General features: G+C 43.3%; 50 protein-coding genes and 1 pseudogene (1 of these 51 running past the window's edge). 15 read left to right on the top strand and 36 right to left on the bottom strand.

Features of this window, described 5'->3' with window-relative positions; translation table 11 throughout:
- Nucleotides 1–315, bottom strand: partial view of an aromatic ring-hydroxylating oxygenase subunit alpha gene (locus C8322_RS12980; protein WP_004809356.1) — the start only. 741 nt of this gene lie to the left of the window's left edge; 315 of the gene's 1,056 nt are visible here — the first part of the coding sequence; its start codon is at nucleotides 313–315; the stop codon falls past the left edge of the window.
- A gap of 268 nt (nucleotides 316–583) precedes the next feature.
- Between C8322_RS12980 and C8322_RS12975 the strand changes: the two genes are divergently transcribed.
- Complete coding sequence (locus C8322_RS12975) at nucleotides 584–1,513, top strand: LysR family transcriptional regulator (protein ID WP_034423925.1); 930 nt, start codon at nucleotides 584–586, stop codon at nucleotides 1,511–1,513.
- A 192-nt stretch (nucleotides 1,514–1,705) separates the two neighbouring features.
- Nucleotides 1,706–2,758 (top strand): annotated as a pseudogene (locus tag C8322_RS12970) (Rieske 2Fe-2S domain-containing protein).
- Nucleotides 2,759–2,870: 112 nt separating this feature from the next.
- Here the strand turns inward: C8322_RS12970 and C8322_RS12965 are convergent.
- Both C8322_RS12965 and C8322_RS12960 read right to left on the bottom strand, forming a co-directional pair.
- A complete protein-coding gene (locus C8322_RS12965) occupies nucleotides 2,871–3,788 on the bottom strand; it encodes a LysR family transcriptional regulator (protein WP_004809359.1) in 918 nt (305 codons plus the stop codon).
- A gap of 160 nt (nucleotides 3,789–3,948) precedes the next feature.
- Nucleotides 3,949–4,740 carry a CocE/NonD family hydrolase gene (locus C8322_RS12960; protein ID WP_004809360.1) on the bottom strand — a complete coding sequence of 264 codons (792 nt, stop codon included), beginning with the start codon at nucleotides 4,738–4,740 and terminating at the stop codon, nucleotides 3,949–3,951.
- A gap of 526 nt (nucleotides 4,741–5,266) precedes the next feature.
- On the opposite strand from C8322_RS12960, the gene otsB reads away from it, so the two are divergent.
- The gene (gene otsB / locus C8322_RS12950; RefSeq protein ID WP_004809361.1) at nucleotides 5,267–6,154 is read left to right on the top strand and encodes a trehalose-phosphatase; all 888 of its coding nucleotides are present in this window, start codon (nucleotides 5,267–5,269) and stop codon (nucleotides 6,152–6,154) included.
- A complete protein-coding gene (locus C8322_RS12945) occupies nucleotides 6,121–7,551 on the top strand; it encodes a trehalose-6-phosphate synthase (RefSeq protein ID WP_004809362.1) in 1,431 nt (476 codons plus the stop codon). The genes otsB and C8322_RS12945 overlap by 34 nt, the downstream gene beginning before the upstream one ends.
- 31 nt (nucleotides 7,552–7,582) lie before the next feature.
- On the opposite strand, the gene C8322_RS12940 is transcribed toward C8322_RS12945, so the two are convergent.
- The 10 genes from C8322_RS12940 to betI all read right to left on the bottom strand — a co-directional run bounded on the left by C8322_RS12940 (nucleotide 7,583) and on the right by betI (nucleotide 19,543).
- Nucleotides 7,583–8,815, bottom strand: coding sequence for an MFS transporter (locus C8322_RS12940; protein WP_034423874.1), 1,233 nt, complete (start codon nucleotides 8,813–8,815; stop codon nucleotides 7,583–7,585).
- Between the two features lie 210 nt (nucleotides 8,816–9,025).
- On the bottom strand, nucleotides 9,026–9,748 hold the full coding sequence (locus tag C8322_RS12935; protein ID WP_004809364.1) for a glycosyltransferase: 723 nt from the start codon (nucleotides 9,746–9,748) through the stop codon (nucleotides 9,026–9,028).
- The gene (locus C8322_RS12930; RefSeq protein WP_004809365.1) at nucleotides 9,745–10,353 is read right to left on the bottom strand and encodes a class I SAM-dependent DNA methyltransferase; all 609 of its coding nucleotides are present in this window, start codon (nucleotides 10,351–10,353) and stop codon (nucleotides 9,745–9,747) included. The genes C8322_RS12935 and C8322_RS12930 overlap by 4 nt, the downstream gene beginning before the upstream one ends.
- Complete coding sequence (locus tag C8322_RS12925; protein ID WP_004809367.1) at nucleotides 10,334–11,128, bottom strand: PIG-L deacetylase family protein; 795 nt, start codon at nucleotides 11,126–11,128, stop codon at nucleotides 10,334–10,336. The genes C8322_RS12930 and C8322_RS12925 overlap by 20 nt, the downstream gene beginning before the upstream one ends.
- The gene (locus C8322_RS12920) at nucleotides 11,116–12,114 is read right to left on the bottom strand and encodes a hypothetical protein (RefSeq protein WP_004809370.1); all 999 of its coding nucleotides are present in this window, start codon (nucleotides 12,112–12,114) and stop codon (nucleotides 11,116–11,118) included. Before C8322_RS12920 ends, C8322_RS12925 begins: the two co-directional genes overlap by 13 nt.
- Nucleotides 12,115–12,356: 242 nt before the next feature.
- Entirely contained in the window at nucleotides 12,357–14,558 is a 2,202-nt protein-coding gene (locus tag C8322_RS12915) for an OsmC domain/YcaO domain-containing protein (RefSeq protein ID WP_004809371.1), read from the bottom strand.
- Nucleotides 14,559–14,900: 342 nt separating this feature from the next.
- The gene (locus tag C8322_RS12910; RefSeq protein ID WP_004809373.1) at nucleotides 14,901–15,671 is read right to left on the bottom strand and encodes a hypothetical protein; all 771 of its coding nucleotides are present in this window, start codon (nucleotides 15,669–15,671) and stop codon (nucleotides 14,901–14,903) included.
- A gap of 127 nt (nucleotides 15,672–15,798) precedes the next feature.
- Complete coding sequence (gene betA / locus C8322_RS12905) at nucleotides 15,799–17,454, bottom strand: choline dehydrogenase (RefSeq protein ID WP_108675984.1); 1,656 nt, start codon at nucleotides 17,452–17,454, stop codon at nucleotides 15,799–15,801.
- Nucleotides 17,455–17,465: 11 nt separating this feature from the next.
- Nucleotides 17,466–18,941 (bottom strand): betaine-aldehyde dehydrogenase, encoded by a 1,476-nt coding sequence (betB, locus tag C8322_RS12900; RefSeq protein WP_004809376.1) that lies wholly within the window; start codon nucleotides 18,939–18,941, stop codon nucleotides 17,466–17,468.
- On the bottom strand, nucleotides 18,938–19,543 hold the full coding sequence (betI, locus tag C8322_RS12895) for a transcriptional regulator BetI (protein WP_004809378.1): 606 nt from the start codon (nucleotides 19,541–19,543) through the stop codon (nucleotides 18,938–18,940). The genes betB and betI overlap by 4 nt, the downstream gene beginning before the upstream one ends.
- A gap of 269 nt (nucleotides 19,544–19,812) precedes the next feature.
- Between betI and C8322_RS12890 the strand changes: the two genes are divergently transcribed.
- Nucleotides 19,813–21,849 carry a choline transporter gene (locus C8322_RS12890; RefSeq protein ID WP_004809379.1) on the top strand — a complete coding sequence of 679 codons (2,037 nt, stop codon included), beginning with the start codon at nucleotides 19,813–19,815 and terminating at the stop codon, nucleotides 21,847–21,849.
- Between the two features lie 28 nt (nucleotides 21,850–21,877).
- The gene (locus tag C8322_RS12885) at nucleotides 21,878–22,486 is read left to right on the top strand and encodes a MarC family protein (RefSeq protein ID WP_004809382.1); all 609 of its coding nucleotides are present in this window, start codon (nucleotides 21,878–21,880) and stop codon (nucleotides 22,484–22,486) included.
- A gap of 8 nt (nucleotides 22,487–22,494) precedes the next feature.
- On the opposite strand, the gene C8322_RS12880 is transcribed toward C8322_RS12885, so the two are convergent.
- Nucleotides 22,495–22,698 (bottom strand): hypothetical protein, encoded by a 204-nt coding sequence (locus C8322_RS12880; RefSeq protein WP_004809384.1) that lies wholly within the window; start codon nucleotides 22,696–22,698, stop codon nucleotides 22,495–22,497.
- A 90-nt stretch (nucleotides 22,699–22,788) separates the two neighbouring features.
- Nucleotides 22,789–23,802 (bottom strand): M48 family metallopeptidase, encoded by a 1,014-nt coding sequence (locus C8322_RS12875; RefSeq protein WP_004809385.1) that lies wholly within the window; start codon nucleotides 23,800–23,802, stop codon nucleotides 22,789–22,791.
- A gap of 406 nt (nucleotides 23,803–24,208) precedes the next feature.
- On the opposite strand from C8322_RS12875, the gene C8322_RS12870 reads away from it, so the two are divergent.
- Entirely contained in the window at nucleotides 24,209–24,547 is a 339-nt protein-coding gene (locus tag C8322_RS12870; protein ID WP_008303518.1) for a P-II family nitrogen regulator, read from the top strand.
- Nucleotides 24,548–24,705: 158 nt separating this feature from the next.
- Here C8322_RS12870 and C8322_RS12865 read toward each other — a convergent pair whose 3' ends face one another.
- From C8322_RS12865 to C8322_RS12795, 15 genes are all read right to left on the bottom strand, one after another.
- A complete protein-coding gene (locus C8322_RS12865; RefSeq protein WP_008303516.1) occupies nucleotides 24,706–24,909 on the bottom strand; it encodes a hypothetical protein in 204 nt (67 codons plus the stop codon).
- 273 nt (nucleotides 24,910–25,182) lie between these two features.
- Nucleotides 25,183–26,385, bottom strand: coding sequence for an MFS transporter (locus C8322_RS12860; protein ID WP_111810765.1), 1,203 nt, complete (start codon nucleotides 26,383–26,385; stop codon nucleotides 25,183–25,185).
- An 84-nt stretch (nucleotides 26,386–26,469) separates the two neighbouring features.
- Nucleotides 26,470–27,126 (bottom strand): ATP-binding cassette domain-containing protein, encoded by a 657-nt coding sequence (locus tag C8322_RS12855; RefSeq protein ID WP_008303514.1) that lies wholly within the window; start codon nucleotides 27,124–27,126, stop codon nucleotides 26,470–26,472.
- Nucleotides 27,126–27,812: a molybdate ABC transporter permease subunit gene (gene modB / locus C8322_RS12850; protein ID WP_008303512.1), complete on the bottom strand. Its 687-nt coding sequence runs from the start codon at nucleotides 27,810–27,812 to the stop codon at nucleotides 27,126–27,128. Before modB ends, C8322_RS12855 begins: the two co-directional genes overlap by 1 nt.
- A 12-nt stretch (nucleotides 27,813–27,824) precedes the next feature.
- Complete coding sequence (gene modA / locus C8322_RS12845) at nucleotides 27,825–28,580, bottom strand: molybdate ABC transporter substrate-binding protein (protein ID WP_111810782.1); 756 nt, start codon at nucleotides 28,578–28,580, stop codon at nucleotides 27,825–27,827.
- A gap of 14 nt (nucleotides 28,581–28,594) precedes the next feature.
- The gene (locus C8322_RS12840; RefSeq protein WP_111810764.1) at nucleotides 28,595–29,842 is read right to left on the bottom strand and encodes a molybdopterin molybdotransferase MoeA; all 1,248 of its coding nucleotides are present in this window, start codon (nucleotides 29,840–29,842) and stop codon (nucleotides 28,595–28,597) included.
- Entirely contained in the window at nucleotides 29,839–30,762 is a 924-nt protein-coding gene (gene moaCB, locus C8322_RS12835) for a bifunctional molybdenum cofactor biosynthesis protein MoaC/MoaB (RefSeq protein WP_004809393.1), read from the bottom strand. Before moaCB ends, C8322_RS12840 begins: the two co-directional genes overlap by 4 nt.
- 45 nt (nucleotides 30,763–30,807) lie before the next feature.
- A complete protein-coding gene (locus C8322_RS12830) occupies nucleotides 30,808–31,374 on the bottom strand; it encodes a molybdenum cofactor biosynthesis protein MoaE (RefSeq protein ID WP_111810763.1) in 567 nt (188 codons plus the stop codon).
- Nucleotide 31,375: 1 nt separating this feature from the next.
- On the bottom strand, nucleotides 31,376–31,642 hold the full coding sequence (locus C8322_RS12825; RefSeq protein WP_004809395.1) for a MoaD/ThiS family protein: 267 nt from the start codon (nucleotides 31,640–31,642) through the stop codon (nucleotides 31,376–31,378).
- Nucleotide 31,643: 1 nt separating this feature from the next.
- A complete protein-coding gene (gene moaA / locus C8322_RS12820) occupies nucleotides 31,644–32,705 on the bottom strand; it encodes a GTP 3',8-cyclase MoaA (protein WP_111810762.1) in 1,062 nt (353 codons plus the stop codon).
- Nucleotides 32,706–32,932: 227 nt separating this feature from the next.
- Entirely contained in the window at nucleotides 32,933–33,556 is a 624-nt protein-coding gene (mobA, locus tag C8322_RS12815; RefSeq protein ID WP_111810761.1) for a molybdenum cofactor guanylyltransferase, read from the bottom strand.
- Nucleotides 33,556–36,333, bottom strand: a complete 2,778-nt coding sequence (locus C8322_RS12810) for a nitrate reductase (protein WP_111810760.1) — start codon at nucleotides 36,331–36,333, stop codon at nucleotides 33,556–33,558. The genes mobA and C8322_RS12810 overlap by 1 nt, the downstream gene beginning before the upstream one ends.
- Before the next feature lie 274 nt (nucleotides 36,334–36,607).
- A complete protein-coding gene (nirD, locus tag C8322_RS12805; RefSeq protein ID WP_111810759.1) occupies nucleotides 36,608–38,218 on the bottom strand; it encodes a nitrite reductase small subunit NirD in 1,611 nt (536 codons plus the stop codon).
- Nucleotides 38,219–38,242: 24 nt separating this feature from the next.
- Complete coding sequence (nirB, locus tag C8322_RS12800) at nucleotides 38,243–40,789, bottom strand: nitrite reductase large subunit NirB (protein WP_111810758.1); 2,547 nt, start codon at nucleotides 40,787–40,789, stop codon at nucleotides 38,243–38,245.
- A 35-nt stretch (nucleotides 40,790–40,824) separates the two neighbouring features.
- Nucleotides 40,825–42,174, bottom strand: coding sequence for an MFS transporter (locus tag C8322_RS12795; RefSeq protein WP_048882712.1), 1,350 nt, complete (start codon nucleotides 42,172–42,174; stop codon nucleotides 40,825–40,827).
- 401 nt (nucleotides 42,175–42,575) lie between these two features.
- On the opposite strand from C8322_RS12795, the gene C8322_RS12790 reads away from it, so the two are divergent.
- Both C8322_RS12790 and C8322_RS12785 read left to right on the top strand, forming a co-directional pair.
- Nucleotides 42,576–43,154, top strand: a complete 579-nt coding sequence (locus tag C8322_RS12790) for an ANTAR domain-containing response regulator (protein WP_111810757.1) — start codon at nucleotides 42,576–42,578, stop codon at nucleotides 43,152–43,154.
- 10 nt (nucleotides 43,155–43,164) lie between these two features.
- Complete coding sequence (locus tag C8322_RS12785) at nucleotides 43,165–44,169, top strand: ABC transporter substrate-binding protein (protein ID WP_111810756.1); 1,005 nt, start codon at nucleotides 43,165–43,167, stop codon at nucleotides 44,167–44,169.
- Nucleotides 44,170–44,234: 65 nt separating this feature from the next.
- On the opposite strand, the gene mtlD is transcribed toward C8322_RS12785, so the two are convergent.
- Nucleotides 44,235–46,361 carry a bifunctional mannitol-1-phosphate dehydrogenase/phosphatase gene (gene mtlD, locus C8322_RS12780; RefSeq protein ID WP_111810755.1) on the bottom strand — a complete coding sequence of 709 codons (2,127 nt, stop codon included), beginning with the start codon at nucleotides 46,359–46,361 and terminating at the stop codon, nucleotides 44,235–44,237.
- Between the two features lie 309 nt (nucleotides 46,362–46,670).
- On the opposite strand from mtlD, the gene C8322_RS12775 reads away from it, so the two are divergent.
- The 5 genes from C8322_RS12775 to C8322_RS12755 all read left to right on the top strand — a co-directional run bounded on the left by C8322_RS12775 (nucleotide 46,671) and on the right by C8322_RS12755 (nucleotide 50,797).
- Entirely contained in the window at nucleotides 46,671–47,615 is a 945-nt protein-coding gene (locus tag C8322_RS12775) for an ABC transporter permease (protein WP_004809405.1), read from the top strand.
- Nucleotides 47,615–48,496, top strand: coding sequence for an ABC transporter ATP-binding protein (locus C8322_RS12770; RefSeq protein WP_004809406.1), 882 nt, complete (start codon nucleotides 47,615–47,617; stop codon nucleotides 48,494–48,496). Before C8322_RS12775 ends, C8322_RS12770 begins: the two co-directional genes overlap by 1 nt.
- 77 nt (nucleotides 48,497–48,573) lie before the next feature.
- Nucleotides 48,574–49,581: an isopenicillin N synthase family dioxygenase gene (locus C8322_RS12765; RefSeq protein ID WP_004809407.1), complete on the top strand. Its 1,008-nt coding sequence runs from the start codon at nucleotides 48,574–48,576 to the stop codon at nucleotides 49,579–49,581.
- A complete protein-coding gene (locus C8322_RS12760; protein WP_004809408.1) occupies nucleotides 49,578–50,459 on the top strand; it encodes a hypothetical protein in 882 nt (293 codons plus the stop codon). Before C8322_RS12765 ends, C8322_RS12760 begins: the two co-directional genes overlap by 4 nt.
- Before the next feature lie 8 nt (nucleotides 50,460–50,467).
- A complete protein-coding gene (locus C8322_RS12755; RefSeq protein ID WP_004809409.1) occupies nucleotides 50,468–50,797 on the top strand; it encodes a DMT family transporter in 330 nt (109 codons plus the stop codon).
- A gap of 88 nt (nucleotides 50,798–50,885) precedes the next feature.
- Here the strand turns inward: C8322_RS12755 and C8322_RS12750 are convergent, their stop codons facing one another.
- The 4 genes from C8322_RS12750 to C8322_RS14695 are packed head-to-tail and all read right to left on the bottom strand — an operon-like array spanning nucleotide 50,886 to nucleotide 54,292.
- Nucleotides 50,886–51,908: an ABC transporter substrate-binding protein gene (locus C8322_RS12750; protein WP_004809410.1), complete on the bottom strand. Its 1,023-nt coding sequence runs from the start codon at nucleotides 51,906–51,908 to the stop codon at nucleotides 50,886–50,888.
- Nucleotides 51,905–53,713, bottom strand: a complete 1,809-nt coding sequence (atzF, locus tag C8322_RS12745; RefSeq protein ID WP_004809411.1) for an allophanate hydrolase — start codon at nucleotides 53,711–53,713, stop codon at nucleotides 51,905–51,907. The genes C8322_RS12750 and atzF overlap by 4 nt, the downstream gene beginning before the upstream one ends.
- 11 nt (nucleotides 53,714–53,724) lie before the next feature.
- Nucleotides 53,725–54,168: a CopG family ribbon-helix-helix protein gene (locus tag C8322_RS12740; protein WP_004809412.1), complete on the bottom strand. Its 444-nt coding sequence runs from the start codon at nucleotides 54,166–54,168 to the stop codon at nucleotides 53,725–53,727.
- Nucleotides 54,161–54,292, bottom strand: coding sequence for a hypothetical protein (locus tag C8322_RS14695; protein ID WP_004647016.1), 132 nt, complete (start codon nucleotides 54,290–54,292; stop codon nucleotides 54,161–54,163). Before C8322_RS14695 ends, C8322_RS12740 begins: the two co-directional genes overlap by 8 nt.
- 609 nt (nucleotides 54,293–54,901) lie before the next feature.
- On the opposite strand from C8322_RS14695, the gene C8322_RS12735 reads away from it, so the two are divergent.
- Complete coding sequence (locus tag C8322_RS12735) at nucleotides 54,902–56,665, top strand: ATP-dependent nuclease (RefSeq protein WP_213065971.1); 1,764 nt, start codon at nucleotides 54,902–54,904, stop codon at nucleotides 56,663–56,665.
- On the opposite strand, the gene C8322_RS12730 is transcribed toward C8322_RS12735, so the two are convergent.
- Nucleotides 56,592–57,560 (bottom strand): IS30 family transposase, encoded by a 969-nt coding sequence (locus C8322_RS12730; protein ID WP_014538385.1) that lies wholly within the window; start codon nucleotides 57,558–57,560, stop codon nucleotides 56,592–56,594. The genes C8322_RS12735 and C8322_RS12730 overlap by 74 nt on opposite strands.
- Nucleotides 57,561–57,671: the final 111 nt, after the last annotated feature.

Here is a 57,671-nt window from a genome sequence, read left to right as displayed (position 1 = left end):
GATTTTGATACATTTTCCCTGTTCGTTGTATTGCAGCCCATGATAGGGACAGACAATATTTTCCCCAGAAACCCAGCCCTTGCTCAGTGGTACACCACGATGCGGACAGATATCGCGTACCAGATGAATGACGCCGCTTTCAGTTTTATAAATTGCCAGTTTGACATCCAGCAAAGTCACTTGCTGTGGCTTTTCGTTCACGTCCTGAATACGTGCAACCGGATACCAATGATGCGCCAGAATCTCCCAATCCTGATCATCAAACTGGCTGTAGCATGGCTTGCTAAATACATTGATCATTGGAATAGCGTTCATATCAAACCTTTTTTCTGCAAAATCCTGAATATTTTTAATCCCCTGAAACGTGGCTTGTGCTGGCTAGCGTTCCAGTTATTTACAATTGAAATTACTTGTTTTTTTACTTTTTCGTCTATTAGAATGTTTCGTATAAATCATTCTAAAAATTAGAACAGTACCTTGTAATACTTGCTTGGCTTGGACCTTAGCTGCCTGATTTGGCATAAAACTCGCATAAAGCTTTTATTGAATTTTAAGTACAGGTGAAACAGGCTTGAGTAAATTGATAAATACCCCGTTTTCACGCTTTTCTGATTACTTTATTGCAGTGGCGAAAAGTCGCAGTTTACGCAAGGCTGCGGATCAGTTGTTTATTTCGGTATCTGCAGTTCACCGGCAAATCGCCCTGGCTGAAGAAGAGCTAGGTATTGACCTGTTTGAACGTTTGCCCAACGGACTGAAGTTAACTTTAGCGGGTGAAATGCTATATGCCGATATTCTAAAATGGCAAAAGGAGTTTCAGCAGACCTGTATCCGCTTTGATGAAATTCAGGGACTCAAACGTGGCAGTATCGAATTTGGATTAATTTCTGCCTTGAGCGAAGGCTTTGTAATGCAGTCACTACAGCATATGTATGCGCAGTATCCTTGGATCAATTTCAATATACGGGTGGCAGACAGTGAAGTGATTGCCCGAAAAATTATCGATACCGAACTGGATTTCGGGCTGATTCTTAATCCCAAAGCCCATCATCAGCTGGAAGTACTGCATTTTCTGGAATTGCCTTTGGGCTTTGTCATGTCCAAACAGCATCCCCTAGCTGAGGCTGAACGAATCTATTTTTCAGATACCTTGGATGACAATCATTTTATTGCAGCAGAGCCGCTAATCATTCATGACTATGTACAGGCCATGTACAAACATCACAAATTCATTCCGGCACGCAAAACGGAATCTAATGATATCCGCCTGATGAACAGCATGATCAAGGCCAATACCGGTATTGGCATCTTGAGTTATCTGGATGTCTTCCCGGAACTGCAACGCGATGAACTGATCTTTAAACTGATTACGGAAAAAGGTGTACGGCCTTTGACCATTGCCCTTTGTGTGGCGCCAAAACGTCAGATTTCACGAGCCTCCCAGCTAATGATCAAGCATATTATTGAACAGATGGAACAATTAAAAAGTCAGATTTCTCAGCAAGCAGCCTAATAAATGATTTGTGATGTCTATCTTTTCCGTAAAGACGCGTTAATTCTCAAAATATGCTCACATATAAAAGAGAATGATCTTCAAATGGTAAAGAGTGTTCTAATTTTCTCAATACCTCATACGGATTTCTCTAATTTCGGTGAATGGGCTGTTGATCTATATTCAATCGAATATCACCGATTTGAGGCAATCATGAATAGTAAAACCATCCTCACGCATCAGCCTGACTTACCTGTTCATATGACATTTTCAGAACATGACTGGCATCTGTTAGCGCAATACTGGTATCCGGTAGCCTTGGCACGCGAAGTCTCTGAACAGCCAATCGGGACCATGTTGCTGGATATGCCCTTGGTAATTTATAAAATGGGGGATGAAATTATTGTGGCGCGAGATACCTGTCCACATCGAGGGGTTGCTTTAAGTCTGGGAAAAAATGATGGACAAGGTGTGGTTTGTCCTTATCACGGTCTACGCTTTGGATCAGGTGGAAAATGTAATCGTATCCCGGCCCATCCGCAGCAAAAAATCTCTGAGCGTTTCAATCTAAAAACCTATGCCGCCGTAGAAAAATATGGTCTGATCTGGTGCTCACTGCTGGCAGATAAACAGGCTGAGGCAAATATTCCGCAAATGCCTTATTGGGACGAAGCAGATTACCAGCAACTGGTTTGCCCGAAAGTTGATATTCAGTGTTTTGCCGGTCGGCAGCTAGAAGGTTTTATTGATGTCGCACATTTTGCCTGGGTACATCCAGATACTTTTGGCGATCCGGATAATTCAGAAGTACCCGATTATCAAACCTATGAAACCGATGATGGTTTTGCTGCTGACTATATCAGTACCGTTGGACGCTATCCGATCGGGCTGGATCAGCGCGGTGCAAAAGACTTTAAATGGCTACGCCATTTTGAAATCAGTGTACCCTTTACCGCGACCTTGACCATTCATTTTCCCAATGATGCCAAATAGGTCATTATGAATGCAGCTTCGCCTATGACAGCACGTACTACGCGGCTGTTTGCACCCATCTGCCGGAATTATGACAAAGACCTGCCAGTTGAAGATGCTTATGACTTTAACCTGAAAATTTTTGAAGAAGATCGTTTAATCGTCGAAAACCAGAAACCTGAATATCTGCCTTTAGACTTGTCTTTAGAAGCACATTTCCCGGCAGATCGCAGTTCCAGCATGTACCGGAAATTGCTGCGTAAGCATGGATTCAGTCCTTTATTTGCAGCTTGAGTTGAAATGAAAGGCTCTGATTTTGGCGGGATTATTTTCAAGCTTTCAGTTTGAACAGTGGATCAGAGTCTTTCTTGAATAACACATACTTTCAAAGAAATGGTAACAAGCGTTAATCATAATATGCCTCTCTTTTCTTGGAGAACCGTTCTAACTGCTTCAGGAACCCTTCAAAATAATCTTTCTGTTTTTCTTCAGTGCGATAGCCTGCAAATAAAGTACGGCGTAATCCTTCAGGTGCGACGCAATCCAGACGGCGGGAGCTTACCCAGCCTTTCTGCTCATATTCATTTACGACCCAGTCCGGCAATGCTGCAATTCCGCGTCCACTTGCCACCAGCTGAATCAACATCTGGGTTAAATCAGTTGTCCGGATCTGCTTTGGCAAGATATTGGCTGGAATAAACAGGCGTGACATGATGTCCAGGCGATGTTTATCCACCGGGTAAGTCACCAGTGTTTCTTCTGCCAGTTGCTGTACGCTAATCTCTTTGGCACGTACCAGTGGATGAGTATTGGAAAGTACCAAACGTGACTCATATTCAAAAATCGAAAAATACTCTATCCCTTTTAATGCAATCGGATCAGCAGTAATCAGCAAGTCAAACTCACCAGTTTGTAACAGCTCATGCGGATTGGCTTCAAAACCAGAGGCAAAATCTAAATCTACATCTGGATATTGGATGCGATATTGATTGAGTAAAGGCATCAGCCAGTCAAAGCAGCTATGGCACTCAGATGAGAAAATAATACGTCCCGTCTGTCCATAGACAATGCGAGTAATATCACTTTGGGCGATTTGTACCTGAGGCAATATTTCATCTGCCAGTTTAAGTAATCGCTGTCCAACATTGGAAAAGCTCACAGGCCGACTACGGCGATTTACGACTTCTACGCCAAACCATTGATCAATCTCACGCAATTGATGAGATAAGGCTGAAGGTGTAAGACACAAATCTCCTGCAGCGGCGACCAATGAACCATGTTCTCGTAAAGCAACTAAAGTTTTTAAATGACGAAGTTCTAACATGTCTTCCTGTAGAATTTTCATAAAGCATTTTCAATATGCTGATCATAAAGCATAAAATTTTTATCTGTTAGTTCTTTTCAGTTTTAAATAATAATAATGATATTTATTCAATTTGTATTTATAGCTACTAACATTCCCAAGAGATAATCCGACTTATATTTTAAAAGCTAATTTTGAAAACAAGAATGATTTGATGGTGAGGCTTTGCCTTCAGCAAATGCTGAATTTTATCCAGCCTTAGAGTAATACCATTCACCGGATCATTTTGAATCGCATCAACTGGTAATGCACCAAGCAAGCCAATCAGACTCATCCATAATGGAATAAAGTTGGGATTGAGTTGCCCGCCATTGAATAAAATATCACGGTAACCCTCACCAATTGGTACCATTGGAAATGCGGCTTTTACGGCTGGATGCTGGGTATACGCCCCCAGCAGGCTGGTAATACCTAGATAAGAAACACCATAGAGACCAATATTGCCATTTGACCATGACTGTTTGCTGGCCCAGTCAATAATTTCAAAACTGTCCTGCTGTTCAATGCTATCAAATGCCTGCCATCCCCCTTCTGAAGAACCGGTACCACGTACATCGGCAACTACTGTGGCATAACCATGACGTACAAATTCAGGATTCGGGCCGCCTGCCATATCCACAATCTGGCCTGCAAGACCTGTATCGTAGGCGGTCTGGATTAAAATCACTGGATGAGGTTTATAAACTGGCTGTTTGTTCTCATCAGCTGGCAAGGTAACACGAATTGCGATTTTGGTATCATCACGCATTTTGATCCACTGTACAGGCAAAGTGACCATATTGGGATAATCATAATCGCGAGTGTAATTGCTCCATTTTGCATCTGCATTTGTGAGTAATGGTCGTTGAACTTGACTTTCGAACTGTCGTGTTCCTAATTTAGTATTTTTTAATGTAATGGCAGATTGTGTCATGCCTGTAGAGTCAGTAAAAGATTGTGGTTCTAGGTAACTTAAATCTGAAGTGAATTGCTGGGGGGAGAGTTTTATTGACCACAACTACGGTCACTGCAACCACAGTGACCGTCGCTGCCATGGCAGCATAAAATTTATTGAGAGCTTCATTGCTTATATCCGAATTATTATGATGATGCATTCCTCGATCAATGAACCATGCATTTTTATCTATGTTCATAGTTTTTATTAAGTTTGATTTGACGAAATGATTTCCTTCTCTCTGTTTTTCCTTTTAGATCACTTCTTAACACTGCATTTATAAACTGACAATGCTCCTTGTCTGTTATAAAAATTCTTATACAAAACTATGCTTATTCATATCTTGATAGATTTTAGAAATTTCTGATTGAGAAAAAATTTTATAGAAATGTGATTTTCAAGACATTTTTACAAGATATTGCAACGTTACAGTAGATAGGTGAAATGTATTATTCATTATAGGAATAAGCAGATCCCAGATCTTGACATGTTATAAAAATAATCAATGCATCAAGAGACTGTAATTTATTACACCCTAACAATGAAAACTACAAATGCTGTTCTAGATTCTATTTATCCCGAGATAGCGAAAAAGCTGGATCGGAGAGCTAAATATAATTCCTTACCCTGTATTTTATTTTTAGACATTGACGGTACACTTTCAGAATTTCATCCAGATCCCGAACAGAGTTTTATCCCCTCTTCTACCCTAAATAATATTGCACAAATCCAGCAATTTTTACCTTTATATCTGGTTACTGGACGTTCTATCGAGCAAGCACAACGACTGATTCAGCCTTATCGCTGGAATATTATTGGATCACATGGCGTAGAGCTGCTACAGCAAGACGGTATAGGTCGAAAACTTTTTTATATCAATCACAAAGAACTTGAACAGCTCAAATCTAGTGTACTTGAGCAGCAGCATAAATGGCAGCCGATCCGGGTAGAAACTAAAACCCATTCAGTTGCCCTGCATTTCCGTGAACATCCTGAATATGCAGATCAGGCAAAAGCCATTATTGATAATTATCTTAAACAATTTACAAGTTTTGAATTAAAAAGCGGCAAATGTGTCTATGAACTGGTTCCCCACGGTTGCAATAAAGGTGCGGCAATCCAGCATATTTTAGAGGATCTTGAAGCTGAGCAGTTTTACCCCATTTTCATTGGGGATGATTTAACGGATGAAGCTGGTTTTCACATCATTAATGACTATGGAGGTATGTCAATCAAAGTTGGCCCAGGAGAAAGCGCAGCCAAAGCTCGTTTAAACGACGTGGCAGATGTCGGTTTTTTCTTACATGAATTTTTAACATCACTAAAAGCGTTAAAACAAGAAATGAAAGGAGAAAAAACGTGTCCCGACTCATTGTATTATCCAACCGTGTAACATTACCGAACCCGAATGCCACTCAGGCAGGTGGTCTTGCGGTTGCTCTGGAAGATGCCCTAAATGGTATAGGCGGCATCTGGATGGGATGGAATGGCAAAAAGACGGCATATAGGCAGAATTCCTTTGACGTACTGAAAGATCAGCAGATTGAATATCATACCTGTAGTTTCTCTGAAGCTGAATATCAGGGTTTTTACTGTGGTTTTGCGAATGGTGCACTATGGCCGCTAATGCATGACCAGAATCAATATATTGATTACTCAGATCAGGATTACCGGATCTATCAGGATGTCAATTTTAAGTTTGCCCGCCAGTTGCAGAAAATTATTGAACCGGGTGACATGATCTGGGTGCATGACTATCATTTCTTAAGTGTTGCACATTACTGCCGTCAGTTGGGCATGCGCAATCGTATCGGTTTCTTCCTGCATATTCCATTTCCAGAGACACAAAAATGGCAAGATCTAGCCTGCAGCCAGCATCTTGCAGCGCATCTGGCACAGTACGACCTGCTTGGCATGCAAACGCAGCAGGATCAGAGAAACTGTTATGATTTCCTGAAAACTACCTTGTCTCTAACTGCACATACCAACAATATTCTGCGTAATGGACAGCGTCAGGTAGAAGTAAAAGCTTATCCGATCAGTGTACATCCTGCTGCAATCCAGCGTCGTGCGGGACAACTCACTGATACTGAACTGCCATTTGATTTCAGTTCATCACCTGATGTTAAACATATCATTTCAGTAGACCGAATTGACTATAGCAAGGGCTTATTACAGAAGGTGGATGCGCTGCGTCAATGTTTCCAGGAAACTCCTGAAATGTTGTCGAAGATACGCCAGTTTCAGATTGCCTGTCCTTGCAGACTGGAAGTTCCGACCTATGCCAATCTGTATCGGGATTTAAAACGAGGTGTCGATCAGCTGAATCAGGATTTCTCTCATACAGATCAACCGGTCTTTGACTGTCATTATGATGCTTTAGGCCATCATGCCTTGATGCGTTTATATCGCAAGTCGGAAATCTGCTGGGTCAATTCGGTACGTGATGGCATGAATCTGGTAGCGAAGGAATATATTGCTGCTCAAGATCCAGAAAATCCGGGCATTTTGATTCTGTCCAAATATGCGGGTGCTGCTGAGCAGATGCGTGAAGCTTTACTGGTCGATCCTCATGATAATAACAGCATGATCAAAGCCTTAAAGCTGGCAGTAAAAATGCCAAAGTCTGAACGTATTGCACGTTATCAGGCGCTATTTCAAGGTCTGATGGACTATGACATAGTGCATTGGCGTGATTGTTTCTTAAAAGATCTTAAACACGTAAGTAGCCAGTATATTTACCAGCCACTTAGTAAGTCACCCTCTCACGATCTTTATTTACAGCATTAAATTGCTTTGATTTAAACAAAAAACACCAGCTTTATGCTGGTGTTTGTGTTTTTTCTGCTTCTGCCGCAGTTGCTGGAGCAGAAGTCAGCTGGTTCAGTACAGTAATACTGATCAGGCCAACTGCAATGATAAAGAATACTTGGCTTAGACCTATGATCTCGCTTCCGAATCCCACCAATGCTGGCCCAAGCAAAGAACCGGTATAAGCAAATACAGAAACATAAGATAAAGCAATATGTTTTGGTAATTCAGTTTGACGTCCTGCACGTGAGAACATCAACGGAACGATATTGGCGCTACCCAGACCCAGGATCGCATAGCCAATCAAAGCCACATACCACACTGGTGCAAATACCACAGTCAGAAGACCCAAACCTGCCAAAGTGGCACTGTACAGAATCGTGTTCTTTTCACCAAAGAAGCGAATAATCAAATGGCCACTTAAACGTCCTGCAACCATTAAAGCAGCAAAGCAACTGTAAGCTAGACCAGCTTGAGATGCTTGAACTTTAAATTGAGTATTCAGGTAAATTCCACTCCAGTCCATCGCTGCGCCTTCAGACAGAAAAGCGATAAAACAGATCAATCCCATGCAAAGAATTGCAAATGTTGGACGTGGTTTATGGGCAACTTTCTGGGTGGTATCTTCAGATTCTGTTGCTTCAGATGCAGCTTCTGCTTTTAGACAGAATGGCACAGCAAATACCATGATCAGTAAAATGCTCATACTGATCACTAGTACACTCAAAGGCAGTGCAAGACCAAATGCCAGCATACTGGTCATACCCAACACACCTGCCAAACCACCCAGGCTACATACGCCATGGAACAGTGACATCATGCTTTTACGTTGTTGACTTTCCAGTTTAATTGCCTGAAGGTTAACCGATACGCCGAGTGCGCCAGCGCTAGCACCGAAGCAGAATAAAGCGGCTGCCAATAGCAATTTAGTCGGGCTAAATGCCAATGCAGGCAGAATCAAAATAAATGCAGCCAGTACCGTAGCAATAACGGAACGACAGCCGTAACGATGTGCCATACGACCTGCCAATGGCATGGCAATCATTGAACCTACGCCAGCGGCAAGCAATAGCACACCGAAATCCGAATGGCTCAAATTCAGACGCTGCTGCACCAGTGGAATCAACGGTGCCCAGGCAGCGGTACTAAAACCCAGAGCGAAAAAACATAGTGCAGTGGCAATACGTTGCCAATGACTACGTGGAAGCGCACGAAGAGAAGCAGGTAATAACGGAGCGTACATAGTAAGAACCAGTAAAAATTTCGGTGCGGTATCCCAAACCGTTGATCCATAGAAAAACCCCATGAACTTATACTTGAAATGTATTAGTTCACAGGGCTTAATTTGGATGAATTATAAGCGGTTTTATTTTAAATGGAATAGGTTTTAATCAAAAAAATCGGCCAAATTGTTAAGCCTATGATTCATTGAAAAATATAGTTTCAAAAATTTTCAAATAATTTTTCTCAGGCATTTTGTATTGGATTTGTTATCCTGATTTTGTCGTTCAATGCTCCATAAAAATTGTGAAAATCCTTCACGGACACGTGAAATCAGGCGACTGCTGGTTACCACTCTCAACTGGTTAGACCAGGTAATATGCATTCCCATTTTTTCCGCGCGTTTAACCAGATCTACATCTTCATGACATGGCATAGGTTTGAAGCCACCAAGAAGCTTATAACTCGATGCTTTAAAACAAAGGTTAGCACCATGAATATGCCGATGCCCCATATAATCCTGATAATGGTGCAGATATTTTTTTTGGGTAGCTAAACTTAAGTGCTCCCATTGCGCAATTTCAACGACTCCGCAAATCACATGTGTAGGCTGATGCAGCAGCATGGTCTTAAACCAGTCTGGATGTACTCTGGAATCTGCATCCGTACAGCAAATCCAGTCATAGCCTTGTTGGATCAAATGCTGTATACCGAGATCACGGGTTTTTCCTACACAACGATAGTTACAACTTATAGCTAAAACATTATAAGTGTTTAACTTTTCTGCTGTAGCATCAGTACAGCTATCCATCACGACAAGAATTTGAATTTGTATGCAATGACTTTGAGGCATGTCCTGATAAAATTTTTGGCGTGCCTGTTCCAATGCCTGCAGACAATGTTCGATTTCTTCTTCTTCGTTACAGGCCGGAATGACAACACCAATTTTTTTCATAACAATCCTTCCTGTACAGCAATCGAATTTACGTCATGTGTCCAGACATCCAGAAAAAAATCGGCATCCTGTAACTGTGTGTGGTGATAATAATGCAATCGCTGTTTTAAAATCTGATGAACCTGTTCTCCATTCAGACTAAAGCCTTCAATCGCATGTCGCCAGTGGCAGGCCACAATACAGCCTTGTGGACTGAGATGCGTATTCATCCATTCAACCAGTTGCAGCATAATATTTTCTTCAAGGTAATATAGCATTTCGCTGGCAACAATCAGATCAAATTGCTGTGGTGGCAAATCCAGAGGCACAATCCCCTGCACCACTTTGACATGACCATGGATTAGGCGTTGATTCGCTAGCTGTATGGCGGTCGAATTGGCATCCATACACAGTAAAGCTTCGCATCGTTCAGCTAGCTCGGCGCTCAGTACTCCATTACTACAGCCAATTTCAATACCATTTTTAAATTTCGGATAAGGTAGTACAGCCAATGTCATATCGCGTTTGCGCTTCTCATACCAGCGCTGTTCATACTGCCAGGGATCGCCATTATTTATGCGATACAGCTCGGCGAAGTAGTCATGATTATAGATGGCCTTCGTCATCAATATAGACCTCCCATGGCTGTAAAAGACGTGCTAATGCGCTGCCCGATACGATAGCAGCTTTACCTGTACTGGAGTCCGGTTCAAGCTGGCTTTTAAAACATTGCATGGCTTCTATTTTACGCGCTAACTGCTTTGGGTTGAGTTCAAGTCTAAGGGCTTTATGCCAAGGAATACGACTATCTCCAGGACTGGCCCAATGCCAGGTCCAGATCAGCACCTGTAAACATTTTAAAGAATGCGTTGCTGCAAGCTGTTTGCTTACCTGACCTGTAATCTCATGATCAGGATGGCCATCATGTTCAAAAGTGGTTACCAGAATATCATTTGCTTGCAAATACGGTTTTAAAGCAGCAACCAACTGGTCACGTTGTTGTGCTACTTCACCATCCTGGATATTCAGCGCAATACGCTGTATCGATTGTTTCAGATCGAGAACGCCTAAAGCATTTATTGTTTCCTGGGGTCGGATATGATCCAGCTGCTCTGGTGTATATAGTCTGGAGTCGGGATGACTGGCTGTGCCATTGGTGACTGCAAAAAGAACAATCTCATAACCCGCTGCATCCAGCTGCTGAATCAGTCCACCACAGCCAAGAACTTCATCATCCGGATGTGGAGCAACAATACAAATGCGACTATTTAGGGGAAATATTTTACTCAGTTCAAGCGCTTTTAAATGATGGAGCTGCTGACTCTGCTGCCATTCTTCTAGCGCTGTTCCTTTACCCTGAATAATACGGTCTTCAACGATTGGATGTTTTAAAGTGCCCATGTCTGTTCATCCTCCATCGTCAGTTGACCAATACACTGCAAATCAAATGCAGCATGGCTTTGCCGGACAAATACGGGCAAATCTGCTACACAGCGGGCAAAATCCGCCTGCTGGCAATATGGTGCCGCACCCAAGGCTTTACCACAAAGTTCCAGTACTGCCAGTGCAGTGTCTTCGACCTGGGCACGTAAAGCTCGGATCATTAGCTCATGATTATGCCTAGGGTCAGCATCAATCAATTTTGCAGTCTCATAAAATAGTGCCCGAGTTGCATACAGCTTGCTACTGACCTCACCCAGATACATTTCTCTAAATGGATTAGTTTTATGATGCATGGCATGTTTTAAATAACCGGCCAGTTTGAGCGTTGCACCAAACCAGCAGGCAGCGACACCAGCCGCACCATGCCAGAATCCATGACGATCCAGATAATAGTTTGGCTTGCTGATGGTTTTGATTTTGACCTGATTGAAGCTGACCTCAGCCGTGCGTGTATATTGCATCCCTACAGCATGCCAGGCACTGGTATTGATCTGAATCCCATGCTGGGTCATATCTACCAGTAACAGTTGCGAGTGTTCTTCTTCATCCCGATAGGTCAATAAAGCCTGCTGTACCTGACCCGCGGCTGAACACCATGGTTTAATTCCGGAAAGCAGATCATCTTCCAGCTGTAAAGGTTTAGGACCACCTTCTGCCGCCCAGATAGCAGTCAATCCGACAATCTGCTCAGGACCAGCACGCAGTTCATGCAGTATCGCCAGTACATCCAGATGCGATTCATATAGTTTGGCCAGACTCAAGTCTATGGCAGCAACCTGACTCAGGATCTGCCAGCGTTTTAAGGTCTGTCCTTCACCCGGGTATGGCACCTCCAGACTGTGTGGAATCAGCTGATGTAAAGCGTGATCAATCCGCTGCTCGGGATCAGTCGAAGAAGAATTAAATTCTACTTTTAATTGTTCGATCAGCTGTTTGAGGTACATTCATCTTCCTCATTAAATATCATTAAGATTCTTTTATCGGTTTCTTAAATATGAATAGCAAAGTGAGTAATTTAACTATTCATTATGTAAATTACTGTTTATGAATTAATTTATGCCCAGTATTGGCGCAAAATACTGTAGCTTTTTGTCAGGAATTTGTCTGATTTGTAAATCTTAAATATTTAAAGCAATAAAAAAAACCGCCTATCTGGAGGCGGTTTTTTGATGCAGCTATCTATGGATTATTGCTGAGCCACAAACTTGGCACGCGCTGCATGCAGTTTTTTATAGCTGTCAATCAGGCGTAAATGACGATCCAGACCTTCAAGCTTCATACTGGTTTCAGCCAAACCATAGAAACGGACTGTGCCTTCAACTGAACCCATGACTGCATCCATACGTTCATCACCAAACATACGACGGAAGTTGTGTTCATAATCTTCCAGTTCCATGTCATCATCCAGCATGACTTCCAGAACGACATTCATACACTGGTAGAACAGGCCACGTTCAACAGTATTGGTATTGAACTGCAGGAACTGCTCAACCAGATCTTTGGCTTCTTCAAATTGCTGCAAAGCTACATAAATCAGCAGTTTCAGTTCAAGAATCGTTAGTTGCCCCCATTCGGTATTTTCATCGAACTCGATACCGATCAAGGTTTTGATCTCGGTATAGTCATCCTCATCTGCTTCTTCCAGACGCTCAACCAGTGCTTCCAGTTTTTCATCATCCAGTCGATGCAGATTCAGGATATCTTCACGATATAACAAAGCCTTGTTGGTATTGTCCCAAACCAGATCTTCTACAAGATAAATTTCCGAATAGCCCGGTACCAGAATACGGCAAGCTGTTGCCCCTAAATGCTGATACACCGCCATATAAACTTCATGGCCCATGTCTTCAAGAATCGTGAATAATTCCTGAGCTTCATCCGCATTCGAGTTTTGACCATTATTGGTGAAATCCCACTCGACAAAATCATAATCTGATTTCGCGCTGAAGAAACGCCAAGACACCACACCGCTTGAGTCAATAAAATGCTCAACAAAGTTATTCGGTTCAGTTACTGCATTGCTGCTAAAGGTTGGTTTTGGCAGATCATTCAGACCTTCAAAACTACGGCCTTGTAACAACTCAGTCAGACTGCGTTCTAATGCTACTTCAAAGTTAGGATGGGCACCAAATGAGGCAAATACACCGCCGGTACGCGGGTTCATCAGGGTGACACACATGACCGGAAACTGACCACCTAAAGAAGCATCTTTGACCAGAACCGGAAAGCCCTGTTCTTCCAGACCTTTAATGCCTTCAACAATTTTTGGATATTTTGCCAGAACATGTTCAGGCACATCCGGTAGTGCCAGTTCACCTTCCAGAATTTCGCGTTTTACCGCACGTTCGAAAATTTCAGAAAGACATTGTACTTGCGCTTCAGCCAAGGTATTGCCGGCACTCATACCATTGCTCAGGTATAAGTTTTCAATCAGATTTGATGGGAAATACACGGTTTCACCATCAGACTGACGTACAAATGGCAATGAACAGATGCCACGAGCCTTATTGCCCGAGTTGGTATCATAAAGATGGGTACCCAATAACTCATCTTCAGGATCATAAATTTCACGGGTATGTTCATCTAAAACTTCTACAGGCAGCTCACCATTCGGACCTGGCTGGAACCATTTTTCATCCGGATAATGCACAAATTCTGCATTGGCAATATCTTCACCCCAGAACTGGTCATTATAGAAGAAGTTACAGTTCAGACGCTCAATAAATTCACCCAAAGCAGATGCCAGCGCACTTTCTTTGGTTGAGCCCTTACCATTGGTAAAACACATTGGCGACTGCGCATCACGGATATGTAGCGACCACACATTCGGCACGATATTACGCCAAGACGCAATTTCAATCTTCATGCCAAGGCCTGCCAGAATGGCAGACATATTGGCAATGGTTTCTTCCAGCGGAAGGTCTTTACCTGGAATAAACGTACTGTTTTCAGAAGCCAGACTCGGCATTAACAAGGCTTGAGCATCGGCATCAATGCTTTCTACTTCTTCAATGACAAATTCAGGACCGGTTTGAATGACTTTCTTGACGGTACAACGGTCTATCGAACGTAAAATTCCTTGGCGATCTTTTTCAGAAATATCAGCCGGCAGTTCCACCTGAATTTTAAAAATCTGTTTATAGCGGTTTTCAGGATCAACAATATTGTTTTGCGAAAGGCGGATATTATCAGTCGGAATGTCACGTGCTGCGCAATAGACTTTGACAAAATAAGCTGCACAAAGTGCCGATGACGCCAGAAAATAATCGAATGGGCCGGGTGCCGAACCATCGCCTTTATAGCGGATCGGCTGATCGGCGATTACCGTGAAGTCATCGAACTTGGCTTCCTGGCGAAGATTATCGAGATAATTGACCTTAATTTCCATGTGGATACCTAAATGTTCTTATGTGCCGTCACGGACAGATAAGATGCTGAATCTGAATATACAAGCCGGTTCACGGAGGAGAACTTGAATGAAAAATAGAAAATGGTCAGGTTATGCCATTTGACTAAGTGTCTGGATAACGCTGCCGAGAATGGGCGCTATTATAGAATTATTTTATGAAATTGATAATATTTGTCTGAAATTCTGGCAGATTAAACCAAACCCTCAACCTTTCCTGAGCTGCCGGAGCATGAATCAACTTCAAGTCATGGCTTATGCTATTAATCAATAGTTGCAGATAAGGCAGATTTTCACCCGCCTAGTCTGAATGATTTCATAATTTTAAAAATCATAACTCAGTGCAACTACTGCAAGATTACGCTGCTTGTCATCATAACGGTCATAACCGCCAAAGATATATTCACCAGACACACTCAACTGCGGTAAAAGCGTATAACTAAGTCCGGCAGAAGCATAACGAAAGGCAAACTGCTTTTCGGTATCGCCCAGTTCACCACCCTCATATTTGCCTTCATCGTTAAAATAGCTCCCTGCTGCCGTAACGCTGGCATTGAGGCGATCATTCAACTGGTGGCTCAGGTTAAGTGTATAAAAAGTATCGCCCTGATTGACATAAGCCACATCATACAGATAGGTCGATAAACTGGCGCCAATACTGGTCTGATCATTCAATGCACGACTTATATTTAAACCTAGCTCATTTCCGGTAGTATGCTTGCCGCCCGGATAATAATAGGTTGCGTTCCATAGATCCCAATCATAATTTTCTCTGCTATGGGTATAACCCAGCAGAAAGTTATGCTCGAATTTGTCTGAACGATGTCCCTGACGCCCCTGCACTTCTGCATAAGAGTATCCAAGCGTAGATCCCCAATATCCGACATAAAAATTACCATAAGCCAGATTCAATGCAGCCTGTACAGCAACATCATCATTTTCAGGCGCATTGGTCAAACCGCGGGAGACGTATTTGGAGACTACACTCAAGTTTCCGCTTGCTTCTATTTGTTTTACTTCCGCATCATCGGCATAACAGTAAAAACTTGAAACAGCAGCACAGCCAAACAGCACTGCTTTATATAACATTTTCATAAAATATAAATTGTATTAAGCACAGGCTAAATAAGACCTAAACCGGTGACGGCCTTATAAAGCTTGAGGTAAAGTAAATTTTGCTTTATTCCTGTTTGCATTCGGCAACAGAAAATTAAGCTATGAGTTAAGCGGGAGATGCCTTGTAGAAAGGTGCAGATGAAGGCGCAAGAGCAGGCTTGCCACGAATATGGTCTGCCAGTTTTTCAGCCATCATAATGGTGGTTGCATTGAGGTTACCGGTAATAATCAAAGGCATAATCGAGGCATCAATCACACGCAGACTCTGCATTTCATGCACGCGTCCATAACCATCGACTACCGCCATGTCATCTTCACCCATTTTACAGCTGCAAGAGGGATGATAAGCCGTTTCTGCATGCTGACGCACAAATTCATCAATTTCAGCATCAGTTTGTAAATGTTTTCCCGGACTGATTTCTTCACCACGATAGGGATCCAATGCCGGCTGATGCATAATTTCCCGGGTAATCCGGATCGCATCGCGGAACTCGCGCCAGTCCTGTTCCGTACTCATGTAATTAAACAGAATACTCGGATGCTCGAATGGATCTTTGGATTTCAGCCGTATACGGCCACGCGACGGCGAACGCATTGAGCCAACATGAGCTTGAAAACCATGCTCGTGAATGGCGTTGGTGCCATTGTAGTTAATCGCAATCGGTAAAAAGTGATACTGAATATTTGGCCATTCAAATTCATCTGAAGAGCGAATAAAACCACCTGCTTCAAACTGGTTACTAGCACCAATGCCCTTACCCAAAAATAACCATTCTGCCCCAATCATCGGCTGGTTATACCATTTCAAAGCCGGATATAAGCTAACCGGTTTTTTACACTGATATTGCAAGTACATTTCCAGATGGTCTTGCAGGTTTTCACCCACACCCGGTAAATCCTGAACTACCGGAATATCCAGACTTTTTAACAGTTCGGCCGGGCCAACGCCTGAGCGTTGCAGGATTTGCGGTGATGCAATTGCACCAGCACAAAGTAGCACTTCACGATCGGCAAACACCTGAATCGGCTGCAAGGTATTTTGCCCCTCGAAATACTCTACACCTATCGCCTGTTTCTGGTTAAACAGAATTCTATTGGTCATGGCATGGGTAATAATCGTCAGGTTGTCGCGACCTTTGGCCATATCGAGATAACCACGTGCTGTACTGGAACGACGGCCTTGCGGCGTCACAGTTCGATCCATAGGACCGAAGCCTTCCTGCTGGTAACCGTTCAGATCATCGGTACGTGGATAACCGGCCTGTACACCCGCTTCGATCATGGCATGAAACAGTTCATTATTGCCCTGTTTAGGCGTTGCCACCGAAACCGGTCCAGAATCGCCATGATAATCATTGCCACCAATATCACGGCTTTCCGCTTTTTTATAATATGGCAGACATTCGGCATAGCTCCAGTGTTCAAGCCCCTTCAGGCTGGCCCACTGTTCCAGATCCATGGCATTACCGCGAATGTAGCACATGCCGTTAATTAACGAAGAACCACCCAAGCCTTTACCACGCCCGCATTCCATCCGACGGTTATTCATATGAGGTTCGGGGTCGGTCAGATAGGCCCAGTTATAACGGCGTCCCTGCAAAGGATAAGCCAATGCAGCCGGCATTTGTGTTCTGAAGTCTAGACGGTAATCCGGACCACCCGCTTCCAGCAACAAGACTTTGATCTCTGGATCTTCCGTTAAACGCGCTGCCAGTACATTACCCGCAGAACCTGCACCAATAATAATATAGTCGTAATTCATTCATCCTCCCCTTATGCGTTAAACACGGATTGGAAAGGATTCAATTCCACCTGAACTGATTTGGTCTGGGTATATTGCTGTAGCGTGACAATACCGTTTTCGCGACCAACACCCGAATGTTTATAGCCACCGACCGGCATTTCTGCTGGCGATTCACCCCAAGTATTGATCCAGCAAATACCGGCTTCGATCTGATGAATGATCCGATGGGCGCGAGACAAATTAGGCGTGACTACACCAGCGGCCAGACCATATTCTGTGGCATTGGCACGTTGAATCACTTCTTCTTCCGAGTCATAACTGAGGATACTCATGACCGGTCCAAAAATTTCTTCACGGACAATCGTCATGTCGTCACGGCAATCGGTAAATACCGTGGGTAGCACATAAGCGCCTTGAGCAAATTGCTCATCTTCGGCACGGCCACCACCGCAAAGTAAACGAGCACCCTCTTTTTTGCCCTGTTCGATATAATCTAGCACTTTTTCCATATGAGAGAAGCTGGAAACTGGACCGAAATTGGTCTCAGGATCAAGTGGATCCCCCATACGGATATAAGGAATACGCTGCAAAATCTTGTCTTCAAATTCTGCTTTCAAGGCCAAAGGGATAAATACCCGGGTTCCATTGGTGCAAACCTGACCGGAACTATAGTAGTTAGCCATCATGGCAATATCCGCCGCCAGATCCAGATCAGCATCTTCACAAATTATCAGGGGCGATTTACCACCAAGTTCCATAGTCACTTCTTTCAGGCTAGAATTCGCAGCCTGCGCCATGACCTTCTTGCCGGTGGCAACACCACCAGTAAATGAAACTTTGGCTATATCAGGATGCGAGGTCAGATAAGCACCAATTTCACTGCCACCTGTTACCACATTAAATACACCATGCGGAACACCGGCTTCGGTATAAATTTCTGCCAGTTTTAACGCAGTTAAAGGTGTTACTTCACTGGCTTTAAAGATCATGGCATTGCCTGCTGCCAGTGCAGGAGCAGATTTCCATAAGGCAATTTGAATCGGGTAATTCCATGCACCAATTCCGGCCACCACACCCAGAGGTTCACGACGGGTATAAATAAATGATGTTTCTCGTAGTGGAATTTGCTGGCCTTCGAGTGCTGGCAAAATACCCGCATAATATTCAAGCACATCAGCGCCCGTTGCAATATCGACAGTTGAGGTTTCACTAAAAGCCTTACCACTGTCGAGAGTTTCTAAACGTGCCAGCTCGTCATTGCGTTCACGAAGAATAGCGACAGCCTTGTTTAGGATACGGGAACGTTGAATCGCCGTCATTTCTGCCCAGACTTTCTGGCCTTGCTGAGCTGATTTTACCGCACGGTCGATATCGTCTTTGCTACAAATCTGGACTTCCGCCAGAACTTCGCCGGTCGCCGGATTAATTGTTTCAAATGTGCTGTTGGATGTAGCATCGACAAATTGTCCGTGGATATAAGGACGTTGCAGATTAAAGTGTGTCAATGGGATTCCCTCGCAGTTGAGTCATTCTTGAGTTGCTGTCGGATATAGTCACTACAAAGTTCTATCGGCATTTCAGGGTCAAGTTCTTCATTGATCAGTGCACCCCTTAACCAGAAGCCATCAATCAGCGCAGCCAGACCTTGAGCGGCTTTTTCAGCTTGTGCCTTAGGCAGCGCTTTCATGAATTCGTACTTGATATTGGAATGCAGGCGGTAATGGTTGACCTGCTGTAAACGGTGTAAATCAGGTTGATGCAAACTGCTAGCCCAGAATGCCAGCCAGACTTTCATGGCCGCTTTATCTGTTTGTGGGGCAGCAAAGTTGCCCCGCACAATGGCCAGTAAACGTTGTTCAGGTGTGCTATCCACTTGGGACTGCATTTCTGCAACAGACTTACCTAACTGCTGCAATAAATAACGCATCGTTGCTTCAATGAGTCCATTTTTACCGCCAAAATAATGACTTATGATGCCGGTTGATACTCCGGCGCGCTGGGCAATCTGACTGATTGAGCTTTCGGCAAAACCCAATTCATTCACGGCAGCTAAGGTGGCATCGATTAATTGCTGGCGACGGATCGGCTGCATACCAACTTTTGGCATAGGACTAACCTGAATAACGAATATAACAATAGAAAACCATTCTGCTAGATCAATAGCGGAGTGATGTAACAATTCATAAACGCTTTTTTAATTGAACGTTCAATTAATAAAAATTATAGTGCCGGCTCACCCTTGATGTACAGCGCAGTTTGTTTTGGATTTGCAAAAGTTTGTAATTCACAAAAACAAGGCAGCTTTACCGCAGGCTCTTGCTTTCAAATCACACTGCACTGTAGATCATCCGGCAACAAAACGATGGTCATGGATTTATGCAAAAGAAAAACGAAGAGGTGCAAGATAGTCTGAATAAAGTGGTCTTTTATTTTTCGGCAACGCTTATTCTGCTGTTTTCTATCATCACCATTTTATTTAATGAACAGGCCAATCAGGTTATTACCAATATTTTAAACTGGGTCAGTGCGACCTTTAGCTGGTACTACCTGTTGGCGGCAACACTGTATCTGGTCTTTATCCTTTTTATCGCCTGCTCACGTTATGGCGAGATTAAATTGGGTCCTAAACATTCCAAGCCAGAATTTAGTCTACTGAGTTGGTCGGCGATGCTATTTTCTGCCGGAATCGGGATTGACCTGATGTTTTTCTCGGTGGCAGAACCGCTTTCCCATTATATGCATCCACCGGTGGGTGAAGGCGAAACCTTTGAGGCTGCACGTCAGTCCATGGTCTGGACGCTGTTTCACTATGGTTTAACCGGCTGGAGTATGTACGCGCTCATTGGGGTCGCACTGGGCTATTTCAGTTATCGTTATAACTTGCCACTGACCATCCGTTCGGCACTCTATCCCATCTTCGGTAAAAAAATTAATGGTCCAATTGGACATACAGTAGATACTGCTGCGGTACTCGGGACGATTTTTGGTATTGCCACCACCTGCGGTATTGGCGTCGTACAATTAAATTATGGTCTGCATGTGCTGTTTGGTTTACCGGAAAATCTCTGGGTCCAGACCGCTTTAATTCTGGTGGCCGTGATTATTACTATTTTTTCTGTTGCTGCGGGGGTCAACAAAGGTATTCGCATTCTTTCAGAGATCAATATTTACGTATCGATCGGATTACTGCTGTTCATTCTATTTGTCGGCAATACCGAGTTTTTACTGGGTGCCTTGATCCAGAACTTTGGCGACTACATCAGCCAGTTTCCTCAACTGTCTTTGACCAGTTTTCCTTTTGAGCAGCCGAAAGAATGGATGAATAGCTGGACCTTGTTCTTCTGGGCCTGGTGGATCGCCTGGTCACCTTTTGTGGGGCTATTCCTGGCACGGATTTCACGTGGTCGTACCATTCGTGAATTTGTCACTGGGACTTTGGTTATTCCATTGTTATTTACCCTGACCTGGTTATCTATTTTTGGTAACAGCGCCTTATATAGCGTTATTTTTGATGGTAATACTCAGTTAGCAGCGACCGTTCTCGATAACCCGGCCCACGGTTTTTATGACCTGTTAGCCCAATATCCCGGCTTTATGTTTACCGCAGGCGTGGCCACGATTACCGGTTTATTATTCTATGTGACCTCGGCAGATTCTGGAGCATTGGTATTAGGCAATTTCACCACTAAATTTAGCAATATCGAGCATGACTCTCCACGCTGGCTCAGTATTTTCTGGGCGATTGCGATTGGCTTGCTGACCTTGGCGATGCTGATGGCCAATGGCGTGACAGCATTACAGAACACCACGATTATTATGGGCCTGCCCTTTAGTTTCGTGATCTTCTTTGTGATGGCAGGTTTATATAAATCTTTGCGACTTGAAGATTTCCGTCAAGCCAGTACCAGTCTGAATGCAGCGCCTGTGGTCGGCAATGTCGATATTTTTAACTGGAAGAAACGCCTGAGTCGGGTCATGCTGCATCCCAGCTTGAACCAAACCCGAAACATGCTGGATGACGTGTGTAAACCGGCAATTCAGGCTGTAGCCAGCGAGCTGATCAGCAAAGGGATACACGTTGATGTACAGGAAAAACCGGTTGATCATGAACCTGAACTTTATCATCTGGATTTAGTCATTCAGCTGGATGAAGAAGAAAACTTTGTCTATGCCATTTGGCCAGTACGTTATGACACGCCAAACTTCAGTGCCCGCGGGAAACGCACCAAGCGTTATTACTACCGCCTGGAAAGTTACCTGTTTGAAGGCTCTCAGGGTAATGATCTGGTGGGTTATAGCAAAGAACAGGTGATCAATGACATTCTGGATAAATATGAACGTCATATGATGTATCTGCATATCAACCGGATTAGCCCGGGTAAACGCCCACTATTTCCGGATCGCGAATCTTAGGATAAGACCCATTAAAAAGGATTGAATAATGTCAGAAACTTTAAATGCCTTTGCCCTGTTCTTCTCCCTGCTCAATCCTTTTTTGATGAGTATTTACATGCTCGGAATTATCCGTAATTCCGAGGCCAAAGTATTCAACATGGCATTGATTCAGGGCAGCCTGATCAGCTTTATTGTTTTTATCATTTTTGCCAAGACTGGCGAAGCTTTCTTTCAGGAAGTGCTGCACGTCCGCTTTGAATCCTTCCAGATTTTTGGCGGTATTATCTTTCTGGTGATTGGCTATCGTTATGTGTTTGAAGGTGCCGATACGATTGGGGTCATGCGTGGTGCACCCAGTCATCTGGCGGGCACCATTGCCATGCCCTTTATGATTGGTCCGGGAACCATTTCGGCATCCGTGATTACCGGCATTCAGCTCAGTTTATGGCAAACCGTTCTGGTGATTTTCTCTACCCTTTTTCTGACATGTAGCCTGTTAATTCTAATGAAATATTTACATGATCATTTACAGCATAAATACTCCAACTATATCGATTTATATGTCGATATTGTCGGTCGTGTTGCTGCGCTGCTGATTGGGACAATTGCGATTGATATGATTGTCACGGGCGTCAGTGGCATCATGCAGGGTTAATTCAATCATTATAAAAGCCGTCTTAACTGCTTGTTGCGCGTCACCAGCCCTAAGACTTTTCGGCGTGCCATAATATCTTCTTGACTGCATTTCAGCATTTCACTGAGTTGTTCAATAGGTAAATTATTATTTTCAATCAGTATAATGTCCTGCTCACGTGTCCAATGGGCCGTGAGCAATTTAGCGGTTAATTTCTTGGTATTTACTCTCATTCATTTCAACGCATCATCAAACAATTGATTTCAGTTTAAAACACTATAAATCATATGCTGTTGAAGTCTGGTAAATCCATGTTTATCAAGTTATAGCACCCTTTTCACTGTGCTCAAGGCGTCTTTTGGCTGACTCACTGGACTTTGACTGGTGACGCTGGTTTGCACATTCGATTTGAGTACATAATGGAGCTTACCTTCTGCATCCTTGGTGATCGACTCAATATCAATATTACGTACCAGTTGACCATTAATCAGTAACCTCGTATTCGGATCTTGTTTGATTTCAATCAGATTTTTAGAGCTCAACTGTTCCGTAGTGCTTTTATCATAAAGCGCCATCGGGCTATCCAGATTTTCTTCGGCATATTTTAAACGCTGCTTTAAAGATGGATGCCGTTGCATAAATGCAGGTAATTTGCTTTGTATCGGGTATTCTTTCAGAAAAGTCGGATAGAACTGAGCGAATACTGCAATTCCCTGTTTAGGGTTATATCCTGCTCTTGCCATGAGTTCGAGTCCCAACAAATCTGCTTCTTTCTCCATGCGGCGCTGATAGGTACTACCATACCCATCATGTAATATGCCCGTAATCAGTGCTGAAGTTCCTGCTGTTGCCCAGGCAGTTCCCACTAAAAGTGGACTTACAATATATTTCCAGCTCTGTGTTTCACGCTGGTGCTCACGAATAACATGTGCCATTTCATGTGCCAGAATGTAAGCCAGCGCTTCATCATCCAGCATCGCACGATTTACCATCTTGTAGCTCATGAAAATCATACCATTAGCCAAGGCACCTGCATTGGATTTGTCTGAATGATAAAGATGAACGCCCCATTTAATTGTTCGATCTGCTGAAATGTAATGATCCGTATAAGGAATTATCCTGTTCATAATTTTAGCGCAACGTATTTCAGCTTCACTTAAATATTCTTTTTCGATAAGTCCCGTTTTTTGGGTAAATTTACGCTTCGCCTGTTCAACGACCTGATCTTGAGATAACAACATGAGTTGTTTACGGTCAGCTCCGTGTCCCATATGAGTGGTATTGATACAACCCGTTAGAGCCCCAACAGCAATGAGTGCTGAAAATAAATTTTTCATACAAAAAATTACATTTTATTAACATTTGATTGTAGTTTTAGCGGAATTCTTTTGAATTGTGAAGCTGTATTTAATAAATGTTTGGTCACTATTCTATTGCTAATCAATTAGAAAATAATTTTTTCAACTAAGCTTCTGAATTAATTATTTTTATATTAAAAATGAGAATTGGTTAAGGTTAAATCAGGATAAGCAGAATTAAAGCAAAGAAATAAGATTAAAAAAAGTAGCAGTACTCATTTCTAACTTAATCCTCCCTTTTATTCATATAAAAGCAATCTGAAAAATCATTCATGCGGATTTCGTGTCTATGAAGTGAATTTGAAACAGTAAATACATATTTAAATTGTATCTCTCTTCAATGGCTTCTATTTTTAAAGAATTAAGATAAGCCAAGGAGATCGAGATGAAATTAATAACAGCAATTATTAAACCATTCAGACTCGATGATGTACGTGCTGAACTTTCTCATCAGGGTGTTCATGGTTTGACAGTCACTGAGGTAAAAGGTGCCGGACGCCAGAAAGGTCACTCTGAAATGTATCATGGTGCTGAGTATAGTGCTGAATTCCTTCCGAAAGTAAAAGTAGAAGTTGCCGTCCCGGATGAAAAGGTAGATCAGGTGATTGAAGGTATCATTAAAGCGGCATGTACCGATAAAATTGGTGATGGCAAAATTTTTGTCACTCCTTTAGAGCAGGTCGTGCGAATCAGAACCAGCGAAACTGGAGTAGCAGCAATTTAGGCATCTTTTGTAAAAGTAAAAATTTATCTCTACAGAAATGCTGTTTATGAATCTATGCAAATTATATTTCAGTTAGTGGATCTATATAACTTGATAACTTGCAGAACAGCTCACCTATCTCATGATGGAGTGAGCTTTATTCTGGATAACTTGAGTATTTATTTTTGAGTTTTAGCTTCGACTGTTTTGGCATGTAAGACTTCGCTATCTGCTACCGTTACTTTCTTTTTCTCAAGATATTCTGCTGCCTTAGCAATATTTTTTTCTGCAAAATGCAAACCACCCTCACCTGCCATAGTGACGGTCGTAAACATACAAATGCCGCCTAATAATGCGAGAGTAAATATTATTCTTACTTTCATCGCTTCCCCTCCAAATTTGTAATTACTGAATTGATTTTTCTTTGTTTTAGATTAAGCAATTATTATTCCAATTCTTAAATTGGATATATTTTATTCATTATAATCTAACATAATATTTACCAAATAAAGCAATGTAATATCAATCACATATTTTTACCTAATCTTCCCTTTATAAAGTTCAGATGAAATATAAAGAAAACCTCAAAAATGCTTCATCTTTGAGGTTTTAAGATAGGCAATATTCTGTTTTGAACGTAGGTCTTGATCCTGTTTTTATTTTTGAGTTTTAGGCAGGAAGAAACTCAGTATGCCCAATAATGGCAGGTATGAACATAACTGGAATACCCAGGCAATGCTGGTATGATCTGCCACATAACCTAATCCTGCTGCTGCGATCCCACTGATGCCAAACATTACGCCAAACATCAAACCGGCAATCGTACCCACACGGCCTGGTACTGCTTCCTGAGCATACACCACCATCGCTGAAAATGCTGACGATAAAATCAGGCCAGCGAAAATTGAAAAGATACAAGTCCAGAATAAATTGGCATACGGCATGAGTAAGGCAAATGGTGCCATACCTAAAAAGGAAAACCAGATCACTGCATTACGGCCAATCCGGTCTCCAATGGGTCCACCAAAGAAAGTGCCCAAAGCGACGGCGCCCAAAAAGGCAAATAGATAGAGCTGCGCATCTCGGATTGAGATACCAAATTTATCAATCAGGTAAAAAGTAAAATAATTACTGATGCTCACGGTATAAGTAAATTTGGCGATCATCAGGATACCAATGACACCAAGCGCACGGATTAAAGTGATTCCATGCAGTTTGGACGCTGCTGTAGCACCCATCTTTTTCAGTTGTGTCTGGCTATTCGTGATGGTCCAGCGGCTAACCTTAAACAATACAAATATGCCAAAAGCAGCAAACAGCATCAGCCATGCCGATGATGCTTGTCCATTCGGAATAATAATCAGTGCAGCCAGTAACGGTCCTACTGCAGAGCCACTATTACCACCGACCTGAAAGGCTGATTGTGCAGTACCGAGCTTACCACCAGAAGCCATACGCGCTACACGCGATGCTTCCGGATGAAAAGTCGAAGAACCGATCCCAATAATTGCAGCGGAAACCAGCAGCATTACAAAGCTCTTCGATAAAGCTAACAGCAGAATCCCAAACAGGGTAAAGCCCATACCGATCGGCAAAAGATAAGGCTTTGGATATTTGTCAGTATAGAAGCCCACCCAAGGTTGTAATAAAGACGCCGTCAATTGATACACGAGAGAGATTAAGCCGATCTGACCAAAACTCAGGTCATAATTAGTTTTCAATAAGGGATAGATGGCTGGTAAACAGGCTTGAATCAGGTCATTTAAGAAATGTGCAAGGGCAACAGCAAAGACAATGGGTAAAACCATTTTTGAGGCAGACCGCGTTACTTCGGTCTGTGCAATATCCGTCATATTCATCCATGTAGCATCCGGTAATGGCTGAAGATTATACGCCAAGCCAAATTACTTGAAATTTATTTTATTTTTTATTTATAAGTATTCTTAAAAAAGGTATTTCGGCGAATTGCTTAGCTGATGATCCTGTAATTCAATAATTTCTGCATCCAGCTGTTCCAGCTCTTCATGATGATGGGTCACATAAATCATCGGCACCTGTATTTCATCGCGGATGCGAGTAAAAAATGGCAGGATCTGCTGTTTCAGTTTGGTATCCAGGCCAGTCAATGGCTCATCCAAGAGCAGTAATTCAGGACTGGACAACAACGCCCGCCCGATCGAAATACGTTGTGCTTCTCCACCCGATAATTGCTGAACCCGACGCTGCAATAGATGATCAATTTCTAGTAACTCGGCAATCTCCTTTAATTGGAATTTTTCCTGTTCCAATTTGCCCCATTTTTTGGCGTAAAGCAGGTTCTGTTCAACATTCATATGTGGAAACAGCATCGCCTGCTGAAATACCAAGGCGATTTTACGCTGATGGATGGGAATATGAATTTTCTGATTTGTATCAGTCAGGATCTGTTTATTTAAATGAATATAGCCAGATTGTGGTTGATAGAGCCCAAGGAGTAATTTAAGAAAAGTAGTTTTTCCTGCTCCCGAAGGTCCAACAATTCCCATGACAGAATTCTGCATCTGGACTGCTGCATCTAAACTAAAGGCATCCTTTTGATAATGAAACTCACACTGTAGCATTAGCGCTCCTGAATTTTCTGCTGATATTTTTGCATAATCCAGTAATTCGCCAATAATGCTGCAAAAGCCAGACCTAGAGATAAAAGCACCAGTCGTAAAGCCATCTGTTCGCCATCAGGTTGCTGTAATAGGGAATAGATCGCAATCGGAATGGTGCGGGTTTCGTCAGGAATGTTGCCAACAAAGGTGATAGTGGCACCAAACTCGCCCAGACTGCGGCTAAAACAGAGAATACTGCCAATCAGAATACCGGGCAACGCCAGCGGTAAGCTGATACTGCAAAAAACTTTATAGGGATGAACACCCAAAGAATTTGCTACCTGTTCCAGTTGCGGATTAATCATTTGAAAGGACAACCGGATCGGTTGCACCATTAAGGGGAAAGCTACAATCATGGCGGCCAGCACTGCACCTTTCCAGTTAAAAGCCAGCTGAATGCCCCACTGCTGCAACCATTGTCCAATCCAGCCATTGCCACCAAAGACGATCAATAATAAATAGCCCAATACCACAGGTGGTAAAACCATCGGCAGGTGCAACAGTGTTTCCACCACATATTTCAGACGAAACTCATAACGTGCCAGAATCCAAGCCAATAAAATGGCAAACGGCAAACTGATCGCTGTGGCAAAACCTGCAACTTTTGCTGACAGATACAATGCACTGAGTTCCTCTGGTGTCAGCATACTGGAACCATCCTAGAGTTTAAAACCATAGTGCTGATAAATCTTTTTCGCCTCAGTATGCTGACTCATAAAACGCATGAATTTGACTGCATCGGCATTTTTACTGCCCTGCTGAGTCAGGGCAATTGGATAGACAATCGGGCTATGCGTATGAGCTGGAAAGACTCCAGCAATTTTCACTTTTTTACTCTGTAACGCATCGGTCTTATACACGATCCCGGCCTGACATTCACCACGTTCCACAAAAGCCAAGGCCGAACGTACACTATCTGTTTCGACAATGCGGCCTTGCAGACCCTTTAACCATTTCAGATTGGTTAGACTCTGTTTGGCATATTTACCGACAGGCACAGATTCCATTTGACCGGTACATACATACCCCTGAAAGGACTGAGCAAAATTAAATTGAGAACTGGCCTGAAAGCTTTGTTGACGCTGTAAAGGACTGATTAATACCAGTTCATTGCTTAATAAAGGCTTTACTTGAGATCTAGCTATTTTTTGTTTTTTGACCAGATAATTCATCCAGTCCTGATCGGCAGAGAAAAAAATATCAGCCGGTGCACCAGTTTGAATTTGTCGGGCGAGCGATGAAGACGCTGCAAAGACCAGCACTACTTTGATTGAGGGATACTGTTTTTCATAACGTCTGGCAATCTCTGTCACCGCATTGCTCAGACTGGCGGCCGCATAGACTCGGACGGTACTGCCAGCCTGGACTGAACAGGAAAGGAAAACTGCACTGAATAAGATCAATCCCTTTTTCATCGGTGACATATTCCTTAAATAAACAGACCTTGCAGGATCTGACCGGTCTGGATGCTTTGCGCTGCCGGAATACGGACAATACAATTGGCCTGCATCAGGTTACTCAGCATATGCGACTGTTGCTTCGGCAAGCTGGAAAGCTTTAACATTCCCGATTCAAAATTTACTGCCATACGCAAAAAACGTTCCCGGCTATCGGCTTTTAAGTCATGACTCATTACTGCACTAAACCATTGCGGTAATTGCTTTTGACCTTGTAACGTACTGATTAAGGTTGATACATAGATCTGCATGCCTATATAGACCGCAGCAGGATTACCCGGCAGGCCGAGTAAATAACATGGACTTTGATCGGGTCGCTCAGATCTGGCGAAGAACATTGGCTTGCCAGGTTTCTGTTTGACTTTCCAGAATAACTGTTCAAAACCCAGTTTTAGTGCGACCGGACGGACAAAGTCATAATCTCCTACCGATACACCACCGGTGGTCAGAATCAGATCGTACTGGGTTCTCAGCCTTTGAAATAGCGCGCTGACCGCCTGTTCGGTATCGGTAACATGCATGATCTCAACCTGCTGGTTTCTGGACTGGAACCAAGCTTGAATTAAAGGAGCATTGGCATCAAAAATTTTGCCGGAATTTAAGTCTTCAACTGTTTCAGCGACTTCATCCCCAGTAATCACCACTGCAATTTTAGGATAGCGATAAACTGAAACTTCCCGAATCCCTGCCATACTCAAGGCTGCAATTGTTCCAATACTGAGTTGCTGCCCCTGAACAGCCAGGCATTGGCTCATGCAAATTTCTTCACCCGCTTGACGGATATCAGCATCCAGTCGCAAGGCTTCAGTCAAGATAATGGTCGAGTCCCTGAGCTGTACAATTTCCTGTCGTGCCACCGTCGTGGTCTGCAACGGAATTTTCGCACCAGTAAAGATGCGTACTGCCTGACCTGGTTCAAGTATCAGATCAGCTCCCTGTCCAGCACGAATTTCACCGATCAGTTCAAAACTGCTTTCTGCTGGCATGTCGATATCCATACAGATGGCATAACCGTCTACAGCACTTTGCGAAAATATCGGCAGCTGAGTTTTTGAATAAATATCTTCGGCTACGAAACGGTTCAGTGCCTGACTTAAGGGCCGTTTTTCAATGGCTAAATGATCAGTATGATCTAGAATCATCTGCAGAGCCTGATCGACAGAAATTAGGCCGGGTTCACTGCCACAGACGGAATGTTCTGTCGTTACAGCAGAATTCATTCATAGCCTCCTGCATGGGGAATATTTTTCTGTACATCAAACAGATGTACGAGTGCAGGTAAAATCGCCACTAAGGATTCTTTAGCCCCTTGGCGGCTACCCGGTAAGGTAAGGATCAGGCTGTTTTCAATATAACCTGCGACACCACGGCTCAGTGCTGCGTAAGGTGTACGACGTTGACCAAAACTGCGTGCAGCTTCCATCAGTCCCGGAATTTCACGGGTTAGTAAAGGTTGAATAGTTTCCACTGTCAGATCTTTAGGGCCGAGTCCCGTACCACCCACTGTCAGAATTAATGGATAATCATTTTTTTGCTGTTCAATTAAAGCTTTTAGCTGTTCAGGACTATCCGGAATCACCTGATAGTGGATAAAGCCAAAATTAGCTTCTTCCAGAATTTCCATCACATTCTGCCCGGCTGTGTCGGCTTTCTTGCCAGATGCCACGGTATCAGAAAGTACAATGACAGAGGCTGGTAAAGGTTCTTTCAGAACACGGGTGAAATGTGATTTTCCACCCTTTTTTTGCCCCAGTTTAACCTGATCCAGACATAATTCTTCCGGCTCACAATGTGGTTTCAGCATATCGTAAAGGGTCAAACCTGCCAGACTGACTGCTGTCAGTGCTTCCATTTCCACACCCGTTGGACCAATCGTTTCCACTACCGCAGTAATCACTACATGAGCTTCTTCAAGCTCATATTCCACATCGGCCCGATAAATTGGCAGTGGATGACATAGAGGAATGAGTTCATCAGTACGTTTTGCGCCTAAAATCCCTGCGATCCGAGCGGTTTTTAGCGCATCACCTTTGTCGGTATTACCATTACGCAGTAATTCAATGCAGTGTGGCGGCGCATGCAGAATCCCGGTGGCAATAGCAGTGCGGTAACTCTCCGGTTTCATTCCGACATCTTTCATGGCTTATCCTTCTTGAATCTTTTCATTTTTTACTCAAACTTCAATTTATAGCGGCCATTGATAAACAGGAACATCTGGCTGGATCAGGTTCAAAGGCAATTTTTCCGATGTATGTGCATCAGTACAGTTATGAGTATGCGCATGCTTTCTATGAGGGTGATGATTTGAACCTTGGTCACGACGAATGCAGCAACCTTCGACATATTGACTACTGCCATCCATATAGAATTCTTCTTTCCAGACCGGTACTTCATGCTTGACCCGTTCCACGGCTTCTTCGCAGGCTTGAAAAGCTTCCCGACGATGTGGTGCATAGGCCATGGCAATAATGGCGATATCACCAATATCCAATGAACCGATGCGATGTACAACTCGGACATAGGACACGCCATATTCAGCCTGAATTTCCTGCTCGATCTGGCGAATCATCTTTTCAGCAACAGGTGCATAAGCGGTATATTTCAGTGCTTTAACCGCTTTACCTTCATGATGATTTCGTACTGTTCCGACAAAAATACCAATTCCCCCACATTCAGGAAAATATTGAATCTCGTCAAATACGTCCTGTTGCAGCGGTGTGTCCTGAATACGGGTAAATTGTTTCAGTTCCATCTCAACCTCCTGCGACCGGTGACAGTAACACTAGAGTACTGTCCTGGTTTAATCGGGTCTGGCGAGAAATAATGTCTTCACCGATGGCACAGGCACAACGCTCTAACAAGTTGAAAGCTTCTGGAAAGGACTGAATGACTTTATTGAGTACATCGGCAACCAGACTGTCTATCTGACATTGCACAGTTAAATCTTGAGGTAACTGACGTTCGATCGCACCGAAAGATTCGATTTTGACGGTAATCGATGATTGAAGTTTTGTAGTCATCTTAGCCTCCTATCATATGCATGCTGATTTTTCGGAAATTTGAATGGGTTTTATGGGAGGGATTGAACAGTCTTTGCTGAGCCTGAATGGCCTGAAAGCCAGCAGCTTTATTCCAGATATAGGGTTGCAGCTGTTGTTGCAGGGTTTGTTCAGCTGATGCTAGGTGCTGTCTTAACTGTTGAATACTGTTTTTGAGTTTTAGACCTTGAGTTGAGAATAAGCAGTTAAATAATTCACCTTGAGCATTCAGTCGTAAACGGTCACAGTTACCACAGAATGAATTAGTAATCGTTGAAATAATGCCGATCGACATACCTTCAATGTAATAGCTTCGTGCTGGATTAGTCCCCTGACCTTGTCTGATCTTTACTTCAAATACTTGTGCCAGTTGATCCAGAATGTCCTGCTCGCTAACCACATGATCACGTGACCAGTTCTGGTCGCCATCGAGTGGCATAAACTCGATAAAACGCAATTCAACTTGTTCGCGTTTGGCCCAGTGTGCCAAAGACAGAATCTGGTCATCATTGATGCCTTTGATGAGTACTGTATTAATTTTGATTTGAAAGCCAGCCTGCTGGGCTGCTTGAATGCCTTCTAATACGGGTTGCAGTTTTTTTGCAGTTAATTGTTCAAACTGCTCTGCATCCAGGCTGTCCAGACTGATATTCAGGTCATCTAGCCCGGCCTGCTTTAATTCTGCTGCATATTGTTTGAGATAATGACCATTCGTAGTCATTGAAATACGTTTCAAGCCGCTTTTTTTCAGTTGTTGTAATTCAGCAATAAAATGCACCACACCTTGGCGCATTAAAGGTTCGCCACCGGTAATCCGGATCTGTTCAATACCACGGCGAACCATGAATTCACAAAAATGATAGAGTTCTTCAAAGCTGAGTAAATCGTGTTTTTTCATCCATTCTGGATGTTCTGGCATGCAATAAACACATTTAAAATTACAGCGATCCGTCACAGAGATACGGAGCTTACGCTTATTGCGTCCAAACTGATCCTGAAATACCGGGACTGGTTCAGCCTGCTGTAAAGGATTGATGTGGTTCATTACTTATTCCATCAGGGTCGATCATCAACTTTGTTTCTAGCCAAATGTTTTGCTGACCGATGCCCTATTAAATTGCTATTGCTCTAGGGTTAAATTGCAATAAATGTTCCAACTTTGCGCAGAAATTGCGGTTTTTTAATATTTGAGTGCGATTTATTGGAATTTAAGAAAAATAAGAGTTTTAAACAGGTGTATTGCCCTGCTTTTAAGCACCATTCACTCAGCACTTAGAGAAAATGCAGTTGCTGATGCTGCTGCAATTCATCAAAGGAGTTAATGCTGTGAAAAAACAGTGCATGATTTTTAAATCGCGCCTTTTGCATGTGCATTTTCGCAAAACAATGTCTTAAGCTGCGCTGATTTTGTTCGAGATGCTGAACTAGTGTCGGCAAACTGCTTCGTTTAAGTAAGCAGAATGGATACAACGCTATATCATTTATTTCCACTACAGCCACTTCACAAAGAGGATCTCGCTGCATGGCCCGATGTAATCCAGAAATAACCTTTTTTGGAATGTAAGTCACATCGCATGGTACAAACAGCACGTAGTCCGAATGCACATGAGACCAGGCACTTTTCATGCCCATCAAGGGTCCGTGAAAGCCCGGTTCATCATCCTGAAAATAACGGATTGATGGAATAAGGCGTTCATAAATGGAGTGATCACGGTGGCTGTTGATCCAGACCTGACCAACACGCGATCTAAGCTGCTGGTGAATCTTGATCAGTTGAATTTCATCATCAAACTTTTGCAGCAGCTTGTTAATGCCATTCATCCGACGCGCCTGGCCACCGGCCAGGATGACTAAATCGGTGGGTGGATAATTTATACTCTTATGGATTCTTTTCATTATACGGACTCCGTCTGGCAAGCTTTAATCAGGCCACGAATTTCAGGTAAGCAGGAACCGCAGTTGCCGCCGGCTTTTAGACATGCGGTCACCTGTTTTTCATTGGTGATATTTTTTTCTTTTATGGTTTGGATGATGCGATTTTTACCGACTTTAAAACAGCTGCACACTAGCGCACCTTCACTCTTGCTCATTGAGATCGCCTGACCGGCCAGCAACGCTTTACGGTGCATGGCACTGAGTCGTTCACGCTGAAATAGCCCCGATAACCAGTCGCGATCTGGCAACAGCTCTTTTGGTGCGATATACAGGCTGGCAATCAGCTTGCCGTCCTGCAACACTATGCTATGGCTGATATGCGCGGTCTGGTCTTCCAGATTTAGCCATTCAAAGTCCTCTTCAGTAAAAGGCAATAAGTTCTTTAACTGTTGGGTTGTGGTATTGAATTTCTGACGATCCGCAATTTCATAACGTGTCGCACGAATAGCCTTTACCTTGGTCCACCAGATGCTCTTGTCAATAAATGGCTGCACATAACTTTCATAACTTTCACGCACATACAGCACGCCCTGCCACTGGGTATGGAATGGCTGGATCAACACTGGCGTATGCTTAAACTCAGGCTCGCCAGAAATGGCATCGACCACTGGATTCACCAGCTTGCCGATACGTGCATCGGATGCCATCTGATCATTCCAGTGGATTGGTGCAAAGACCTGACCACGACGGATATTGTCACTAACCTGAGCACGTAAAATACATTGTCCCCATTCAGAACGAACTTCGACCAGCTCACTATCCTGAATCCCGTATTTCAGTGCATCATTCGGATGAATTTCACAATACGGTTCGGCACGATGTGTACTGAGATTGGCAGATAATCCAGTGCGGCTCATAGTATGCCATTGGTCACGAATCCGACCAGTATTCAGAACTAAAGGATATTCACTGGAAACCTGATTGACCGGATCAATTGCAGTAGTTGCAATAAATCTTGCTTTACCATCAGCATGACTGAACTGGCCTTGGGCAAATAATCTTCCTACAGATTGAGCAGGTTGCTGTTTATCCCAAACCGGCCATTGCACTGGTTCCAGTTTGTCATATTCTTCTGTGGTTAAATTACTCAAGCCTTGCAGATTAAAATAACGGAAATATGGGGTTTCTAGACGTTGGGAAATTTCTACATTTTGATAGGCAGAGAGGCCGGCATGTTCTTTAAAAATTTCATGGCTATTGTGAAAATCAAACCCTCTGAAACCCATTTGCTTCGCCACCTGTGCAATCGCCCACCAGTCAGCTTTGGCTTCACCCGGCGCATCTAAAAAGGCATGTTGCCTTGAAATACGGCGTTCCGAATTGGTGACGGTTCCATCTTTTTCGCCCCAGCCTAAAGCTGGAAGTAATACATCAGCATATTGAGTAGTATCCGTATCCTGACAGATATCAGAGACCACTACGAATTCACATTTATCCAGAGCACGCTTCACTTGATCGGCATCGGGCAAGCTGACGACCGGATTGGTTGCCATGATCCAGATGGCTTTGATCTTGCCGCTTTCGACTGCCTGGAATAGATCAACTGCCTTAAAACCCGCTTGCTTGGCAATATATGGACTTTGCCAGAATTTTTGCACCAGCTGTTGATGCTCCAGATTTTCTAAATCCATATGGGCTGCCAGCATATTGGCCAAGCCACCGACTTCACGTCCGCCCATCGCATTTGGCTGGCCGGTCATAGAGAATGGGGCTGCACCGAGTCTGCCAATTTTACCCGTGAGCAAATGGCAGTTAATAATACTGTTGGCTTTATCTACGCCACGGGAGGATTGGTTTACACCCATGGAGAACAACGTCATGACTTTGTCAATCTGGGCGAATTTTTCAAAGAATTGACTCAGCTTAGCAGCTGAAATACCGGTGCGTGCCGCAACATCTTCAATCGAAGCTTCCGCAGTACTGCTGGCCAAGGCCTGTTCCAGCCCTTGGGTATGTGCAGCAACAAATTCCTGATCTACATCACCATGCTGATATAAGTACTGTAATAGGCCATTAAATAGTGCAACGTCTTGCCCTGGCAGAATAGGCAAATGCAGATCTGCTGCTTCACAGGTACTGGTAAAACGCGGATCAATCACGACTACAAACAGGTCACGCTGTTCCTTGGCTTTCATGATGCGCTGGTAGAGCACCGGATGACACCATGCAGTATTGGAACCCACCAGCACCACCATGTCAGTATGTTCGAAATCTTCATAACTGGCTGGAACCAGATCTTCACCAAAAGCTCGTTTATGTGCAGCAACAGCCGAAGACATACACAGGCGTGAATTGGTATCAATATTTGCCGTGCCGAGATAGCCTTTGACAAACTTATTGACCACATAATAGTCTTCAGTCAGCAGCTGACCCGAGACATAAAAGGCAATGCTGTCACGGCCATACTGCTCAATGTATTGCTGGAATTTATGGGCAATCGTTGAAGTTGCAGTATCCCAATCAGTAACTTCACGCTGGTCTTTACGGCCTAACATTGGATGCAATAAACGGGTTGCCAAGCCTAAAGTATCGGCCAGATTACTGCCTTTGATGCACAATTTTCCGTAATTCGAAGGATGTTTGACATCACCTTCGACCGTCACTTTAGGACCTGATGTGGTCAGCGTTACATGTGCAGTCACACCACAACCCACGCCGCAATATGGGCATGTGGTCTGTGTGGTTTTAGTTTTTAATTCTGTGGAGCTAGGCAGTTCCACCACTGGGATACTATTCATTGCTGCTGTGCTCCTAAATTATCTAAATTCACGTAATTCCGATTTTTATCTTGGCTTTATTTGAAAAATGAAATTCATGTAAGCATTCACTATCGTGAGGTGGCATGGATGCCACCGATACCCATCATTACAGGACGTAATGTATGGGAATCCAAGATTTTTGTTACTTTTGATCTTTCAAAAGTAAGGGAATGCCTACACGTAAACGGTTGCTTTAGCACTCCATTTGAGGCTATGACATCCTTCTTATGAAGTACTAATTACAGAGATCTAATTACCCTGCTTTCTTTAATGCAAAATCCCGACCAAAAAGCAGCTTGTTACGAATCGTTGCAATTGGGGTTTGATCTGCAATTAGCTCAGCATACCAAGCACCATCCTCAGTATCACCAAACAGCACGGCACCAATTACTCTGTCTTTTTGAATAATAATGCGTTTATAGATCTGACGTTTCTCATCATTTAGCACGATATCTTCAAAATCCTCTTTTGGCTCGAAGTCACCTGCCGAAAATACATCACAGCCACTTACTTTCAGCTGAGTCGGAACAGTTGGCGCTTTGAACGTCAGACTGCCATGCTCGGCCAGATGTGATGCACAAATAAAGGCCTGGCCCCAAAGTGGTTCAACCAGACCAAAAGTTTGACCTCGATGTTCAATACATTCACCCACCGCATAAATACTTGGGTCAAAAGTCTGCATGGTGTCATTCACTAATACACCACGGTTACAACGTAAGCCTGCGCTTTGTGCTAAAGTCATGTTTGGACGGATCCCCACGGCAAACACCACCAGATCAGCATCCAGCACAGTCCCGTCTTTGAGTTTGACTTGAGTCACATGACCTTCTTCACCAAACAGGCATTCGGTATTCGCTGCAGTCAGAATCGTGATACCTTTCTGCTCAATCGCTGTTTTCAGCATCTGGCTGGCTTTACTGTCTAGCTGGCGATCCATGATACGGTCCATCAGGTGCAACACAGTCACATTCATGCCTTGCTGTTTTAGTCCATACGCTGCTTCCAGACCTAAAAGTCCTCCGCCAATGACTACGGCATTTTTTCGAGTCTTGCAGTAATCCAGCATGTTGTTGACGTCATAAATGTCGCGGAAGCTCAGTACACCTTTTAAATCACTCCCCGGAATTGGTGGAACAAATGGTTTGGAACCAGTCGCCAGAATCAGGCGGTCATAACTGATCACTTCGCCCTTTTCGGTATATACGTGTTTACGAGGACGGTCGATGCGAACTGCCGGATCACCGGCAATCAGACGGATGCCTTTGTCAGCATACCAGGCATGTGGATGCAGCATGATGTCATCAATGGTTTTCTCACCAGACAATACTGGTGACAACATGATGCGGTTGTAATTGCCCCAAGGTTCTTCACCAACCACGGTAATTTCATAGCGGTCAGGTGCCATATCCAGCAGGTCTTCCAGACAACGCATACCAGCCAGGCCATTGCCCACCAAAACCAGCTTCATCTTTTCCTGAGAAGTACCATTATTGGTGATATAGGTTTTTTGAGGGGTCGGACTGATCCAGACTTTGCCATTTTCAATCTTGCTCGGAAATACCAGCAGCTTTTGGTCTTTATCTTCCAGACAGCGTCCGGTTGCCAGACTGAAATGCTGCTTGTAAATCGGTGAAGCGACGACGCGTTCCCCTTGCAGATCACCCAGAATCCCGCGTGACATTACAAATGCTTTACTAAATGGATCCTGGTTACTTAAGGCATAAACACGCTTTTCATGACCTACACGGAACAAAGCAATTTGCTGATTTTCAATTAATGCACCTACACCGGTATTCGGGGTAATGTCATCCAGTGCACACACTTCCACCCAATTCAGTTCATTCATATCTTTTAAAATGGTCATCTTCTTTCTTCCTTATGCTTTGAATCAGGCTTCAACTACTGGAATACGTGTGATATCACGTTCAGCTTCAGTTTTCGGACGGATCTGGCCGCGTACTTCAGTAAATTGAACATGAGGATCATTTTGCAGTTCAGCTTTGGCATTAATAAAGGTTTTAAAGCGTTTACGAACTTCAGGATCTTCAATCGCAGTACGCCATTCGTCCTGATAAGTACCCACCACATGCTCCATACGACGCTCGAGTTCTGCTGCCAGACCAAGCGAGTCATTCACGATGACATCTTTTAGATAATCCAGGCCACCTTCGAGGTTGTCGCGCCATACTGAAGTACGTTGCAGACGGTCCGCAGTCTGGATATAGAACATGAAGAAACGGTCGATATAGCGGACTAAAGTTTGTGTATCCAGATCTGATGCCAGCAGTTCAGCATGACGCGGTTTCATACCGCCGTTACCACAGACATACAGGTTCCAGCCTTTTTCAGTGGCAATCACGCCCACGTCTTTGCTTTGTGCTTCGGCACATTCACGGGTACAGCCAGATACCGCCATTTTCAGTTTGTGCGGAGAACGCAGGCCTTTGTAACGGTTTTCCAGGAAGATCGCCAAGCCAACCGAATCATCTACGCCATAACGGCACCAGGTGCTACCGACACAAGATTTCACGGTACGTAAGGATTTACCGTAAGCATGACCTGATTCAAAACCTGCATTGATCAGTTTTTCCCAGATTTCAGGTAATTGATGCACTTGTGCACCAAACATATCGACACGTTGACCGCCTGTCAGTTTGGTATATAGGCCATATTCTTTAGCAATCTGACCAATCGCAATCAGGCCATCAGGCGTAACTTCACCACCCGCCATACGTGGCACGACTGAGTAAGAACCATCTTTCTGGATATTGCCCAGGTAGTAGTCATTACTGTCTTGCAAGCCAGCATGACTTGGTTTCAAGACGAAATCATTCCAGCAAGATGCGAGAATGTTCGCTACTGTCGGTTTACAGATGTCACAGCCCAGCCCATGTCCATGTTGATGAATCAGGTCATCAAACGTTTTGATTTCATTAACCCGAACCAGGTGATATAGCTCTTGACGTGAGTAAGCAAAGTGTTCACACAAATGGTTATTTACTGTTACGCCTTGGCGTTGCAACTCGGACTTCAATACTTGAGTGACGAGTGGCGCACAGCCACCACAGGCGGTTGCTGCTTTGGTGCATTTTTTCAGAGCGCCGAGTGAAGTTGAACCATCAGCAATTGCAGAGCAGATATCTGCTTTAGACACGTTATTACATGAACAGATGGTTGCGCTGTCAGGTAACAGATCGACACCACTACCGCCTGCTTTAGCAGTCGCCTGATCAAATCCCGGCATAATCAGGCTTTCCGGTTGTTCTGGTACGGCCAGACCATTCAGCATCATTTGTAGAAGATCGTTATATTCTTTGGCACAACCGACCAGTACTGCACCCAACAGTTTGGTCTTTTCGGCATTGACCACGATTTTCTTATAGATTTGAGCCGCTTCATCGGCGTAGAAGTAGCTCAATGAACCTGGTGTCATGGCATGTGCATCGCCCACCGAAGCAACATCTACACCCATCAGTTTCAGTTTGGTGCTCATGTCTGCACCAGTAAATGCTGCACATTCTTCTTGCAGTACATGCTTTGCAGCGATACGTGCCATGTCATAGCCTGGAGCCACCAGACCAAAAATCTTGTTATTCCAGAGTGCACATTCACCAATCGCGTAAATATCTGGATGAGAAGTCTGACAGTAATCATTGATCATGATTCCGCCACGTTCACCAATGGCCAGCCCGCTTTGACGCGCCAATTCATCACGTGGACGAATCCCTGCAGAGAACAGGATAATATCGGTTTCCAGTTCAGCACCATCACCAAACTTCATCACATGTTTAGCATTGGCACCGTCTTCAATAGATGAGGTTGCTTTTTGGGTATGAACTTTTACACCCAGATTTTCGATTTTTAAACGTAAAACTTTTCCGCCAAGATCATCAATCTGGACTGCCATCAGACGTGGCGCAAACTCAACAACATGTGTTTCCAGATTCAGATCACGCAGGGCTTTAGCTGCTTCCAGACCCAACAGACCACCACCGATTACCACACCAGTTTTTGCATTCAAACTCGCTGCACGAATGGCATCCAGGTCTTCAATCGTACGGTAAACGAAACAGTTTTCACGGTCATTCCCCGGGATTGGCGGAACAAAAGCATAGGAACCTGTTGCCAGAATCAGCTTGTCATAAGTTAACTCTTCACCATGCTGGGTAGTCACAGTACGAGTGTGCTGATTGATTGAAACTGCTTTAGTGCCCAAGCGCAGGTCGATCCCATATGCATCCGCAAAGTCGCTACGGCAAAGGGTCAAGTCTTTTGCTGATTTTCCACTGAAATATTCAGTTAAATGAACACGGTCATATGCCAAACGTGGTTCTTCAGCCAGAATAGTGATTTCAACCTCATCGCCCGCCTGTTCAAGTACAGATTCGATAAATTTGTGGCCCACCATGCCATGACCAATCATAATAATTTTCATATGTTTACTTCCTACTAATTTTAAAATATCTGGTATTAATTTTGCGCTTCAGCAAGGTTGCGATCCTGGATCGCCTGTTCAAACAGACGCTGCTCTTTTTCCTTATGCTCAACCGAGAAGCGGATCATTAGTACACAGCTCGCAGCAATCACCACTAGTCCGCCCAGCACCATTAATGTGGTCTGTATATCCAGCATGCCTTTTAATAAGAAGCCCGCTGCAACTGCGCCTACGTTACCGCCTGCACCGATAATGCCCGCCACACCACCCAGTGCATCACGGTCAATAAATGGCACTAGCGCATAGGTCGCACCGCAGGCCATGTGGGTAAACAGGGCGAATACCGTCATGGTCAGGATTGCCAACATTGCACTGTTCATTTGTGAGAACACCACCAGGAACACACCTTCCAGCAGGATCATCAGAAACAATACTTTGGTACGGCCATCCAGACCTTTGCTTAGTGCGACTCTGTCAGATACGATGCCACCCAGGGCGCGTGCAAATAACGCCAGCAAACCAAAGATCCCCGCAGCCATACCCGCTTCTTTCAGGCCAAACTCGAAGTTTTCTACGTAGTACATTGCCACGATGTTATGAATGAAGATTTCGATACCGAAACAGGCAGCATAGGCACCAAACAGGATCCAGACGCGGTAGTTTTTCGCCGCATGCATCAGAATCGCCATGCCACCTTTTTTATCACTGCCGACACTGACGCCTTGGGCACGTAATTCACTAAAGTTGCCTTGAGGACAGTCTTGAGTCAGTTTCCAGTACAGGAAACCTACTATCACCATCATCACGCCCGGCACAATCAGTGCAATTCTCCAGCCCATTGCCTGTTCAACACCGAACATCACCAGGGCAGCCAGCATTAATGGCATCAATACCTGCGTGGCGCCACCACCTGCATTGCCCCAGCCTGCAGTTGTCGCATTTGCCGTACCTACGACATTTGGCGCAAACATGATGCTGGTGTGATATTGGGTAATCACGAAGCTGGCACCAATGGCGCCAATCAATAAGCGGAAGAACAGGAAGGATTCGTAGCTATTAGAAGCTGCGACACCAAAGACAGGAATACTGCCGATGATCAGTAATGCAGAATAGGTTTTACGTGGACCATATTTGTCACATAAAGGCCCCACAATTAGACGAACCAGAATAGTGATAGCAACTGCAGCAATATTGATATTGGCGATTTGTGCTTTGGTCAGATTGAATTCACCCGCAATGACCGGCATCAGCGGCGCACAGGCAAACCAGGCGAAGAAACAGACAAAGAATGCCAGCCAGCTCATGTGGAAGGCACGCATCGCTGCGCTGGAAAAACTGAATAGACTTATTTTTGTTGCTTTTTGAGCTTGTAAATTTGAAGACATGACCATCTTCCTCCAGAACTGAACGTTATAAATATCCTGGCCTGTGGCTTTGGCAGGTCAGAATCGAACAGAACGGACGTCATTGGCCGTCTAAATTTTCAGGTATAAGTCGCCTTTGACTCAATACTCTTATCTTGTTAAATACTTAGCAGGATCTATGCCAATTTTATAAAAAAAGGCTTTTTTACTTATTTTTTAAGGATAAAGCGCTAGCCCAACTTATTTATAAGCATTGCAATCCCCTACGACATTGATGGAATTGCACTGTTTCAAAGCTTTTGCACAAAAAGGAATCATAAAAATACAGAAAACTCTGCTTAACGTTGCATAAAAATGGCGCAAAAATTGCATATAAATCCGTTCAAGATGTACCGATCATTGGATCAAAATAAAGCTGTAATATGCCAAAACTTAAAATTGCACTCATTGATGACAATGCCGAGCGTGCTGAATTTATTCAGGATTCATTAACTGCGCATGATTTTATCGTCGTTGCCTGCCTGATCGTCCATGATCTGAGTATGGCGCATGTCAAGAATCTGCAGGCAGATGTCATTCTATTGAATATGGATCACCCGCATCGAGACATTATCGAAAGCTGCGTCAGCCATTATGAATTACCTACGGTTCTTTTTACCCAGAACTCCAACAAGGACACCATCAAAAGCGCGATTGATGCCGGTGTAACGGCGTATATTGTTGATGGTATTGATCCGAGCAAGCTGAATAGCATCATGGAGATTTCCATTGAGCAATTCCATAAGCATAAAAAACTGCTGAATGATCTCAAGGAAACCCAAGATAAGCTGGCAGACCGCCGTGACATCGACAAAGCTAAATCCTTGCTGATTCAACTGCATTCCATGAGCGAAGAACAGGCTTTTGCTCTGCTGCGCAAAAATGCCATGAGTCACCGCATAACTTTGGGCGAAATGGCAAGACGTCTGCTGGATGCACAAAAACTGTTATCGGGCAAATAAGGAGAAGAAAATGTCTGAACTGGAACAGCATGAAATTAATATCGGCTTTATTCCTTTGCTCGATTGTGTCGCAATCTTATGGGCGGAAAAACAGGGTTATTTTCAGGAACAAGGTTTAAATGTGAACTTGATCCGGGAAGCTTCATGGGCCAGTCTGCGTGACCGTCTGGCTTATGGTTTCCTTGATGTCGCGCACTGCCTGTCTGCGATGTTGCCAGCCGCGGCACTTGGTCAGGATCAACTGAAAGCCAATCTGCAAACGCCTTTGGTGCTCAGTATTAATCAGGCCTTTATAAGTCTGCGCCAGGATCTTTGCTATGCGCTGGATTTACATCCGGATGTCGATGAAAAAACCAGTTCGCAAAAAGTCGTGCAAGCCCTGAAAGAAAATAAACGTGTGAATCTGGCGCATGTATATAAATATTCAATCCATCATTTCTGTTTACGTGAATGGCTGGCATTGACCGATCCAGATTTGGCTAAAAACTTTCATATGCTAACCTCGCCACCGCCCTCGATGGTGAAAGGTATTGCCCAACATGTCTTTGATGGCTTTTGTGTGGGTGAGCCGTGGAATATACAGGCACAGATTGAAGGTCATAGTTTTATTGTGGTCTCCAGCCCAAATATTATTCCTGCAGTGGCAGACAAAGTACTAGCAGTCTGTCAGGAGTGGGCAGAACAACATCCACTGACCTTAAAAGCTTTAGTGACTGCGATTCAGAAAGCCCAGGCCGATTTGCAACAGAGAACTGACCTGTTTGAAGTCTGGGAGATGCTGGTCGATTATAAGATTATCCAGTTTGAATGCTCTGATCATCAGCATGTTTATGACTTCCATAAGATTCAGACAATTATCCGTAATATGCATGGTGAAAGTGCCCAACCCAAACTGGAAGATTTTAGCTGGCTCTTGCAGCAAATGGAAAAATGGGAAGATATTGAAATGACCGCAGCCGAGAAAAAACAGATTGCGCAATCCTGTATTTATCAGCAAGAAGCGACTACTGTTTAAAACATTGCCTATTTCCATAAAAAAAGACCCAGAAAATTCTGGGTCTTTTAGATTTAACGTTTTATTCAGCTGAATGCCTGTTGTAAATTCAGTTGCATGAATTTCTGCAAGGACAGTTTTCCAGCAATGATCTGATTGATGAATTGTGCCATTTCGTCATACAACATCTCATAGAGCTGCGGTTCTAATGCCATATGTCTTAACTGGATCTGCAAATGCATCAACAGTTCCTGCTGCTCGCATTCGCCCTGCTCCAGCGCATAGACATAACCGAGCACTGCTCCTTTTAAAACCACATCAAAAGGCAAGCTATATTTGAGCAAGGTCGCCAACGAGCCTATCACCCGCTCATTGTGCTCAAGTTTTCTGAGGGGTTCACGACCTACACGTGCGCATGGGTCCTGATAAGCATGGGCACAAGATTCACTAAAGCTTTGAGCCAGACGTTCCAGATCTGAGGCATGTTTTGGAATCTGGTAACATAGACTATGTTTCACCTGAGCTAAGGACTGGTGCATAAATTTTCTGACTGCCTGATCTGACATGGCAATCCCAATAGTCGGATGTCCACGCAGGCTGGCATACCAAGCCATCATCGCATGTACGCCATTCCATAAGCGGTTTTTAATCAGCTGGATATTGGCAATATCATCCACCAGAATCATCTGCCGCATTTTCGCCAGTAAGGGACTGTTATTTTCTACATAAATCGGCATATCCGTTTCAGCATTAAACAGAATCAGATCCATCGACTGCAGGATATGACTCGGCTGGAAGTTACGGCGCAGGTCTTCTATATATAGACCTGCCTGATGTTCCTGCTCGGCATTCAATGCGGTTGAATCATCCAGATCAACGGTGGACAGATCTTCATCTAGCTGGTACTGCTTGAACATGTTGTATTTAATGCGCAACTGACGATACAGTTTCTGGTCTGATAGCTTGGACACCATACGGTTGACCACGGTGTCACAGAAGTAATGCTGATCCATAATCTTCTGTGCAGTCTGTTCATCGGTAATCCGTCGCAGACTGTTCAGAATCTGCTGTATCACCTTCTGTTTAGCACCGATTTTATTCAGGATAATGAGCACTGTCAGTGGTTGATCCTGCTGCTCATAAGTCAGATAACGTGCGTATAAACCTTGTGCAATGACCTCCGCTTCAGAAACCAGTGCTTCCTCAGGTACGCAAATGGCAACCAGACTGGATTCAATATACATGTTCTGCATCTGTTCCAGATCATGTGCATCAATCACGCTCATATTTTCAATACGCTGATCAAACGAATTCTGTCCATAGCGGATACAATAAGTACCAAAAGCATTGACGCTTGATTGATACAGCGGATTACGTGTCGAAGCAATTATTTTGCGCGGACGAGTGTATCCATCCCAGTGTGATAATACCTGAGCCAGATAACCGCCCCCAATTGCACCAAAACCGTGTATCCCGACCGTCAACTGATTCAGTGTTTGCGGAAAAGTGGTCTCCAGTTCCGGCATGTCCAGAACCGGAACAAACTGGTTCAGTTCCGTCAAGAAATCTTCGACCGTTTCATAATAATACTGGGCTTGTGCCAGCATCGACTCGTTCGGTGTTTTGATGTCTTTGAAAAGCACCGTCATCCCGCCTGCATCATAGGCAGAGCGCAGACCATTTTCAGAATCTTCAAACATCAGGCACTGGGCCGGACTTAAATTGATTTTTTCGGCTGCACTGATAAAAATTTCCGGATGAGGTTTCCCCTGTTTAATCTCATCGCCACAGACCAGTACATCAAAAAACTTATAGACATTGGCATTGATTAAATATTCTTCTGCGATCGCACGTCGGCTTGAGGTGGCTACCGCCATTTTCAGACCAGCTTTGCGCAGGCGTTCCAGCACTTGTAATAAACCTTTTTTAATCGGAACGCCGTACTGACGCACGTGCTCCAGTTCCAGCACATCGGCACGTTGACGAATCTCGGCATAAGGTACATCTTCTCCATAACGCTCTTTAGCCAATTGCTCTGCACTACGAGCACTAAGGCCCAAACACTGCATTAAATAACTTTCAGAAAATTCAATGCCAATCAGCTCACGTGAAGCTTGTTGCAAGGTTTGAAAGCGCAAGCGTTCGGTATCAAACATGGTTCCATCCATATCGAAAATTGCGCCGTGTACGATTTGATTTTTAAATTCTAGCATTGCTCCCCTTTTATAATTCAATGAGTTAAGAAGTGAGCAATACCTTAAAGAAAAACAAAACTGAATTAAACCAATGTAAAGATATGAAATAGTTTGGATCAAAAAATAACCAATAAAGACTGAAATGCTATGTTTTATGTTTTTATACGTAACCAGAAGGTTAATTTAAGTAAGTCAAAAACTTTATTTTTTAATGATTTTTGAATATCAGATTCTTTTATCAAATTGAAGATTTTAGTTAATCATGGCATCCATTTTGCTTAGTCAGTATTACGTTTTATAAAATTTGTAATATTGAGGGGCAACACTATGAGTTACGTTGCACGTGAACTCAGTCACAGAAATAAGTTACTGTTTGGCTTGGGGTCGTTTTTAATACCAATTCTCATCTGGTGTGCAGTCAGCTATTTGCCATTTATCTGGCATCCACAAGTCCAGATTACGGATTCAGGTAGTGTTGCCTATTTACAGGTGGATAGTCGTATTGATAAAAACCTGTTTTTTTCTGCTGCCCAGTCTGCGGTAGATCAGGGTCTGGCTCCGCCGCAAGGTATTCTGGTGAATCCGATTTATCTGCCTGCACCCCATGAAGTTGCCATTGCACTGGTCACGGCTTTTACCACAGAGCCTGCTCAGGCCAATGCGCCCTGGTTTCATGAAAGTCTATGGCACAGTATCAAGCTGGTGTTTACTGCGTTCTTTATTTCTTCCCTGGTCGGTATTCCACTTGGCATTTTATGTGGATTCTCCAATAAAGTTTCCCAGCTGACTGAACCCTTTGTCGAATTTTTCCGTTACTTGCCTGCTCCAGCCTTTGGTGCACTGGCTGTCGCCATTCTTGGCATTAATGATGCACCCAAAATTGCCATCATTGTGATTGGAACTTTATTCCAGCAAATCCTGATTATTGCCAATACCACACGTCTGGTGGATCGCAGCCTGATTGAAGCCGGTTTTACCCTAGGCACCAATAAACTCAAAAGCCTGTTTTATGTGGTGATTCCAGCAGCTATGCCAGAGATTTACCGTAATCTACGCGTACTGTTGGGTTGGGCATGGACCTATTTAATCGTAGCAGAACTGATTGGCAGTACATCCGGGATCACCTGGTTTATTACCCAGCAAGCCCGCTATCAGAACTTTGATAATGTCTTTGCCGCGATCCTGATTATTGGGGTGATTGGTCTGCTGTGTGATGTGATTTTAATGAAACTGGGACAACGCTTATTTAAATGGAAACCGGGAGCTAACTGATGCAAAACACTGAATTTAATACCCGCGAATACTTTGACAAGATTTATAGCCGTCCGGTGATTCTGGAAGCAAAGCAATTGACGCAAAAATTCAGTCATGGCAAAACCGAACGTACGGTTTTAAATGCCCTTGATCTCAAAATTCATAAGCGTGAATTTATTTGTGTGATTGGTCCTTCCGGTTGCGGCAAGTCAACCTTTAGCCGTGTCGTCGCCGGTCTGGATCCTTATAGTAGTGGTGAGATTCTGGTGGATGGACAGCCCATTACCGGCCCAAGTCCGGAGCGTGGCATGGTGTTCCAGGGCTATACCCTATTTCCATGGAAAACCGTCAAGGAAAATGTCATGTTTGGTCCGCGCATGAAAGGCCAAAGTAGTGCGGCGGCCGAAGCACAGGCACGCGAATGGATCAATATTATTGGTCTAGAAAAGTATGAAAACCAGTATCCGCATGAGCTGTCTGGCGGGATGAAACAGCGTGTCGCGATTGCCCGGGCTTTGGTCAATGAGCCAAAAATCCTGCTGATGGATGAACCGTTTGGGGCACTCGATCCGCATACCCGACAAAAAATGCAACGCCACTTGATGGATCTTTGGCAAAACATCGACATTACCATTATTTTTGTGACCCACGATATGGATGAAGCGATTTTACTGGCCGACCGTATTGTTGCACTGAAAGCCAATCCGGGTGAAATCAAGGAAATTATTGAAGTTGATCTACCTCGTCCACGCCATCCAGACGTCATGCTTAGTCCTGAATTTAAACAGTTAAGACAACGTGTCGATTATCTGGTGCATGCTGAAGAAGATGAACTGGATCCGGCACTGGCAGAATTGCCGGTCATTCCGCGTATGACCAAGGTCAGCAGCAATAAATAATCTTATCCAAAATGCATTTGGGACGACCCGAAGGTTTTAATCGCTGTGTTGGACGACCAACATAAGAGGTGATTGTCATGCAAGCGCAATATGTACTCCCACTGGTTGATATTTCAAAATTGCAAAGTCCGGATTTAGCCGATCGTGTAGAAGTAGCAAATGCTCTGGATCATGCCTGTAAAGAAGTTGGATTTCTCTATCTGCAAGGTAGCCAGTTTAATTTTGACTACGCTAAAACCCTGATTGAAATGGCCCAGTCCTATTTTTCTCAGGATCTGGACATCAAAATGCAGCACTATATTGGCAAATCAAAAAACCATAGTGGCTATGTGCCGATTGGCGAAGAACAGTTTGCCGGCAACAGTTATGATTTAAAAGAAGCCTATGATGTCAATTATGATTATCAGGGGGTAAGAAAAGACTGTCCTTTACTGGGGCCAACCTTATGGCCAGACCATCCGGATTTCAAGTCTATTGTCAGCCAATACTATAGTCATCTGCGTGAGATCAGCCGGCAGATTTTTTCTGCCTTTGCACTGGCGTTGGGCGTTCGTGAGGACTTTTTTGAAAGCAAAATTACTGATGCACCAAGTCAGCTACGCTTGATTCATTATCCCTATAATCCGGAAGTGAAAGACGCCGAAGGCATTGGCGCACATACCGATTACGAATGCTTTACCTTACTGTTACCCACCGCACCCGGCTTACAGGTTTTGAATAAAGCCGGTGAATGGATCGACATTCCCCTGATTGAAAACACACTGGTAATGAATATCGGTGACATGATGGAAATTCTGTCAAATGGTAAATATCTCGCCACCAAGCACCGCGTGAAAAAGGTCTCTGAAGAACGTTATTCATTCCCGCTGTTTTGCGCCTGCAATTATGACACCGTGATTGAACCGGTTATTCACACTGAAAATTCCAAATATTCTGCCCTGATCGGGGGCGAGCATCTGTTTAATCAGACCGCCCAGACCTTTCAATATTTAAAACAGCGCGTCGCTAGCGGTGAGCTGGTCTTAAAAAATGCTGTACCACTTTCCTCTTTTGGACTTGAAGAACAGGCGGAGACAGCATCATGAATCTGTTTGAAGTGATTAAGACTTTAAAGCCCACTATCCCTCAGCCAGAGATTATTCCGGGCTTTTTATACGGAGCTTTCCGGCGTAAAAGCATCAGTTTTTATAATGGCCTAACTGATGAAAATACCATTGTGTACTGGTTTCAGTCGCACAGTTTTACCATTGATCTTCGTCTAAAAAGCCAGACGGGAACTGCGGTTCAGGAACGCCAAGGCTGGATTGGCAATACGTTTTGGGATAACGCTAGCCAACTCTTGTCCTGGGACGTGAAAGACTACGCCAATTACCAGAATCATGTGCAGTGGCCGGAACCAGCCAGGTTGCATGCGATTGGCAACTGCATTCTGGAATTTTCACCCAGTAATGTTTATGTCGAAGACTGGCGCCAACAGATACAGCACGGTTTATTTTTAGGCCTGCGTCTTCAGTCTGCGTTTGAAGGTCAATCCGGTCAAAAACTGGAAATGGATGGTGGCGTGATTATTTGTGGCAATCATATTGCCTATGCCCTGACGCGTTTGCCTGAAGTGCAAAGTGCAGTTGCTCAAATGGATTTGAAAGCTGTCGATCCGACCGTGTTTGCCTTGTTGGAAAGTTTTGAGGTTTCTATCGGGACTGATGGTCAAGCTAAAACTTACAGCACCTGCAGCAGTGAGACAGGTAAAGCTTTTAACCTGGAAAATTTTGAAGTTCTCAATGGAAGCAGTCTGGTTCAGCATGTCATTTTAGATGGTCGCGACATTGACCTGATTTTTGAGCTGGATATATACCAGCCAGATTACCAATTTCAATATACAACCCCCACGACTACACAAGCTGAAAGCTGGCTGAAGTCAGAACAGGATCACCTGATGCAACATGCAGAACGGGTGTTATAGGGAGAAATATGTCTTTTTTATATCTGTCGATTGCCATTATAGCAGAGGTCATTGCCACTTCTGCATTGAAAGCCTCTAATGGTTTTAGTGTGTTCTGGCCTTCGCTTGCTACCATTTTTGGTTATGCCATTGCCCTGTTTTTCCTGTCACTGACCATGAAAACCATTCCGATGGGCATTGCTTATGCGATCTGGTCAGGAGCCGGCATTATTTTAATTTCAACGGTTGGTCTCTTGGTATTTAAACAGCAACTGGATCTTCCTGCACTGATCGGGCTGGCATTCATGATTATTGGCATTATTTTTATCAATGTCTTTTCTAAAAGTACGCAGCTTTAATTTTTTGATATTAATCTGATAATAAAAAATCCCCAATCTGGGGATTTTTTATGGGTCTAGATTATATTCCCGAATGAGGAGATATGCTCTATTTGAGTTCTTGTACTAATGTAGGAACAATCACGCCATCCACGTTCATTTCAGTCGTATAAATGCCGTTGGCCACATTGAACTTGTTCACATGATAGCTGGAACCATAGATCGAGTCGAAACCATCACCTTTGGTAAAGACTTTCTTGTTGGCGGCCAGATCAAGTAAATGCGTACCATCAATGAACTGCATATAGGTCTTCGCATCGACCCCGACACGTTTAGACATGATCTGTGCAGCATCTTCACGAGTCGCCGGATCATTGATGTATTTGACGGTTTTATCCCAGACCTGAATCACCTTTTTCCATTGCTCTTTATTGGCTTCCAGATGAGTCGGATTCACGGTCAAGGTGTCGTAGATTAATCCCGGCTTGTCTTTAGAGGTGAAAATAATCTTGGAACCGGCCACCGCAGATAGTGCCTGATTTGCCACTGGCTGCCATACTGCAATCGCATCAATATCGGCAGTGGCAAATACCTGTGGCAATTCATTGGTCATGGTATTGACCAGTTTGACCTCATTCAGGCCAACTTTGGCATCATCCAGTGCAGTGGACAGTAACAAGTGATCGACCAGACCTTTTTCAGTTGCAACCGTTTTACCGCGCAGATCCTCAATTGAGTTAATGCCATTCTTGGCAATAATTACATCATTCCCGGCCGAATAATCGGTCGCCATGATCATCACGCCTTTGGTCCCGCCAGAGCCAGTGACCAGATTATCACCATTGGTGACCATGACTGCATCCAGCTGGTTGGCAGCAAAAGCTGAAAGTGAAGCAGAATAGTCAAACCATTTAAAATCGGCATTAACTCCGGCATCTTTCAGCCAGCCTTTTTCAATCGCCACCTGCCAGGCCACAAATCCCGGCCAGTCACTATAACCAATCCGGATGGGCTGAGTAGTCAAACTCCCTTCTGCCTTGGCATTTGGTTCAGGTACTTTAGCGGTATTGTCACAACCGCTTAAAAGGATTGCAGACAGTACGGAAACGGACATCAGTGCTTTTTTGATCATTTTGCGACTTCCCCTATGCATTCACATTTAAATTTGGTATTTGAAAGTTGTTTAGATTTTATAAATTCGCGCCAGCCACCGAAATGACTGATATCTGTTGCATCTTCAAGTGCATAGCCTTCACAGATAAAGCCTTTGACCCAAGTACCATCAATCAGCTGGACATTGCCGATCCCCAAAGGTGCCGGAACTTCTGCAACAATGTCCCCGAACAGTGCACGCGGAATGTCCCAGACCTCTACTTCAATTGAAAAGCCTTTCGCGTTGTATTGCAGGCCAGGTTTTGGCGGTGTGGTATTTTTTAAAGCGTAGAGTTTGTAATGCGAAGTAGTCCGGGTCTGCTTGATCAGGGTGCCACCACGTGTGGTCAGCTGAAAATTCAGTGGCATACCGGTCAGATGTGCACCGACGACAGCCAGTTTGACGTTGTGACCCGATGAGATTTCAGTTATTTTTTCATAGCTAAGTTCAGATGTGCCCAACTTTAACTGGCTTGCTTGCTGCCATTTTTGCCCGAATTTGGCCAGTGCTTCATCCATCCAGGCTGGCGCAATAAAGGTCACGCCCGTTGGCAGACCATCGGCACGAATGCTATTTGGTAGCGCCAAAGCTGTCAGATCGGCAAAATTGACAAAATTGGTATAAGCGCCCATGTGGCTGTTTTTGACCAGAGGATCCGCTTCTACTTCTGCAATGCGATAAATGGTGGGTGCAGTAGGCACCATCAAGGCATCATAATCTGCCAGTGTATTTTGAATAACACGGCTCAGGCGAGCGCGTTCATATTCATCCTGCATGGCATCGACCGCATTGAACCGGTCTGCCTGCGCAATAATCTGGCCAATGACCGGATGGGTCTGCTCGCGTTGCACCATTTTTTCCACGGCACTGGTACGTTCAGCCACCCAAGAGCGGTTATACAAGGCCGCTGCCAGTTGTTGAAATGGAGCAAAATCAATCGGCTCAACCATATAACCCAAGCTTTGTACACGTGCGATCGCCAGCTGGAATGCTTTTTCAGTTTCAGCATCGCCATAAAATTCGAGTGTATCCGGAATGGCAATTTTCCCTTTTGAAAATTGGCTCGGTTCATTCTGAGGATGCATTCTGGAATAATCATCGCTGGCATCATAGCCTTGCATGACTTGCGCCACCTGCCAGGCATCATCCACCGTTAATGCAAAAATCGAAATCACATCGATGGTGCGACAAGCCGGAATCAGGCCTGTAGTCGAAAACCAGCCTTTGGTCGGTTTGAGTCCGACAATGTTATTGTGCCCTGCTGGTATACGTCCTGAACCTGCAGTATCTGTACCCAGTGAAAATGGTACTAATCCATTGGCTACCACCACGCTGGAACCCGAACTCGAACCACCACTGATATATTCAGGATTAAAGCTGTTCTTCACCGCGCCGTATGGGGAGCGCACACCGACCAGACCCGTCGCAAACTGGTCCAGATTGGTTTTTCCCACGACAATCGCGCCGGCAGCTTTTAATTTGGCTACTGCTGTTGCATCGGAAGTCGCCAGATAAGCTGCCTCTTTACATGCTGCTGTGGTATAGAACCCTGCAACATCAATATTGTCTTTGACTGCAAATGGCACCCCATAAAGTGGCAAGCTTGCACTATCTGCGCCAGTCAATGCATCAATTTGTGCCTGTAATTGTGCTGCTGTTGCAATTGAAATCCAGGCATGATCGTCATTATTCAATCCGGCAACATACTCAATCAGGTCACTAAGCTGGATATTGTTATTCTGGTAGGCGTGTTGCCAGTCCTGTACAGTCCATAAGTTGTGCACAGCTGTTCTCCTTAAGTGTGTTCGGTATTTTGTGGAATGGGTGGCATGACGGTATCCATCAGTTCGAGATGCCCTTTAATCACGCCTTTCAGTGCAATAAATTGTTCGCTTATTTCTTTCAGGTCACTGCTCGCGCCCTGCATCAGCATGACTTGCAGAATTTTTTCATCATCCAGCTGGATATGAAGCGAATTGATCACTTGTGCCAGATACTGCTGCTGCAGATCGACCAGCTGACTGCGCAGCGGTTTCAAGCTGACGTCATAGAGCAAGGTAAGCGTGCCAACCATGACTTCATCGCGAATCACCAGATCATCAATCAGGTGGCGGTTAATCATATCGACAATGGCCTGCGAGCGGCTTTCATAGTGCTGCTCGACAATTTTTTGATCCATCGCATGTAGCGTTGTTTCTGGCACGGTAATACTGATCCGTGCCAATTTTTGTTTAGGCACGATGTTGATCCTTGGGTTGATATTGGGAAGACTGTTTAATGTGAAAGCCTGCACGTACGCTGAGCAGCTCAACCAGAAAGTGAAGCCATGGATGCATTTTTTTATTTGATGTCGGATTGTTCATGTGCATCTCCTGTGGATATTACAAAACCAGAATTTCGTATTACTTAGGAAAATGCAGAAAGCGTGCCAATTTTTAGTTATTTGGATGAGGTAAATAAACTTGCTTAAAAGGGCGAAAAAAAGCCCCATAACATTGAAATGGGGCTTGTTCTAAAGCAAAAGTAAGTTTTGTATTTCACCGGTTTATTCCATTTTGATTGCTCATGTCCTTGCTATTCTTTTTATACATGAATGGTTAACCGATGTTTGTGATTATGAGTGATCAAGTGTATTGCTCTCCTCTATTTATGTTGTATATAAATAAATGCATTAAGCGTGCCACAATATAAAATAGAATAGATTTAAGTAGAATGCTTTTAAAATCGACCACATATATATAAGCCAGAATAAGGATGATTTAATTTTATTAAGTGCGGCTAAAAAATAGGCCACTTTGCACCATTGGGGTTCGAGTGTGCATCAAAGTGTAGCTGAGTGATTCAGACCGTTATCTATCTAAGTGTTATTCTTCTAAAATAAAGACCAACCAGATGATCAATCACTATTTTATAACTCATTTGAAAAGTGATGAATTACTGCTAAATTAGCACCTATATCTGGGGGCATTTTTATGACAGAAAAATTATATTATTGGGCAGAAAATTTAGAAGACTATACTTCAGATAATGATACAGACACAGAGAATAAAGAAGTTATAGAAATCAAAAGACTTAATTTTTTTATTGGTAAAAATAATGCAGGAAAAAGTAGGTTTCTGAGAGAGCTTTTTTTATCAAAATATAAGATAAATGACTATAATGATGTAAATAATAAGAATGACTTCTATGCTGAAATTTATCCTATAGTTAATTCTACCAATGGCACTCTAATAGGTAACAACAGTCATTTCGGTGGTTCTAATAAAGCTGATTTATTAAATAAATTAAAACAACTAGATAGTCTACCAAAACAATTTGATCCTAAATCATTATATAATTTAAAAGAGGAAATTTCTAAATTTCGATTCACCAAAAATGATGCTACTGTTAGAATCTCCGATACTATAGATAAATATTTGCAATCTTATTCAAAATTATATATCCCTATTCTTCGCGGCATGCGCCCTGTGACAGAAGAGGTAAATAGACAACCTTACATTGAACGTGCCCAAAAAGATTATTTCCCTGATAAAGAAAAGTTCAACTCCCAAAATATTATTACAGGTGAATGTTTATACCACGAACTTAAAATTCATCTTCTAGGTGAGCCTGAACAACGTGAATTGATAAAAAATTACGAAGACAAATTAAGCCAATATTTTTTTGATAACGAACCTGTTTCACTTATTCCCAAGCATGACCAGGACGTTGTGAATATAAAAATTGGTAAAGATGCTCAAAGACCTTTATTCGAATTAGGTGATGGTCTGCAACAAGCAATTATCCTAACCTATGAAGCTTATATAAAAAGCAAAGATAAAAATGGAAATACTGAAACACATGCATTCTTTATTGAAGAACCTGAACTTCACATGCATGCTGGTATGGTTCGTCAATTGATGAATTTCTACTTAAACGAAACACCTCATTATTATTTCTTTACTACACATTCAAATCATTTACTAGATATGGCTGATGAATCTGATCAAGTCATGATTCAAAAATTTGTAAAACAGCCGAAAGATGATGATCAAAGCAAATTTGACTTTAAAATTTATCGTTGTGACCGTGATCGTGACTTACTTGCCTCATTAGGTGTAAGACCTTCTTCTGTATATCTAGCCAATTGCACCATTTGGGTTGAAGGCATTACCGATCGGCTCTATATCACTAAATATATGGAAAAATATTTAGCTGAATTAGAGAAATCGAATAAAGAACTTTATAAAAAGTACCGTCGCTTTATGCCGAATTATCACTACACATTTGTAGAATATGCAGGGAGTAATTTAGTACATTGGTGCTTTAGCGACGATTACGCAGATCAATTAGAAGATAAAGGGCTTAGTGCTAAAGCGGTCGCAAGTGAAATGTTGCTAATAGCTGATGGCGATATTCAAGGTAAAGCTGATCGTGTTCAGATTTTAAGAAAAGAGTTAAAGACAGATAATTATCTGATTTTAGAGTGTAAGGAAACAGAAAACACCCTTCCTAAAAATTCTATAGTTAGAGTAGCTATTCAAAGATTTAATCGAATGAAATTTAAAACAAAAGATAGCTATGATATTTCTTTAATTAATAATATTACTGATGAAAATTATTTCGATCATAAGGAAGTTGGTATTGGTAAGCTTTTGGATATTAAATTAAAGAAGGGCGAATTCAAACATGAGGTGCGACAGTTTGAAAAGTCTTATGATAATCAACAAGCTGAGCAAATTTCTCTAATGGTGTAAGCCAATCTAACGCTTTTCTAGGACGAGTATTCAGTGACATGGCAACTTGATTTAAATAATGCTGATCTGCCTGATTTAAATCAATCCCTTTAGGTAAATATTGCCTAATTAAACCATTCATATTTTCGCATGTGCCTTTTTGCCAGGGTGAATGTGGGTCACAGAAATATACATCTATGCCTAAATCTTCTTCAAGTATTTTATGTTCTGCCATCTCGCGTCCACGGTCATAGGTCAACGTTTTACGCAGTTCTGCAGGTAAATATTTCAGAGCTTCAGTTAAAGCCTTGCGCACTGATTCTGCCTTTGCATCAGGTAATGTTGCCAAGATACAGAGCCGTGTATTTCGTTCAATAAGTGTTGCTATCGAACTTTTATTGTCTTTACCTTTAATTAAATCAGCTTCCCAATGACCCGGTATTTTTCTTTCTTGAACTTCGGCTGGGCGCTCATGAATAGTTTTAATATCCTGTAATATAGAATCTTTTTTAGGTTCACCGTTAGCTTTTCGCTTTTTATTTTCATGACGCAGACAGGATAATAAGTCTTTTTTCAACTCACCCTTTGGTAATGCTCGTATCGTTGAATAAATCGTTGTATGGCTTACATTCATTGTTTGATCCAAATCAGGAAATGTCTTTAAACGCTTTGCTATTTGCTGAGGAGACCATAAACAACGGATCGCTTCAACAATAAATTTCCAGAGGATTGAATCGATTTTGAGTTTTCTGTGACCACGTCTACGTCTAGCGAAGGTGTTATCAGAAGCATATCGAGCTTGATAAACGTCATTGATGCTATTTCTTTTAAGCTCACGATAGATCGTACTAGGATGTCTTTTAATGAGTTCAGCAAATTTTCTGGCTGAAAAGCCTTCTTTTCTTGACTCAAGCATTAATGCAGTACGATCTTCAAAGTTAAGATGATGGTATGACAATTTTATATACTCCATAAACCCTTTAAATTAATTAGGTGGTTTATGTCGCACTTCAAGTTTTACTCTGCC

Source organism: Acinetobacter sp. SM1B (assembly GCF_003289665.1).
GTDB lineage: Bacteria > Pseudomonadota > Gammaproteobacteria > Pseudomonadales > Moraxellaceae > Acinetobacter > Acinetobacter schindleri.
The sequence above is the reverse complement of the archived record's forward strand: the minus strand, read 5'-3'. Positions and strand labels throughout refer to the sequence as shown.

Bases quoted from the DNA above. Each gene is read 5' to 3' on its own strand.
- C8322_RS12870 (WP_008303518.1), top strand. From the start codon at position 24,209: ATGAAATTAATAACAGCAATTATTAAACCATTCAGACTCGATGATGTA.
- moaCB (WP_004809393.1), bottom strand. From the start codon at position 30,762: ATGAAAGATGTCGGAATGAAACCGGAGAGTTACCGCACTGCTATTGCC.
- C8322_RS12880 (WP_004809384.1), bottom strand. From the start codon at position 22,698: ATGAGAGTAAATACCAAGAAATTAACCGCTAAATTGCTCACGGCCCAT.
- modA (WP_111810782.1), bottom strand. From the start codon at position 28,580: ATGAAAAAGGGATTGATCTTATTCAGTGCAGTTTTCCTTTCCTGTTCA.
- betA (WP_108675984.1), bottom strand. From the start codon at position 17,454: ATGAATTACGACTATATTATTATTGGTGCAGGTTCTGCGGGTAATGTA.
- C8322_RS12915 (WP_004809371.1), bottom strand. From the start codon at position 14,558: ATGGAAATTAAGGTCAATTATCTCGATAATCTTCGCCAGGAAGCCAAG.
- otsB (WP_004809361.1), top strand. From the start codon at position 5,267: ATGCATCAAGAGACTGTAATTTATTACACCCTAACAATGAAAACTACA.
- C8322_RS12770 (WP_004809406.1), top strand. From the start codon at position 47,615: ATGCAAAACACTGAATTTAATACCCGCGAATACTTTGACAAGATTTAT.
- C8322_RS12875 (WP_004809385.1), bottom strand. From the start codon at position 23,802: ATGAAAAATTTATTTTCAGCACTCATTGCTGTTGGGGCTCTAACGGGT.
- nirB (WP_111810758.1), bottom strand. From the start codon at position 40,789: ATGAAAATTATTATGATTGGTCATGGCATGGTGGGCCACAAATTTATC.
- C8322_RS12795 (WP_048882712.1), bottom strand. From the start codon at position 42,174: ATGTCTTCAAATTTACAAGCTCAAAAAGCAACAAAAATAAGTCTATTC.
- C8322_RS12930 (WP_004809365.1), bottom strand. From the start codon at position 10,353: ATGACGAAGGCCATCTATAATCATGACTACTTCGCCGAGCTGTATCGC.
- nirD (WP_111810759.1), bottom strand. From the start codon at position 38,218: ATGACCATTTTAAAAGATATGAATGAACTGAATTGGGTGGAAGTGTGT.
- C8322_RS12860 (WP_111810765.1), bottom strand. From the start codon at position 26,385: ATGAATATGACGGATATTGCACAGACCGAAGTAACGCGGTCTGCCTCA.
- C8322_RS12785 (WP_111810756.1), top strand. From the start codon at position 43,165: ATGTCTGAACTGGAACAGCATGAAATTAATATCGGCTTTATTCCTTTG.
- C8322_RS12935 (WP_004809364.1), bottom strand. From the start codon at position 9,748: ATGAAAAAAATTGGTGTTGTCATTCCGGCCTGTAACGAAGAAGAAGAA.
- mtlD (WP_111810755.1), bottom strand. From the start codon at position 46,361: ATGCTAGAATTTAAAAATCAAATCGTACACGGCGCAATTTTCGATATG.
- modB (WP_008303512.1), bottom strand. From the start codon at position 27,812: ATGCTGACACCAGAGGAACTCAGTGCATTGTATCTGTCAGCAAAAGTT.
- C8322_RS12830 (WP_111810763.1), bottom strand. From the start codon at position 31,374: ATGGAACTGAAACAATTTACCCGTATTCAGGACACACCGCTGCAACAG.
- C8322_RS12960 (WP_004809360.1), bottom strand. From the start codon at position 4,740: ATGACACAATCTGCCATTACATTAAAAAATACTAAATTAGGAACACGA.
- C8322_RS12735 (WP_213065971.1), top strand. From the start codon at position 54,902: ATGACAGAAAAATTATATTATTGGGCAGAAAATTTAGAAGACTATACT.
- C8322_RS12965 (WP_004809359.1), bottom strand. From the start codon at position 3,788: ATGTTAGAACTTCGTCATTTAAAAACTTTAGTTGCTTTACGAGAACAT.
- C8322_RS12910 (WP_004809373.1), bottom strand. From the start codon at position 15,671: ATGAAAATGTTATATAAAGCAGTGCTGTTTGGCTGTGCTGCTGTTTCA.
- mobA (WP_111810761.1), bottom strand. From the start codon at position 33,556: ATGAAAAGAATCCATAAGAGTATAAATTATCCACCCACCGATTTAGTC.
- C8322_RS12885 (WP_004809382.1), top strand. From the start codon at position 21,878: ATGTCAGAAACTTTAAATGCCTTTGCCCTGTTCTTCTCCCTGCTCAAT.
- C8322_RS12730 (WP_014538385.1), bottom strand. From the start codon at position 57,560: ATGCTTGAGTCAAGAAAAGAAGGCTTTTCAGCCAGAAAATTTGCTGAA.
- C8322_RS12750 (WP_004809410.1), bottom strand. From the start codon at position 51,908: ATGATCAAAAAAGCACTGATGTCCGTTTCCGTACTGTCTGCAATCCTT.
- C8322_RS12825 (WP_004809395.1), bottom strand. From the start codon at position 31,642: ATGACTACAAAACTTCAATCATCGATTACCGTCAAAATCGAATCTTTC.
- C8322_RS12855 (WP_008303514.1), bottom strand. From the start codon at position 27,126: ATGCTACAGTGTGAGTTTCATTATCAAAAGGATGCCTTTAGTTTAGAT.
- C8322_RS14695 (WP_004647016.1), bottom strand. From the start codon at position 54,292: ATGAACAATCCGACATCAAATAAAAAAATGCATCCATGGCTTCACTTT.
- C8322_RS12940 (WP_034423874.1), bottom strand. From the start codon at position 8,815: ATGTACGCTCCGTTATTACCTGCTTCTCTTCGTGCGCTTCCACGTAGT.
- moaA (WP_111810762.1), bottom strand. From the start codon at position 32,705: ATGAACCACATCAATCCTTTACAGCAGGCTGAACCAGTCCCGGTATTT.
- C8322_RS12790 (WP_111810757.1), top strand. From the start codon at position 42,576: ATGCCAAAACTTAAAATTGCACTCATTGATGACAATGCCGAGCGTGCT.
- C8322_RS12760 (WP_004809408.1), top strand. From the start codon at position 49,578: ATGAATCTGTTTGAAGTGATTAAGACTTTAAAGCCCACTATCCCTCAG.
- C8322_RS12775 (WP_004809405.1), top strand. From the start codon at position 46,671: ATGAGTTACGTTGCACGTGAACTCAGTCACAGAAATAAGTTACTGTTT.
- C8322_RS12765 (WP_004809407.1), top strand. From the start codon at position 48,574: ATGCAAGCGCAATATGTACTCCCACTGGTTGATATTTCAAAATTGCAA.
- C8322_RS12840 (WP_111810764.1), bottom strand. From the start codon at position 29,842: ATGAATTCTGCTGTAACGACAGAACATTCCGTCTGTGGCAGTGAACCC.
- C8322_RS12890 (WP_004809379.1), top strand. From the start codon at position 19,813: ATGCAAAAGAAAAACGAAGAGGTGCAAGATAGTCTGAATAAAGTGGTC.
- C8322_RS12925 (WP_004809367.1), bottom strand. From the start codon at position 11,128: ATGGGCACTTTAAAACATCCAATCGTTGAAGACCGTATTATTCAGGGT.
- C8322_RS12755 (WP_004809409.1), top strand. From the start codon at position 50,468: ATGTCTTTTTTATATCTGTCGATTGCCATTATAGCAGAGGTCATTGCC.
- C8322_RS12810 (WP_111810760.1), bottom strand. From the start codon at position 36,333: ATGAATAGTATCCCAGTGGTGGAACTGCCTAGCTCCACAGAATTAAAA.
- betI (WP_004809378.1), bottom strand. From the start codon at position 19,543: ATGCCAAAAGTTGGTATGCAGCCGATCCGTCGCCAGCAATTAATCGAT.
- C8322_RS12920 (WP_004809370.1), bottom strand. From the start codon at position 12,114: ATGTACCTCAAACAGCTGATCGAACAATTAAAAGTAGAATTTAATTCT.
- C8322_RS12865 (WP_008303516.1), bottom strand. From the start codon at position 24,909: ATGAAAGTAAGAATAATATTTACTCTCGCATTATTAGGCGGCATTTGT.